The sequence below is a fragment of the Parasaccharibacter sp. TMW 2.1884 genome (genome assembly GCF_023337695.1).
Taxonomy (GTDB): Bacteria; Pseudomonadota; Alphaproteobacteria; order Acetobacterales; family Acetobacteraceae; genus Bombella; species Bombella apis.
Window position 1 is genome coordinate 513,983 of the sequence record NZ_QORR01000001.1, and the last position, 56,067, is coordinate 570,049.

54 protein-coding genes and 3 tRNA genes (2 of these 57 only partly in view) are annotated in these 56,067 nt (G+C 58.0%); 34 read left to right on the forward strand and 23 right to left on the reverse strand.

The window, feature by feature from the left end; all coding sequences use genetic code 11:
- The 12 genes from DTI93_RS02250 to DTI93_RS02305 all read left to right on the forward strand — a co-directional run.
- Positions 1–195, forward strand: the 3' portion of a protein-coding gene (locus DTI93_RS02250; RefSeq protein ID WP_283162702.1) for a peptidylprolyl isomerase. The gene continues 1,773 nt to the left of window position 1, outside the view; the window shows 195 of its 1,968 coding nt (coding positions 1,774–1,968); its start codon lies beyond the left edge, outside the window; the stop codon is at positions 193–195.
- Entirely contained in the window at positions 192–1,706 is a 1,515-nt protein-coding gene (locus DTI93_RS02255) for an anthranilate synthase component I family protein (RefSeq protein ID WP_249079525.1), read from the forward strand. Before DTI93_RS02250 ends, DTI93_RS02255 begins: the two co-directional genes overlap by 4 nt.
- A complete protein-coding gene (locus tag DTI93_RS02260; RefSeq protein ID WP_043560360.1) occupies positions 1,703–2,302 on the forward strand; it encodes an aminodeoxychorismate/anthranilate synthase component II in 600 nt (199 codons plus the stop codon). Before DTI93_RS02255 ends, DTI93_RS02260 begins: the two co-directional genes overlap by 4 nt.
- The gene (trpD, locus tag DTI93_RS02265) at positions 2,302–3,375 is read left to right on the forward strand and encodes an anthranilate phosphoribosyltransferase (RefSeq protein ID WP_248460548.1); all 1,074 of its coding nucleotides are present in this window, start codon (positions 2,302–2,304) and stop codon (positions 3,373–3,375) included. The genes DTI93_RS02260 and trpD overlap by 1 nt, the downstream gene beginning before the upstream one ends.
- Before the next feature lie 48 nt (positions 3,376–3,423).
- Positions 3,424–4,371 (forward strand): indole-3-glycerol phosphate synthase TrpC, encoded by a 948-nt coding sequence (trpC, locus tag DTI93_RS02270; protein WP_043560355.1) that lies wholly within the window; start codon positions 3,424–3,426, stop codon positions 4,369–4,371.
- 117 nt (positions 4,372–4,488) lie between these two features.
- Positions 4,489–5,493 (forward strand): pyruvate dehydrogenase (acetyl-transferring) E1 component subunit alpha, encoded by a 1,005-nt coding sequence (gene pdhA / locus DTI93_RS02275; protein ID WP_043560353.1) that lies wholly within the window; start codon positions 4,489–4,491, stop codon positions 5,491–5,493.
- A 3-nt stretch (positions 5,494–5,496) separates the two neighbouring features.
- Entirely contained in the window at positions 5,497–6,870 is a 1,374-nt protein-coding gene (locus tag DTI93_RS02280) for a pyruvate dehydrogenase complex E1 component subunit beta (RefSeq protein ID WP_086431029.1), read from the forward strand.
- Positions 6,871–6,875: 5 nt separating this feature from the next.
- Positions 6,876–8,123 (forward strand): pyruvate dehydrogenase complex dihydrolipoamide acetyltransferase, encoded by a 1,248-nt coding sequence (locus DTI93_RS02285; protein WP_249079527.1) that lies wholly within the window; start codon positions 6,876–6,878, stop codon positions 8,121–8,123.
- A 2-nt stretch (positions 8,124–8,125) separates the two neighbouring features.
- A complete protein-coding gene (gene lpdA / locus DTI93_RS02290) occupies positions 8,126–9,532 on the forward strand; it encodes a dihydrolipoyl dehydrogenase (RefSeq protein ID WP_081563099.1) in 1,407 nt (468 codons plus the stop codon).
- A gap of 3 nt (positions 9,533–9,535) precedes the next feature.
- On the forward strand, positions 9,536–10,516 hold the full coding sequence (gene lipA, locus DTI93_RS02295; RefSeq protein WP_043560338.1) for a lipoyl synthase: 981 nt from the start codon (positions 9,536–9,538) through the stop codon (positions 10,514–10,516).
- Positions 10,516–10,965: a type II toxin-antitoxin system RatA family toxin gene (locus DTI93_RS02300; protein ID WP_043560335.1), complete on the forward strand. Its 450-nt coding sequence runs from the start codon at positions 10,516–10,518 to the stop codon at positions 10,963–10,965. The genes lipA and DTI93_RS02300 overlap by 1 nt, the downstream gene beginning before the upstream one ends.
- 163 nt (positions 10,966–11,128) lie before the next feature.
- Positions 11,129–11,407: a hypothetical protein gene (locus DTI93_RS02305; protein ID WP_043560331.1), complete on the forward strand. Its 279-nt coding sequence runs from the start codon at positions 11,129–11,131 to the stop codon at positions 11,405–11,407.
- Between the two features lie 73 nt (positions 11,408–11,480).
- Here DTI93_RS02305 and DTI93_RS02310 read toward each other — a convergent pair whose 3' ends face one another.
- Both DTI93_RS02310 and DTI93_RS02315 read right to left on the reverse strand, forming a co-directional pair.
- The gene (locus DTI93_RS02310; protein ID WP_249079529.1) at positions 11,481–13,448 is read right to left on the reverse strand and encodes a lytic transglycosylase domain-containing protein; all 1,968 of its coding nucleotides are present in this window, start codon (positions 13,446–13,448) and stop codon (positions 11,481–11,483) included.
- Positions 13,420–14,109, reverse strand: coding sequence for a TerC family protein (locus DTI93_RS02315; protein WP_249079531.1), 690 nt, complete (start codon positions 14,107–14,109; stop codon positions 13,420–13,422). Before DTI93_RS02315 ends, DTI93_RS02310 begins: the two co-directional genes overlap by 29 nt.
- Before the next feature lie 172 nt (positions 14,110–14,281).
- Here DTI93_RS02315 and purB point away from each other — a divergent pair, with 172 nt between their 5' ends.
- The 9 genes from purB to DTI93_RS02360 all read left to right on the forward strand — a co-directional run bounded on the left by purB (position 14,282) and on the right by DTI93_RS02360 (position 21,515).
- Positions 14,282–15,613, forward strand: coding sequence for an adenylosuccinate lyase (gene purB / locus DTI93_RS02320; protein ID WP_043560325.1), 1,332 nt, complete (start codon positions 14,282–14,284; stop codon positions 15,611–15,613).
- Between the two features lie 107 nt (positions 15,614–15,720).
- The gene (gene purC / locus DTI93_RS02325; RefSeq protein ID WP_043560324.1) at positions 15,721–16,482 is read left to right on the forward strand and encodes a phosphoribosylaminoimidazolesuccinocarboxamide synthase; all 762 of its coding nucleotides are present in this window, start codon (positions 15,721–15,723) and stop codon (positions 16,480–16,482) included.
- Entirely contained in the window at positions 16,482–16,724 is a 243-nt protein-coding gene (gene purS, locus DTI93_RS02330; RefSeq protein WP_043560321.1) for a phosphoribosylformylglycinamidine synthase subunit PurS, read from the forward strand. The genes purC and purS overlap by 1 nt, the downstream gene beginning before the upstream one ends.
- Complete coding sequence (locus DTI93_RS02335) at positions 16,721–17,473, forward strand: Rap1a/Tai family immunity protein (protein WP_052349075.1); 753 nt, start codon at positions 16,721–16,723, stop codon at positions 17,471–17,473. The genes purS and DTI93_RS02335 overlap by 4 nt, the downstream gene beginning before the upstream one ends.
- 17 nt (positions 17,474–17,490) lie before the next feature.
- The gene (purQ, locus tag DTI93_RS02340; RefSeq protein ID WP_043560318.1) at positions 17,491–18,189 is read left to right on the forward strand and encodes a phosphoribosylformylglycinamidine synthase subunit PurQ; all 699 of its coding nucleotides are present in this window, start codon (positions 17,491–17,493) and stop codon (positions 18,187–18,189) included.
- Positions 18,189–20,432 (forward strand): phosphoribosylformylglycinamidine synthase subunit PurL, encoded by a 2,244-nt coding sequence (gene purL, locus DTI93_RS02345; protein WP_248460552.1) that lies wholly within the window; start codon positions 18,189–18,191, stop codon positions 20,430–20,432. The genes purQ and purL overlap by 1 nt, the downstream gene beginning before the upstream one ends.
- A 31-nt stretch (positions 20,433–20,463) precedes the next feature.
- A complete protein-coding gene (locus DTI93_RS02350) occupies positions 20,464–20,691 on the forward strand; it encodes a BolA/IbaG family iron-sulfur metabolism protein (protein ID WP_081563465.1) in 228 nt (75 codons plus the stop codon).
- A gap of 18 nt (positions 20,692–20,709) precedes the next feature.
- Entirely contained in the window at positions 20,710–21,045 is a 336-nt protein-coding gene (gene grxD, locus DTI93_RS02355) for a Grx4 family monothiol glutaredoxin (RefSeq protein WP_043560315.1), read from the forward strand.
- Positions 21,046–21,197: 152 nt separating this feature from the next.
- Positions 21,198–21,515, forward strand: coding sequence for a hypothetical protein (locus tag DTI93_RS02360; protein ID WP_249079533.1), 318 nt, complete (start codon positions 21,198–21,200; stop codon positions 21,513–21,515).
- 85 nt (positions 21,516–21,600) lie between these two features.
- On the opposite strand, the gene DTI93_RS09485 is transcribed toward DTI93_RS02360, so the two are convergent.
- From DTI93_RS09485 to DTI93_RS02385, 5 genes are all read right to left on the reverse strand, one after another.
- Positions 21,601–22,098, reverse strand: a complete 498-nt coding sequence (locus tag DTI93_RS09485; protein ID WP_257788388.1) for a YraN family protein — start codon at positions 22,096–22,098, stop codon at positions 21,601–21,603.
- Positions 21,992–22,987 (reverse strand): porphobilinogen synthase, encoded by a 996-nt coding sequence (hemB, locus tag DTI93_RS02370; RefSeq protein WP_043560310.1) that lies wholly within the window; start codon positions 22,985–22,987, stop codon positions 21,992–21,994. Before hemB ends, DTI93_RS09485 begins: the two co-directional genes overlap by 107 nt.
- A gap of 94 nt (positions 22,988–23,081) precedes the next feature.
- On the reverse strand, positions 23,082–24,527 hold the full coding sequence (locus tag DTI93_RS02375) for an amino acid permease (protein WP_081563106.1): 1,446 nt from the start codon (positions 24,525–24,527) through the stop codon (positions 23,082–23,084).
- A 51-nt stretch (positions 24,528–24,578) separates the two neighbouring features.
- The gene (locus DTI93_RS02380; protein WP_043560304.1) at positions 24,579–26,021 is read right to left on the reverse strand and encodes an APC family permease; all 1,443 of its coding nucleotides are present in this window, start codon (positions 26,019–26,021) and stop codon (positions 24,579–24,581) included.
- Positions 26,022–26,122: 101 nt separating this feature from the next.
- Complete coding sequence (locus DTI93_RS02385) at positions 26,123–27,586, reverse strand: APC family permease (protein WP_086431021.1); 1,464 nt, start codon at positions 27,584–27,586, stop codon at positions 26,123–26,125.
- A 107-nt stretch (positions 27,587–27,693) separates the two neighbouring features.
- Between DTI93_RS02385 and glyA the strand changes: the two genes are divergently transcribed.
- Entirely contained in the window at positions 27,694–28,989 is a 1,296-nt protein-coding gene (gene glyA / locus DTI93_RS02390) for a serine hydroxymethyltransferase (RefSeq protein WP_043560298.1), read from the forward strand.
- Between the two features lie 58 nt (positions 28,990–29,047).
- Here the strand turns inward: glyA and DTI93_RS02395 are convergent, their stop codons facing one another.
- A complete protein-coding gene (locus DTI93_RS02395) occupies positions 29,048–30,205 on the reverse strand; it encodes a DEAD/DEAH box helicase (RefSeq protein ID WP_154981531.1) in 1,158 nt (385 codons plus the stop codon).
- Positions 30,206–30,309: 104 nt separating this feature from the next.
- On the opposite strand from DTI93_RS02395, the gene DTI93_RS02400 reads away from it, so the two are divergent.
- The 3 genes from DTI93_RS02400 (at position 30,310) to DTI93_RS02410 (ending at position 33,282) form a co-directional block, all read left to right on the forward strand.
- Positions 30,310–31,224, forward strand: coding sequence for a mitochondrial fission ELM1 family protein (locus tag DTI93_RS02400; RefSeq protein WP_244978047.1), 915 nt, complete (start codon positions 30,310–30,312; stop codon positions 31,222–31,224).
- Between the two features lie 4 nt (positions 31,225–31,228).
- Entirely contained in the window at positions 31,229–33,118 is a 1,890-nt protein-coding gene (locus DTI93_RS02405) for a hypothetical protein (RefSeq protein WP_249079534.1), read from the forward strand.
- Between the two features lie 89 nt (positions 33,119–33,207).
- Positions 33,208–33,282 (forward strand) — tRNA-Val (locus tag DTI93_RS02410).
- 171 nt (positions 33,283–33,453) lie between these two features.
- Here DTI93_RS02410 and DTI93_RS02415 read toward each other — a convergent pair.
- From DTI93_RS02415 to DTI93_RS02425, 3 genes are all read right to left on the reverse strand, one after another.
- Positions 33,454–34,227 carry an SDR family oxidoreductase gene (locus tag DTI93_RS02415; RefSeq protein ID WP_154981489.1) on the reverse strand — a complete coding sequence of 258 codons (774 nt, stop codon included), beginning with the start codon at positions 34,225–34,227 and terminating at the stop codon, positions 33,454–33,456.
- Positions 34,228–34,646: 419 nt separating this feature from the next.
- Positions 34,647–34,793: a hypothetical protein gene (locus DTI93_RS02420; RefSeq protein WP_166651616.1), complete on the reverse strand. Its 147-nt coding sequence runs from the start codon at positions 34,791–34,793 to the stop codon at positions 34,647–34,649.
- A gap of 5 nt (positions 34,794–34,798) precedes the next feature.
- Positions 34,799–35,137, reverse strand: a complete 339-nt coding sequence (locus DTI93_RS02425) for a hypothetical protein (protein WP_249079536.1) — start codon at positions 35,135–35,137, stop codon at positions 34,799–34,801.
- Between the two features lie 209 nt (positions 35,138–35,346).
- On the opposite strand from DTI93_RS02425, the gene DTI93_RS02430 reads away from it, so the two are divergent.
- Together DTI93_RS02430 and DTI93_RS02435 are read left to right on the forward strand one after the other, a co-directional pair.
- Positions 35,347–35,721: a VOC family protein gene (locus DTI93_RS02430; RefSeq protein ID WP_249079733.1), complete on the forward strand. Its 375-nt coding sequence runs from the start codon at positions 35,347–35,349 to the stop codon at positions 35,719–35,721.
- A 141-nt stretch (positions 35,722–35,862) separates the two neighbouring features.
- Positions 35,863–36,219, forward strand: coding sequence for a hypothetical protein (locus DTI93_RS02435; protein WP_043560268.1), 357 nt, complete (start codon positions 35,863–35,865; stop codon positions 36,217–36,219).
- Positions 36,220–36,248: 29 nt separating this feature from the next.
- On the opposite strand, the gene DTI93_RS02440 is transcribed toward DTI93_RS02435, so the two are convergent.
- A complete protein-coding gene (locus DTI93_RS02440; protein ID WP_081563113.1) occupies positions 36,249–37,163 on the reverse strand; it encodes an N-formylglutamate amidohydrolase in 915 nt (304 codons plus the stop codon).
- A 14-nt stretch (positions 37,164–37,177) separates the two neighbouring features.
- Between DTI93_RS02440 and DTI93_RS02445 the strand changes: the two genes are divergently transcribed.
- The 3 genes from DTI93_RS02445 to DTI93_RS02455 all read left to right on the forward strand — a co-directional run bounded on the left by DTI93_RS02445 (position 37,178) and on the right by DTI93_RS02455 (position 39,390).
- Positions 37,178–37,252, forward strand: a tRNA-Val gene (locus DTI93_RS02445).
- Positions 37,253–37,400: 148 nt separating this feature from the next.
- Positions 37,401–37,781, forward strand: coding sequence for a VOC family protein (locus tag DTI93_RS02450; RefSeq protein WP_081563114.1), 381 nt, complete (start codon positions 37,401–37,403; stop codon positions 37,779–37,781).
- A 367-nt stretch (positions 37,782–38,148) separates the two neighbouring features.
- Complete coding sequence (locus tag DTI93_RS02455; RefSeq protein WP_052349072.1) at positions 38,149–39,390, forward strand: Gfo/Idh/MocA family protein; 1,242 nt, start codon at positions 38,149–38,151, stop codon at positions 39,388–39,390.
- Positions 39,391–39,461: 71 nt separating this feature from the next.
- Here DTI93_RS02455 and ruvX read toward each other — a convergent pair whose 3' ends face one another.
- Positions 39,462–39,926 carry a Holliday junction resolvase RuvX gene (ruvX, locus tag DTI93_RS02460; protein ID WP_249079538.1) on the reverse strand — a complete coding sequence of 155 codons (465 nt, stop codon included), beginning with the start codon at positions 39,924–39,926 and terminating at the stop codon, positions 39,462–39,464.
- 71 nt (positions 39,927–39,997) lie between these two features.
- Between ruvX and gatC the strand changes: the two genes are divergently transcribed.
- The 4 genes from gatC (at position 39,998) to DTI93_RS02480 (ending at position 43,415) form a co-directional block, all read left to right on the forward strand.
- On the forward strand, positions 39,998–40,285 hold the full coding sequence (gatC, locus tag DTI93_RS02465; protein WP_043560260.1) for an Asp-tRNA(Asn)/Glu-tRNA(Gln) amidotransferase subunit GatC: 288 nt from the start codon (positions 39,998–40,000) through the stop codon (positions 40,283–40,285).
- The gene (gatA, locus tag DTI93_RS02470; protein ID WP_043560258.1) at positions 40,285–41,772 is read left to right on the forward strand and encodes an Asp-tRNA(Asn)/Glu-tRNA(Gln) amidotransferase subunit GatA; all 1,488 of its coding nucleotides are present in this window, start codon (positions 40,285–40,287) and stop codon (positions 41,770–41,772) included. Before gatC ends, gatA begins: the two co-directional genes overlap by 1 nt.
- Complete coding sequence (gatB, locus tag DTI93_RS02475) at positions 41,769–43,229, forward strand: Asp-tRNA(Asn)/Glu-tRNA(Gln) amidotransferase subunit GatB (RefSeq protein ID WP_043560255.1); 1,461 nt, start codon at positions 41,769–41,771, stop codon at positions 43,227–43,229. Before gatA ends, gatB begins: the two co-directional genes overlap by 4 nt.
- 93 nt (positions 43,230–43,322) lie before the next feature.
- Positions 43,323–43,415 (forward strand) — tRNA-Ser (locus DTI93_RS02480).
- Between the two features lie 355 nt (positions 43,416–43,770).
- Here the strand turns inward: DTI93_RS02480 and DTI93_RS02485 are convergent.
- The 10 genes from DTI93_RS02485 to DTI93_RS02530 form a co-directional block, all read right to left on the reverse strand.
- A complete protein-coding gene (locus tag DTI93_RS02485; RefSeq protein WP_193599779.1) occupies positions 43,771–43,914 on the reverse strand; it encodes a hypothetical protein in 144 nt (47 codons plus the stop codon).
- Positions 43,911–44,318 (reverse strand): structural protein P5, encoded by a 408-nt coding sequence (locus DTI93_RS02490; protein WP_249079539.1) that lies wholly within the window; start codon positions 44,316–44,318, stop codon positions 43,911–43,913. Before DTI93_RS02490 ends, DTI93_RS02485 begins: the two co-directional genes overlap by 4 nt.
- 5 nt (positions 44,319–44,323) lie before the next feature.
- The gene (locus DTI93_RS02495) at positions 44,324–44,563 is read right to left on the reverse strand and encodes a hypothetical protein (RefSeq protein WP_086441135.1); all 240 of its coding nucleotides are present in this window, start codon (positions 44,561–44,563) and stop codon (positions 44,324–44,326) included.
- On the reverse strand, positions 44,560–44,868 hold the full coding sequence (locus DTI93_RS02500; protein WP_249079541.1) for a hypothetical protein: 309 nt from the start codon (positions 44,866–44,868) through the stop codon (positions 44,560–44,562). The genes DTI93_RS02495 and DTI93_RS02500 overlap by 4 nt, the downstream gene beginning before the upstream one ends.
- A gap of 62 nt (positions 44,869–44,930) precedes the next feature.
- Positions 44,931–47,441 (reverse strand): hypothetical protein, encoded by a 2,511-nt coding sequence (locus DTI93_RS02505; protein WP_249079543.1) that lies wholly within the window; start codon positions 47,439–47,441, stop codon positions 44,931–44,933.
- The gene (locus DTI93_RS02510; RefSeq protein WP_249079544.1) at positions 47,438–50,380 is read right to left on the reverse strand and encodes a hypothetical protein; all 2,943 of its coding nucleotides are present in this window, start codon (positions 50,378–50,380) and stop codon (positions 47,438–47,440) included. The genes DTI93_RS02505 and DTI93_RS02510 overlap by 4 nt, the downstream gene beginning before the upstream one ends.
- Before the next feature lie 49 nt (positions 50,381–50,429).
- Positions 50,430–50,987: a PIN domain-containing protein gene (locus tag DTI93_RS02515; protein ID WP_249079546.1), complete on the reverse strand. Its 558-nt coding sequence runs from the start codon at positions 50,985–50,987 to the stop codon at positions 50,430–50,432.
- The gene (locus DTI93_RS02520) at positions 50,984–51,724 is read right to left on the reverse strand and encodes a hypothetical protein (protein ID WP_249079548.1); all 741 of its coding nucleotides are present in this window, start codon (positions 51,722–51,724) and stop codon (positions 50,984–50,986) included. The genes DTI93_RS02515 and DTI93_RS02520 overlap by 4 nt, the downstream gene beginning before the upstream one ends.
- A 110-nt stretch (positions 51,725–51,834) precedes the next feature.
- Complete coding sequence (locus DTI93_RS02525; RefSeq protein ID WP_249079550.1) at positions 51,835–54,111, reverse strand: hypothetical protein; 2,277 nt, start codon at positions 54,109–54,111, stop codon at positions 51,835–51,837.
- Positions 54,111–56,067: the 3' portion of a glycoside hydrolase family 66 protein gene (locus DTI93_RS02530; protein ID WP_249079553.1), read on the reverse strand. 401 nt of this gene lie beyond the right edge of the window; the window shows 1,957 of its 2,358 coding nt (coding positions 402–2,358); its start codon lies off the right edge, out of view; it ends in the stop codon at positions 54,111–54,113. The genes DTI93_RS02525 and DTI93_RS02530 overlap by 1 nt, the downstream gene beginning before the upstream one ends.

Genomic DNA, 56,067 nt, shown 5'->3' on the forward strand with positions numbered 1-56,067 from the left:
TCACCGACCATGATGCAGGCCATCCGGCAGCGTCAGGCAAGCCTGATAGCCGGGGCTTACCGCAATGATCTTCAGGAGACGCTGGGCATGTCCTATACCCGGGAGGCTCCTCCCCGTCATTTCAATGCAGCTCTGTTCAGTGATGTGAATGAGAGGGTGCTGAGCATGATTTCAGGAAGGTTGGGCCAGCAGTGAGCAGGATATTACATAGGGTAGAAGCAGCCGATCTGCTGACACCGCTCTCGGTTTTTCTCCGTCTTTCCCGTCTGGTGGATGATCCGTACCGCCTCTTTTTCGAGAGTGTGGAGGGAGGCGCTGCCAGAGGGCGGTATTCCATCATAGCCCTGCTGCCGGATACGATCTGGCGCTGCAAGGATGGTCAGGCATTCCGTGATGGAAGGCCGGAAGAGGCGGCTCCATTGGTGTCGCTGAAGGCTTTGCTTGATGAGAGCCGTATGGACCTGCCGGAGGGGTTGCCCCCGATGATTGGCGGTGTCTTTGGCGTGCTGGGCTATGACATGGTCCGGCAGATGGAAGACCTTCCCAACCCGCCGCCGAATGACCTGGACCTGCCAGAAGGGGTGATGATCCGTCCCCGGCTGTTTGCTGTGTTCGATACGGTGCGGGACGAGCTGATTCTGGCCACCCCGTTGCGTGATGGCATGGCCAGGGCAGAAGGGGAGGCGCTGCTGGAGAAGGCTGTGGCCGCTCTGCGGCAGCCCGTTGCTGACCCGGCAGAGACCCTGCCAGAGGGAACCCGGCTGGCGGAGCCTGTTTCCAACATCACGCATGAGGCTTTTCTCCAGAAGGTGAGGACGGCGCAGGATTATATTGCAGCGGGTGATGCCTTCCAGATTGTTCCGAGCCAGCGTTTCACGACAGCGTTTCCCCTGTCGTCACTGGCCCTGTATCGCAGTTTGCGGCGCATCAATCCGGCACCGTTCCTGTTTTTGATGGAGCTGGGTGAATTCACCCTCGTAGGGTCGTCCCCGGAGATTCTGGTGCGGATGCGGGATGGTATCGTAACGGTCCGTCCTCTGGCCGGAACCCGGCCCCGCGGGCGGGATCGGGCCCATGATCTGGCACTGGAGAAAGAGCTGCTCGCTGATGGCAAGGAGCTTGCCGAGCATCTCATGTTGATCGACCTGGGCAGGAACGACGTGGGGCGTGTGTCCCAGCTCGGGACCGTAGAAGTGCCCGACCGTTTCGTGGTGGAGCGCTACAGCCACGTCATGCATATTTCATCGACCGTGACAGGACGGGTGAAGCCGGGGTGCGGGGCGCTGGATGCTCTCTCGGCTGCTTTCCCGGCGGGAACGCTGACCGGGGCGCCGAAGATACGCACCATGGAAATCATTGACGAGCTGGAGCCCACCCGGCGTGGCCCTTATGCCGGGTGTGTCGGCTATTTCGGAGCGGATGGTGACATGGATACCTGCATCGGTCTGCGCATGGCCCTGCTGAAGGATGGCCAGATGCATGTGCAGGCCGGTTGCGGTGTCGTGGCGGAATCTGACCCTGAGGCGGAATATCAGGAGACGAGAGCCAAGGCCCGGGCGCTCTTCACTGCTGCGGAGGCGGCCATTGGTCAGGCTGTTCATAATGGGCAGCAGGCGTTTTCTGGGGAAGGGGGGTGTAATTCCTCATCCCGCACATCATCTGAGAAAGTAGATATGACCTCTGGATGTGAGGAGAGAGTCAGATGATCCTGCTGATTGATAACTATGACAGTTTCACTTTCAATCTGGTGCATCATTTCGGAGCACTGGGTGTGGAATGTGCGGTGAAACGGAATGATGCGCTGACCGCAGACCGGGCGCTGGAGATGAATCCCTCTGCCATTGTGCTGTCTCCCGGCCCCTGTTCCCCTGATGAAGCGGGTATCTGCTGTGAGCTGATTGAAAAAGCAGCGGGGAAGGTCCCCGTGCTGGGTGTCTGTCTGGGCCACCAGTCCATTGGGCAGGTCTTCGGGGCGAAGGTCGTCCGGTCTGCCGTGCCGATGCATGGCAAGATCAATGCCATCCATCACGATGGCAGCGGGGTCTTTGCCGGGCTGCCCGACCCGGTGGATATGGTGCGCTATCACAGCCTGACGCTGGACCCGGACAGCATACCGGATTCGCTCATCGTCAATGCAAGGACGGAGGATGGTGTCATCATGGGGGTCCGTCACCGGGAGCATCCGATCCATGGTGTGCAGTTCCACCCTGAAAGTATTGCCTCCAATTCCGGGCGTGACCTTCTGGCCAACTTTTTGCGACTGGCCAATGTTCTTCCGCAGAAAGAGGGTGCAACTGGCTGATGGGCGGGCAGGAGAAGCCATTTGCGTCTTTTCTCAGGAAAGTCGCCGCCAGAAAGGAGCTGGATGTTTCTGAGGCGGAGCAGGCTTTCAGGCTCATCATGCAGGGAGCCGTTTCGGATATTGAACTTGCCGCTTTCCTGATGGCCCTTCAGATGCGGGGAGAGACCGTTGAGGAGCTTTCAGGTGCTGTGCAGGCCGTGCGGCAGAGTATGCAGGCCTTGCAGAACGTGCCGGATGACACGGTGGATGTCTGCGGCACAGGGGGCGATGGCCTGGGAACATTGAATGTCTCCACAGCCACGGCCTTTGTTCTGGCTGGGCTGGGCGTGCCCGTGGCCAAGCACGGGGGGCGGGCCCTGTCTTCCCGGGCCGGGGCAACGGATGTTCTGGAAGCTCTGGGGATTCCTGCCGATGCGGACCATGCCCGGCAGGAAAAACGTCTGAGGCAGGAAAATCTCGCTTTTCTGGCAGCGCCGTTCCATCACCCGGCCATGCGTGTGGCTGCACCTGTTCGCAAACAGCTTGGTTTCAGGACACTCTTCAACCTTCTGGGGCCGCTCTGCAATCCGGCGCGGGTCCGGCGGCAGCTGGTGGGCGTGTTTGATGAAGTCTGGTGCCGGCCAGTGGCCCGGGTGTTGGGTGAGCTGGGGGCTGTTTCCGCTTGGGTTGTGCATGGTCATACGGATGAAGGCGGGATTGATGAACTGACTCTCGCTGGCCCAACACACAATGATGTGTGGGAGAATGGGGAGATCATTTCTTTTGACCTGACACCGGAAATGGCCGGTCTGCCGCATTACGGCATTGCCGCCCTGAAGGGGGGAGACCCCATCTGCAATGCCCAGCGCATGAGGGCTCTTTTTGCAGGAGAAACAGGCTGTTATCGGGATACGGTGCTGTTGAATGCAGCTGTTGGCCTGCATGTTGCCGGGCGGGGGAATCTGCTTGAGAGTGGCCGTCTCTCTGTTCCCGCTCTGAGGCGCAACGTGGCCGAGGCAGCCCGCTCCCTTGATGAAGGGCTGGCCCGGAAGGCTTTAATCCGGGCTCAAACGGGTGTAAGTGCTCAGGACTGAACGCTAGAACCGTTCGGTAATGTTCCAAGGTAAAGATTCAGGACGATCATGATTTTTTTGCCACAGCGGTCGATGGCTGCTTTTGCCCCTGCAGAGGATGGTGGACAGGTTCCGGCTTCTGATGTCCCTTCAAATGGTGATGCACAGGAGGCGGTAGCGTCGGAAGTCCCCCAGCCTGCCACATCAGGTAGCGGGGAGAGCGGCGGTGATGTGCTGGAGCGCATCTGTGCCCGGACCCGCCTTGATGTCGAGCAGCGGATGCAGGTGATGCCGCTGAAGGAGATTGCTGCCAAGGCAAAGGAAGTCTCCATGCCGACCCGTGGGTTTGGTCAGGCCCTTCAGCATATTACGGCTGACAGGCGTGTGGGACTCATCGCAGAGGTGAAAAAAGCATCTCCATCGGCAGGAATCCTGCGGCCTGAGTATGATCCGGCGCAGATCGCCCGGTCCTATCAGAATGCTGGGGCAAGCTGTATTTCCGTTTTGACGGAAGGGTCCTGTTTCCACGGGAGTGCGGAAGACCTTCAGGCCGTCCGTGCTGCATGCAGCCTTCCGATCCTGCGGAAGGATTTCATCCTTGAGCCATGGCAGGTTCATGAGAGCCGCCTCATCGGGGCGGACTGCATCCTGCTTATCATGGCCGCCCTGAAGGAAGATGAGGCTGTTGAGCTGATCGCTCTGGCCCGTGGTCTGGACATGGATGTGCTGCTTGAGGTGCACAACGAAGAAGAGCTGAATCGGGCGCTTGCTTATGACAGTTTCCTGATCGGCATCAACAACAGGAACCTCAAGACATTGAAGACGGACATTCAGACGACGCTGGACCTTGCTCCGCAGGTTCCGCCGGATCGTCTTGTCGTGTCCGAGAGTGGCATTGCCACGCCGGATGATCTGGCCAAGGTTGGCGAGGCAGGGTGCAGTGCCGTTCTGGTCGGAGAATCACTGTTGCGTGAGGAAGATCCGGGGCTTGCAGCCCGCAGGCTGCTCGGTTTCTGAAAAGAGTACCGGTCCGGTATAAAAAATGGTTGGAGGGGGTCTCGGATAGCTAGCTTTTGGAAGGGACTGTTGTTACAAGTCCGCCCTATCTGAAATCGTCAACCGCGGGAGAGTGTCATGGGTTCTATGACGGACGCGCCGAACCGGCAGAATGGCCCGGCGCTATCACGGGAGGAAATGGAGCGTGCCTACAGGGAAATGCTCCTTGTGCGTCGCTTCGAGGAAAAGGCCGGCCAGCTGTACGGCATGGGGCTGATCGGTGGCTTCTGCCATCTTTATATCGGTCAGGAAGCTGTCGTGGCTGGTATCGGTCTCGCCATGAAGAAGGGCGACCGTTCCATCACCTCCTATCGTGATCACGGGCAGATGCTGGTGGCTGGCATGACGGCCCGTGGCGTCATGGCGGAGCTTACAGGCCGTTCAGGGGGGTATTCCCACGGCAAGGGTGGCTCCATGCACATGTTTTCAAAGGAACAGGAGTTCTACGGAGGGCATGGTATTGTCGGAGCGCAGGTGGCCATCGGGACCGGCCTTGCCCTGACGAGTGCCTACAAGAAGGATGGTGCCGTTTCCATCGTGTATTTCGGTGAGGGTGCGTCCAATCAGGGGCAGGTTTATGAGAGCTTCAATCTCGCCGCCCTGCACAAGCTTCCCTGCCTTTATGTGATCGAGAACAACCGTTACGGCATGGGGACTTCAATTGAGCGCTCCTCCGCCTCCAAGGACCTCTCGAAGAATGCCGCTCCGTGGGGAATTCCATCCCGCAAGGTGGATGGCATGGATGTGGCCGCTGTTTATCAGGCCGCCAGAGAAGCCATGGAGCATTGCCGCTCCGGCAAGGGGCCGTTCCTGCTGGAGATGGAAACTTACCGCTATCGTGGCCATTCCATGTCAGACCCGGCGAAGTACCGCCAGCGGTCCGAGGTGGACGAGATGCGCCGGACACGTGACCCGATCGAAACGCTGAAAGCAGAAATGATCAAGCACGGGATTGATGAAGCCTTCTTCAAGGCAGTGGAACAGGATGTGAAGGCCACTGTGAAGGATGCTGCCGAATTTGCAGAAACCAGCCCTGAGCCGGATGCATCCGAGCTCTGGACCGACGTTCTGGTGGGGGAATAACTCATGGCCTCTCCTATTCTCATGCCTGCTCTCTCCCCGACGATGGAGGAGGGAACACTGGCCCGCTGGGTCAAGAAAGAAGGTGATGTGGTCAAGCCCGGCGAAGTGATCGCCGAGATTGAGACCGACAAGGCCACCATGGAAATGGAAGCCGTCGAGGAAGGCGTTTTGGGGCGTATCCTCGTCACCGAGGGAACGGACCACGTGGCGGTGAACACGCCCATCGCCGTCCTGCTGGAGGAAGGTGAGGACGCTTCTGCAGCGGACGGGCTGGACCTCGGTCCCAAGGCTGGCTCTGCTTCCAAGGTGGAAAAGAACGTTCCTGCCCAGACGCCCGCACCACAGGCTCCGGCCAGCACCTCCACGACCGATCTGGTCGAGCCTGAATGGGGGGAGACGGCCGAGATCACCGTGCGTGAGGCTCTGCGTGATGCCATGGCTGCCGAGATGCGTCGTGATGAGGACGTGTTCCTGCTCGGTGAGGAAGTGGCCCAGTATCAGGGTGCCTACAAGGTCAGTCAGGGCCTTCTGGATGAATTCGGTGCAAAGCGTGTCATGGACATGCCCATCACGGAGCATGGCTTCACCGGCATGGCCGTTGGTGCCGCCCTGTCCGGTGTGAAGCCGATCGTCGAATTCATGACGATGAACTTCTCCCTTCAGGCTGTGGACCACATCATCAACTCTGCCGCCAAGACACGTTACATGTCCGGTGGTCAGATGTCCTGTCCGATCGTGTTCCGTGGTCCCAACGGAGCAGCGGCCCGTGTCGGGGCGCAGCATTCCCAGTGCTTTGGCAGCTGGTATGCCCACATTCCGGGCCTGAAGGTCGTGGCTCCGTGGTCTGCGGCAGATGCCAAGGGCCTGCTCCGTGCCGCCATCCGTGATCCGAACCCGGTCGTGGTTCTGGAAAACGAGATCATGTACGGCAAGAAGTTCCCATGCCCGGTGGATGAGGATTTCATCCTGCCGATCGGCAAGGCCAAGATCGAGCGTGAAGGCAAGGATGTGACGCTGGTCGCTTTCTCCATCATGGTTGGCGTGGCTCTGGAAGCTGCCGAGCTTCTGGCCGAGCAGGGCATCGAGGCCGAGGTGATCAACCTGCGGACCCTGCGTCCGCTCGATACGGAAACGATCATCAAGAGCGTGAAGAAGACGAGCCGCATCGTGTCGGTGGAAGAAGGCTGGCCGGTTGCGGGCATCGGGTCCGAAATCTGCACGGTTGCCGTCGAGCAGGCCTTTGACTGGCTGGATGCCCCTCCGGCCCGTGTCTGCGGGCTGGATATTCCTCTCCCTTATGCAGCAAATCTGGAGAAGCTGGCCCTGCCCAAGCCGGAATGGATTGTTGAGGCTGTGCGCAAGCAGTTTGGAGACTGAAACCGATGGCAATCAATATTTTAATGCCGGCCCTGTCTCCGACCATGACGGAAGGTACTGTCGCCCGCTGGCTTAAAAAAGAGGGTGACATGGTCCAGTCCGGCGATGTGATCGCCGAGATCGAGACCGACAAGGCGACCATGGAAGTGGAAGCGGCGGATGAGGGGATTCTTGGGAAGATCCTCATTCCGGAAGGGACCGAGCATGTGGCCGTGAAAACCCCGATCGCCATTCTGGTGGATGAGGGGGAAGATGTTCCGGAGGCTCCGGCTGCCGGGGCAAAGCCGGAACCGGAAAAGAAGGCCGGGGTAAAGGACGAGGCTCCCGCCCCGATTGAGATTTCCTCTTTCGACCCGGACAGGAAGCCGGCTGCACCTGAAAAAGGCAAAGGGGAGCGCATCTTCATTTCTCCTCTGGCCCGTCGCATTGCCAAGGAGCATGGGGTTGATATTGCCAGCCTGGCAGGGACAGGCCCCAATGGCCGCATCCTGCGGCGTGACGTGGAGAAGGCGAAGGGGCAGAAGCCTGCTCCGGCTGCGTCGTCTGCGGCCGCTCCGGCAGCTGGTCATGTGGAGCATGTGAAGCATTCCGGGATGCGGAAGGTGATTGCCCGCCGCCTGACGGAATCCAAGACACAGGTGCCGCATTTCTATGTCTCTGTCGATATCGAGCTGGATGCCCTGCTGTCCCTGCGCAGCCGCCTGAACAAGGCTCTGGAGGCAGAGGGCTGCAAGATTTCTGTCAATGACATGATGATCAAGGCCGTGGCTCTTGCCCTGAAGAAGCTGCCGGGCCTGAACGTCCAGTTCACCGAGACCGAGATGCTGCATTTCGAGGATGTGGACATTTCCATGGCCGTCTCCGTGCCGGATGGGCTGGTGACGCCGGTCATCCGGCAGGCTGACCGCAAGAGCCTCAGGGAGATCAGTCAGGAGGCCCGCAGTCTTGCGACCCGTGCCCGTGATGGCAAGCTCTCGCCTGAGGACTATCAGGGTGGAACGTTCTCCATTTCCAACATGGGCATGTTTGGCGTGAAGGACTTCGCTGCCATCATCAATCCGCCGCAGGCTGCCATCCTTGCGGTTGCTTCGGGTGAGAAACGCCCCGTGGTGCGGGATGGTGAGCTGGCCGTGGCAACCGTCATGACGGCCACGCTCTCGGTGGATCATCGTGCCGTGGATGGTGCTCTTGGTGCGCAGTGGCTCAATACGCTGCGTGACCTCATTCAGAACCCTTATTCTCTGGTGCTTTGATCATGTCCGACCTTTTTGATCTTGTTGTGATCGGTGGTGGCCCGGGGGGCTATGTGGCCGCACTGCGGGCCAGCCAGCTTGGCATGAATGTGGCTCTGGTGGAGAGCACCCACATGGGTGGCGTGTGCCTCAACTGGGGCTGCATCCCCACCAAGGCCCTGCTGCGCTCCGCCGAGGTGTATCATACGCTCGGCCATCTCCAGGAGTACGGTCTTTCTGCCAACCAGCCGTCCTTTGACCTCGCAGCCATCGTGAAACGGTCCCGTGGCGTGGCGGAGCGGATGGGGAAGGGCGTGGCCCATCTTCTGAAGAAAGCCAAGGTCACGACCTTTGATGGCCGTGGCAGGCTGGCCGGTCGTGCTGGTGAGGCGCATAAGGTCTCCATCACGAAGGATGGCAAGGAAACGGCCCAGATCCGTGCGCCTCATGTCATTCTGGCCACCGGGGCACGGGGGCGTCAGCTTCCTGGGCTTGAGACGGACGGCAAGCTTGTCTGGGGTGCCCGTGAGGCCATGACGCCAGATACGCTGCCCAAGCGGCTTCTGGTCATCGGTTCTGGTGCCATTGGCATCGAGTTTGCCTCTTTCTATCGTGATCTTGGCTGTGAGGTCACGATTGCTGAAGTGGCTGACCGTATCCTCATGACCGAGGATGCCGAGATCAGCGCACAGGCGCACAAGGCGTTCGAGAAGCGTGGCATGACCATCCATACGGGTGCGAAGGTTGGTCCGCTGAAGAAGGGGGCCAATGAGGTCTCCACCACGATCGAGACGGCAAAAGGCAAGGTTGACCTGACGGTGGATCGTGTGATCTGCGCCGTGGGCATCGTCGGTAACGTGGAAGACCTCGGCCTCGAGGGGACGAAGGTCAAGGTGGACCGTTCGCACATCCAGACGGACGAGTTCTGCCGCACGGGTGAGCCGGGCATCTATGCCATCGGTGACGTGGCGGCTCCGCCGTGGCTGGCCCACAAGGCAAGCCATGAAGGTGTGATCTGCGTCGAGAAGATCAGCGGACGCTCTCCGGAGCCTCTCCATGCCCGCAACATTCCGGGCTGCATCTATGCCCGTCCGCAGGTGGCTTCCGTGGGGCTGAGCGAGGAGAAGGCCAAGGCAGAGGGCTACAAGGTCCGTGTCGGGCGGTTCCCCTTCCTGGCCAACGGCAAGGCCGTGGCCATGGGTGAGCCTGAAGGCATGACCAAGACGGTCTTTGACGCCGAGACGGGCGAGCTGCTCGGTGCCCATATGATCGGCTCCGAAGTTACGGAGATGATCCAGGGGTATGTCATTGCCCGTACGGGCGAGCTGACCGATGCCGAGCTTATGGAAACGGTCTTCCCGCATCCGACCATCTCGGAGACGATGCACGAGGCCGTTCTTGCCGCTTATGAGGGTGCTCTGCACATCTGATTCATGGTCCAGCGTATCGTCATCAATCATCAGCGGGAGCGTATGGCGGCCATACGGCATCCTGAGAAGGCTCATCGGCCGGACAACCCCATCCAGAAGAAACCTTCATGGATCAGGGTGAAGGCTCCAGGGAGCAATCCCGTCTATGATGAGACAAGAGAGCTGATGCGCACGCATGGCCTGGCGACCGTCTGCGAGGAAGCAGCCTGCCCGAATATCGGGGAGTGCTGGTCCCAGCGCCATGCGACCATGATGATCATGGGTGAGATATGCACGAGGGCCTGTGCCTTCTGCAATGTCACGACGGGCCTTCCCAACCGGCTGGACCCTGATGAACCTGCCCATGTGGCGGAGGCTGTGGCCAAGCTGGGGCTGAAGCATGTGGTCATCACATCGGTGGACCGTGATGACCTGCCTGATGGCGGGGCGCAGCATTTTGCCGATGTGATCGCCGCCATCAGGGCTGCGTCGCCCGGTACGACCATAGAAATCCTGACACCCGATTTCCTGCGGAAGCCGGGTGCGCTGGAGGTGGTTGTGGAAGCCCGGCCGGATGTGTTCAACCACAATATCGAGACGGTGCCCCGGCTCTATCCGGGGATACGCCCGGGGGCCCGTTATTATCAGTCAGTCCGTCTTCTGGATGAGGCCAAGAAGCTTGATCCGTCCATCTTCACGAAGTCCGGCATGATGCTGGGGTTGGGTGAAGAGAAGATGGAGGTGGCGCAGGTGATGGATGATTTCCGGATTGCCGATGTCGATTTTCTGACACTGGGTCAGTATCTCCAACCCACTGTCAAACATGCGGCAGTGAAAGCCTTCGTCACGCCTGATGAATTTGCTGATTACGGTGCCATGGCCCGGGCGAAGGGGTTCCTTCAGGTCAGCTCGTCTCCGCTGACCCGGTCCTCCTATCATGCGGACCGGGACTTTGCCGAGCTGCGTGAGGCCCGGGAACGTCGTTTGAAAAAGGGTCAGGGCTGATGCCGACACACGCTGAACAGAGAGTGATTCCCTATTCTGCTGAGCAGCTTTTTGATCTGGTAGCTGATGTTGGCAAGTATCCCGAGTTTCTGCCCTGGTGCGTGCGATCGGTCGTTCGGTCACGTACGGAAGACGAGCTGCTGGCCGACCTGACAATCGGCTTCGGACCGTTCAGGGAAAGCTATACGAGCCGTGTGCGGCTGGAGCGTCCCCATCGTATCGTCGTGGGCTATGAGCGTGGTCCTTTCAAACATCTCAAGAATGTCTGGACCTTCACACCGGAGGGGCAGGGCTGCCGTGTCGATTTCTTTGTGGATTTTGAGTTCCGGTCCCGCCTTCTGAGGAATGCTATCGGCATGGTCTTCAATGAGGGGGTCCGCTTGATGGTCAAGGCTTTTATTACCCGGGCCGGGGCAATCTATGGGCCTCCCGGAGGGAATGCAGGCTGACAGGACCAGCAGACGAAAGATCTGTTGCCCGGTCTGGATGGGGTGGACTTACAGACCTGTTTTTTATGTAATATTTCTTTTAGTGCTGTGTGGATTGTTTTGCAGAAGTATTCATCCTACACTGCCCCCGTCGTCACATGGAAGGACGATTGAGGAGGATTTTATGAAGAAACTGTCTCTCTCTGCTGTCGCTCTGATCGGCCTGACAGCTGCTGCTGCTCCGGCTTTTGCTGCTGATGCCCATCATGCTCGCCATCACCATCATCATGGCAAGAAGTGCAACATGAAGCATGGCCAGAAGAAGGAAGACGGCAAGGCTCCGCAGGCTACTGAAGATCTGAACGCATCTTCCCTGCAGAAGTCCCAGCCTGCAGCTCCGGCTCCGGAAGCAGCTCCGGCCCAGCCTGCTGCTCCGGCTCCGGAAGCTGCTCCGGCCAACTGATCCAGGCCTGTTTCTGGCAGTGGAAAAGCGGTCCCGTCTGGGACCGCTTTTTTTATGATTCGTCCCTAAAAGATCAATGGGTCAGGAGAAGTGCATAAAGGGACATGTCCGTGATGATGTGCTCGATATAGACTCGTGTTTCCTTATAGGGGATGAGGAGAATCCAGCGCAGCAGACTGTCTTCATCTTCACGTGTTGGAGACGTGGGGCCGCCTATTTCGTCCTGCCACTGCCTGGAGCGGCCAGGCCCGGCATTGTAGGCAGCCAGTGCGTAGGGCAAAACCTGACCGAACTGGGCCTGAAGGTCCTCCATGAAAAGGCTGCCGATCGTCGTGTTGATGTTGGGGTCCAGCAGGTCGGCAGGGGATGTCAGCTGATACGGTAGAGCATGGCGTTTTGCTGTCCGGATGGCTGTTGGCAGGAGAAGCTGCGTGAGGCCAAGTGCATGGCGGGGGCTGACAGCGTATTTATCCATGCTGCTTTCCTGGCGGATCAGGGCTGGCATGAGGCTCGGGGGCAGGGAAGTGGGGACCATGACACGGGGTGACGGATAGCCTCCCGGATAGAAGGCGATACCCTGCCGGGCCAGCTGTCGGGCCACGAGGATGGCAGGCTTGGGCAGGCCAAGTCTGGTTGAAAGGCGTGCTATGGCTGGCTGCCCCGCCCGGTCATCCTGTGTCCTGCCCTGAAGATAGGTCAGGAACAGGGTAGCATTCTGGTTGTCACCAGCCTGTTGCAGCCGTGTTGCGGCTGCCATCAGATCAGGTCGTGGCGACTTTCCTGCTGGTGGCATGGGGGGCAGAGCAGCCAGTTGCTGTTTCAGCAGTGCGAGGAAACGCATGTCCAGGTTGGTGGCCGAGAGAAATGCTGTGTGCGTCAATCGTGCCAGAGCCATTTGGCCGTAAAAGGTGGTCGGCAGGGTTGCTGCTTTCCTGAAGAGTGGTCCGGCCTGGTCCGGGTGCTGGCTTTCCAGACTTCGGGCCTGCCAGTAGAGCCCTGCGGCCCGGTGGTTCAGGTCTGTTTCTGCTGCCAGAGCCTTGAAATGTGGTGCAGCCCGGTTGGGGTCATGCAGCAGCATGAGGGCGATATATCCGGCCATCATGTGGCTGTCTTCGGTCTGGCTGGAGGCAGGTATGGTGTCCAGCAGGGCAAAACCCGTCAGTGCGGCATCATGTCTGCTGGAGCGTAACAGGGCCCGGACAAAATTTGTACGCTCGTCCTGCCATTGTGTGACCGTCGGCGGGGAGAGGGCACCGACGGACGTTGTGGGAAGCGGTTGCTGCCAGAGCTGGATGGCTTCATCCAGCCGGTCGTGAAGGCGCAGATATTTCAGTCGATAATAAACCAGCATGGCATCGCTGGAGGCATCCGTATTCTGGAAGGCAGCATCGGCGTCAGCCGTGGCAAAACGGTTGGCCAGCCGTGCTGTGAGGACAGGACGCAGAGCAGGAGGTGTTCGTTGAAGCTGCTCCCTGGCAAGGGTGACCGGGCCGTTGCGTTCCAGCCGCTCGTAGCGTTTCAGTTCATCATCGGCTGTCAGATGGGCTGAAAAACGGGTAAGGAAAAGCCCCTGTTCTGTCGGACCCATGTCTGTTTCCCGCCAGAGCCGACGTGCCTGGGTTGGGAGGTCCGGCAGAAAGGAGGCACAGGCGGCGAGAAGATCACTGCGCATGATGGGGAAGGCAGGACACAGGGCCTGACGTGCCTGCGCCGACGTTTCCATCAGCATGGCCCGTTCATACCGGCTTTCGATGCGTTTCTGCAACGGCCAGGCGGGTTGCTGGCGGAGAAAAGCCGCATAACGCTGGGCTGGGTAGGCCGTGCCTCCCGGGGCCGTCAGCGCTTTCCATTCATCCAGCCGGGATGGAGACGATGCGGATGGAACAGAAGGGGAAAGGCCGAGCTCTGCTTCCAGTGATCTGGAAGTGTCGCCCCATGCTGTCACGGCCGGAGCAGAACAGGCGAGGGCCAGAACGCATCGGAGGATTGTCCGCCCCGGTCTGCCTGGCGGTTTAATGGACGTTCGGAAAGCGGATATCATGATAGCCTTGGTAAAGAAGGTGCAGGCTGAGGCCGAGCATGATCAGGACGCCAACCCAGCCCAGCCAGCGCATCCGCAACAGGAGGGTGGGCGTATGGATGACGCCGACCGTGATGATCACGAGGGAAATGACGAGCCCGACAATGAGGATGATGTGGTGATGGATGGACATACAGGCGATGGCGAGAATATTGTCCAATCCGAGGGCGAGGTCCGCAATGATGATCTTGGGAATGGCCTCGGCCAGGCTGGTTGAGTGGCTGCTTGTCTCTTCCGGGACGGGGGACGTGAGGGCACGGTACAGTGTCCAGCTTGTCCAGAACAGCAGAACGCTGGCTACAAGTTTCGTGTAGGAAAAAATGAGGAGATCACTGAGGATCAGGGTCAGCCCGATCCTGAGAAATGCAGCCAGAGCCGTGCCGAAGATCAAAGCCTGCCGCCTGTAGCGCCGTATTTCTGCCTGTGTCTCGGAGGACTGGAAATTTTCATCGGTTCCGGTTGGTCTGATGCTGTCTATGATCCTCTTGAGGATGATCACGTTATAGCCGCTGAGGGCCAGATTCAGGAGGATGGTCAGACAGACCATCACGATGAAATGGAAAAGAGACATGATCACACGATCGTATTTGCAGTGTCCGGCCTGCCTTTGTCGGCCCTCCATTATAGCCAGAAATCTTTTCTGATGCAGTAAAATGATTTCTCCGGAGAAGATTGATAAAGACGGTTCTGCTTTCCTTCCTGTAAAAGCCGGTCTCTTTTCGTTGTCGGCTCTGGCAAGAGGGTACTGTTTGGGGTAAGCAGGGCTGGATTGCTTTTTCTGCAGGAGTTACGTCATGGTTCCCCGCTATTCGCGTCCTCGGATGACGGCCATCTGGTCACCGGTCAACCGTTACCGCATCTGGTTCGAGATTGAGGCTCTGGCCTGTGAGGCGCTTGCCAAGAGAGGGGAGATTCCGGAAGAAGCTGCCAGGATCATCCGCACGAAGGGTGATGAGGCCATGGCGGCATTCTCCGATGCTGATGTGGCCCGGATTGATGAGATTGAAGCCGAAACCCGCCATGACGTCATTGCCTTCCTGACATGGCTGGCAGAAAAGGTCGGACCGGAGAGCCGTTTTGTCCACATGGGCATGACATCCTCTGATGTCCTGGATACCTGTTTGGCCGTACAGCTGACGCAGGCGGCCGATATTCTCCTGGAGGACATGGACATCCTTCTGGCTGCACTGAAAAAGCGTGCCCATGAGCACAAACATACCGTCACCATCGGGCGCAGTCACGGCATCCATGCTGAACCGATGAGCTTCGGTCAGAAGCTGGCCGGGCATTATGCCGAGTTTGCCCGCAACCGTCGCCGTCTTGAGGTGGCCCGTGAGGAAATCGCCGTCTGTGCCATTTCCGGTGCGGTGGGTACCTATGCCCATATCTCTCCCGAGGTGGAAGAATATGTGGCCAATCACCTGGGGCTGAAGGCGGAGGCTGTCTCCACGCAGGTGATCCCCCGTGACCGTCATGCGGCTTTTTTCTGCGCTCTGGGCGTGATCGCCAGCGGGATCGAGCGTCTGGCAACGGAAGTACGGCATCTCCAGCGCTCTGAGGTGCGTGAGGCAGAAGAATTCTTCCATGCCGGGCAGAAGGGCAGCTCGGCCATGCCCCACAAGCGGAACCCGGTTCTGTCCGAAAACCTGACGGGCCTGGCCCGTCTCATCCGCTCTTATGTCACTCCGGCGCTGGAGAATGTGGCCCTGTGGCACGAGCGTGACATCAGCCATTCCTCTGTGGAGCGGAACATCTGCCCGGATGGGACGGTCACGCTGGACTTCGCCCTGGCCCGCCTGTCCGGGATGATGGAGAAACTGGTGGTCTATCCAGACCAGATGCTTGCCAATGTGGAAAGCCTTGGTGGCGTGGTCCATTCTGGCGAGGTGCTGCTGGTTCTGGCCCGTGCTGGCATTTCCCGGGAGGATGCCTACCGGATCGTCCAGCGTGCCGCCATGGCAACATGGACGAAGCTCGGTACGCCAGAAGGCCGGACATTCCGTGAAAATCTGGAGGCTGATCCCGAGGTGGCCGGACGGGTCGAGAAGGCCGTGCTTGATGATGCTCTGGATCCCGCACGGCATCTCCGTGCAGTGGACCAGATATTTGCCCGCGTTTTTGGCTGAACAGCAGGGCCGGAGCTGCCGGCCTGATCTCAGGCTCGTCTAAGGGCGTCCAGCTGTGCTAGGCTGCCCGGACGACCTGTAGGTGCATCGATTAAGGATTGAATGACATGGCTCGCCGTCGTCAGATTTATGAGGGAAAAGCCAAGATCATTTTTGAAGGGCCGGAGCCGGGAACGGTCGTCCAGTACTTCAAGGATGATGCAACGGCAGGCAATGGGGCCAAGAGTGGCGTCATTACGGGCAAGGGTGTTCTCAACAACCGGATCAGCGAATATCTGATGCAGCGTCTGGGGGAGCTGGGCATTCCCACCCACTTCATCCGCAGCCTGAACATGCGCGAACAGCTGGTGCGGGAGGTGGAGATCATTCCGCTGGAGGTCGTGGTCCGCAATGTTGTGGCGGGGTCCCTTTCCAAGCGTTTTGCCCTGCCTGAAGGTGAGCGTCTGTCCCGGACCCTTGTGGAATATTATTACAAGAATGATGCGCTGAATGACCCGCTGGTTTCCGAAGAGCATATTGCCACATTCGGCTGGGCGCATCCGCAGGAGCTTGAGGAAATCCAGAGCCTCGCCCTGCGGGTGAACGACTTCCTGTGCGGCCTGTTTACGGGTGTCGGGATCACGTTGATTGATTTCAAGCTGGAGTTCGGTCGTCTCTGGCAGGGGGACGAGATGAGGATAGTCCTGGCTGACGAGATTTCACCAGACAATTGCCGTCTGTGGGACAGCCGGACACAGGAGAAGATGGACAAGGACAGGTTCCGTCGGGACATGGGTGGCGTCGGTGAGGCCTATCAGGAAGTGGCACGTCGTCTGGGTATCCTTCCGGAACATGGCCAGGCTGAAAGCGTAGCTGCGGAGAGTGTGTGATGAAGGTTAGGGTGTTTGTTTCTCTGAAGGACGGTGTGCTGGATCCGCAGGGCAAGGCAGTAGAGCATGCGTTGCATTCTCTCGGGTTCGAGGGGGCATCTGATGTGCGGATCAGCCGTGTGGTGGATCTGTGCGTGAAGACTGACAGTGCAGAGGCGGCCAAGGAGAAGGGAGCTGAAATGGCTCGTGCTCTTCTGGCCAATGAGGTGATTGAGGATTTTCGGGTAGAGGTGGTTGGATGAAAAAGTCTGTTCGGCAGACAGGGCTTGCCCTGTTTTTCAGCATGGCATGCGTGTTCTTGGGGACTGCGGCTCACGCTCAGCGTATTTCATCTCTTTCAGGCGCTGAGCTGGAAAAGTTCTGCCAGAAAGAGTCCAAGCGGGCTGCCTGCGGGTCCTATCTGGCCGGTGTGGTCGATGGTGCTGCCTGGTCGCAGAGTTTTGGGGCTCTGGTCGGGGCACGCCCTGCGACGGCTTTCTGTCTGCCTGCGGGGATCAAGGGTATTCAGGTCCGGTCGCTTGTTGTCGGCTGGTTGGCTGGTCATGATGGCGTGGCCGCCCAGCCTGCCGGACGGGCCGTCTATCAGGCCCTTCATGCCAACTATGCCTGCCCTACGGGCATGGCCGGCATGTATGTTGAACAGAGGGCTGAAGCGCAGAATATTTCTTCTCTGCCGGGACGTGGCCTCGTCTCCATGTGCACGCATGAGAGTGGCCTGCTCGCCTGTGACGGCTATCTGGCCGGAACGATGGACAGTGAGGTCTGGGCCCGCAATTATTCCACGGTCGAGGGAGTCCATACACCGGTGGCTTTCTGTGTCCCGAAGGAAATCCGGGGAGCCCAGCTCCGGGCTTTGGTTGTCGGGTGGTATGCTGGTCATGAAGATGCCATGAACGAACCCGCCGGGCGTGGCATCTACCGGGCCCTGCATGACAACTATCCGTGCTCTTCCACGATACGGCCCATCGCCTCGGCACCAGCGGCTCAGTAGAGGACAGTAGACAGTCAATGAAAACAGGTATCGTCGTTTTTCCGGGCACCAATCGGGAGCGCGACATGGCTCAGGCCTTCCGGGTGGTATCCGGCCGGACACCTCAGATGCTCTGGCATCAGCAGGACAGTGTCGAAGGGTTTGACCTGATCGTCCTCCCCGGTGGGTTCAGCTTTGGGGACTATCTCCGTAGCGGTGCCATGGGGGCTCATTCACCGATCATGAAAGCCGTGCGCCAGTTCGCCGAGAAGGGTGGTTATGTCCTTGGTGTCTGCAATGGTTTCCAGATTCTGACGGAAGCCCAGATGTTGCCGGGGGCGCTCCTGCGTAATGCGGGGATGCGCTTCCTCTCGCAGGACTGTCACCTGAAGGTTGAAGGCCGTGACAGCATCTTCACGTCTGGCTGGAAGCATGGTGATGTTTTCCGTGCACCCATGGCCCATGGGGACGGCAACTACACGGCTGCGCCAGACGTGTTGGACCGTCTGGAGGGAGAAGGCCGTGTCGCTTTCCGTTACTGCACCGCAGAGGGGCAGGTGAAGGACGGGGACGAGCACGTAAACATGAATGGCAGTGCCCGGTCCATTGCCGGTGTGCTGAGTGAGAACCGCCGTGTCTGTGGTCTCATGCCGCACCCTGAAAATCTGACAGAGGAGATCCTTGGCGGCACGGACGGCTTGCCGCTCTTTAACGGGATCATGGAGGCACTGGGCTGATGACAGCAGCACCTGTTGATATCGAGCTTGCACGCTCTTTCGGCCTGAAAGATGACGAATATGAGACGGTGCTGAACATCATGGGACGGACGCCGAGCCTGACAGAGCTTGGCATTTTCTCCGTCATGTGGTCGGAGCACTGTTCCTACAAGTCATCCCGTCTTCACCTCAAGACATTGCCCACCAAGGCTCCATGGGTCATCCACGGTCCGGGTGAGAATGCCGGTGTGATTGATATTGGAGAAGGCTTGGCCGCCGTCTTCAAGATGGAAAGTCACAATCATCCGTCATTCATTGAACCCTATCAGGGAGCCGCAACGGGTGTTGGTGGTATCCTGCGTGATGTGTTCACCATGGGTGCCCGCCCCATAGCCAACCTGAATGCCCTGCGCTTTGGTGATGCCTCCCACAAGGATACCAAGCGTGTGGTGGATGGTGTCGTGCGCGGTATTGGTGGCTATGGCAACTGCATGGGGGTACCGACCGTTGGCGGTGAGGTGAACTTCCATTCTTCCTATAACTGCAATCCGCTGGTCAATGCGATGACGGTCGGGATTGCCCGGCAGGATCGTATCTTTCTTTCAGCTGCGGCAGGTGTAGGTAATCCGGTTGTTTATGTCGGCTCCAAGACGGGGCGTGACGGGATTCATGGTGCCACCATGTCTTCAGCGGAGTTTGATTCCGAATCAAGCTCCAAACGTCCGACCGTGCAGGTGGGGGACCCCTTCACCGAGAAACTTCTGCTGGAGGCCTGTCTGGAGCTGATGGCCACCGATGCGGTGATTTCCATTCAGGACATGGGGGCAGCGGGCCTGACTTCATCTGCCGTGGAAATGGCCAGCAAGGGTGGTGTCGGGATTGATCTGGAGCTGGATCATGTCCCGCAGCGTGAGCCCAACATGCATGCCTATGAGATGATGCTTTCCGAGAGTCAGGAACGCATGCTCATGGTGCTGCGTCCTGACAGAACGGAAGAAGCTCGCCGGATTTTCGAGAAGTGGGAACTGGATTTTGCCATTGTCGGAAAGCTGACTGACAGTGGACGCATCATCGTGCGGCATAATGGAAAGGTTGAAGCGGATATTCCTCTCGGTCCGCTGGCCGATGAGGCTCCGATCTATGACCGGCCTACGGTGGTGTATGAACGGCAGCCTGCTCTGGTGGCGCCTGCTGATCCATGTGGAATAGAGGCAGGACTCTGCCGCCTTCTGGCGGGTGCCAATGGGGCCTCCCGTGCATGGATATGGAACCAGTATGACAGCGGCGTGGGCGGGCAGACTGTCCAGCGTCCAGGTGGGGCTGATGCGGCCATCGTCCGGGTGGAAGGGACTGACCGTGCTCTCGCCATGACGACCGACTGCACACCACGGTACGGTCAGGCTGATCCGTATGTTGGGGGAGCTCAGGCCGTGCTGGAAGTGTGGCGGAACCTGACAGCCACAGGTGCCACACCATTGGCCATGACGGACAATCTCAATTTTGCCAGCCCGGAAAATCCACGTATCATGGCGCAGTTCGTCGAGGCTGTGAAAGGGATTGGCGATGCGGGGCGTGCTCTGGACTTCCCGGTCGTCAGCGGCAATGTCTCCCTGTATAATGAGACCCGTGGTGATGATGGTTCGGTGACGGCCATTCAGCCAGCTCCTGTGATTGGTGGTGTCGGTGTTCTGGATGATGTCCGGAAGGCCGTTGGTCTGGCCATGCCGCAGGACGGTGAGCTTCTTCTGGTTGGTGAGACCAGGGGGGAGCTGGGTCAGTCCATCTGGCTGAAGGAAATCCTGGGTCGTGAGGAAGGAGCCCCGCCGGCTGTTGATTTTACGGCAGAGCGGCGCAATGGCGACTTCGTGCGTGAGCAGATCCAGAAAGGTCTTGTCGAAGCCTGTCATGATGTGTCAGACGGCGGCCTGATCGTTGCTTTGGCTGAGATGGCCATGGCAGGTGACAGGGGATGCATCCTTGAAAAAGGACCGGCCGGACTGGCGGAGCATGTCTACTGGTTTGCTGAGGATCAGGCCCGGTATGTATTGGCCACGAAGCAGGCTGATGCAGTGCTGGAGGCTGCACAGGCGGCTGGTGTACCGGTATCCCGCTTGGGCCGTATCGGCGGTGATGTGTTGAAGCTTGATGGCGTCATGGCGGTATCGGTTGAACATCTCCGTAAGCAGCATGCCTCTTTCTTCCCCCGTTTCATGGGGCAGAAAGAGGAGGATGCTCCGGTCGTGCATCTGGATGAAATATCCTGAGGAAACGAAGAGTAAGGAGGCTTCGACCATGATGACAGCAGAAGAGATAGAGAAGACCCTTCGGGCTGCTTTTCCTGATGCCGAGATTGTGGTTGAAGACCTCGCAGGTGATGGCGACCATTTTGCCTGTGAGGTCGTCAGCGAGGCATTTCGTGGTGTGCCACGGGTAAAGCAGCACAAGCTGGTTTATGAAGCTTTCGGGGACCGTGTCGGAACAGAGCTTCATGCTCTGGCCGTCAAGACACGTATTCCTGGTTGATCGAGAGGACATGATCAAATGAATGAGGCTGTTTTTCAGACCATCCAGTCCCTGGTGGACAAGAATCCCGTCATGCTCTTCATGAAGGGCGACAAGCAGTTTCCGCAATGTGGGTTCTCTGCTCGTGTCGTGCAGATTCTTACCCATGTGGGTGTGGATTTTGAAACGGAGAATGTGCTGGAAAGTCCGGAGATGCGTCAGGGTATCAAGGATTTTTCCCAGTGGCCGACAATTCCACAGCTTTATGTGAAGGGTGAGTTCATTGGCGGGTGTGACATCGTGACGGACATGTACCAGAGCGGTGAGCTGGAGAGCCTTCTGGCAGAGAAAGGCCTGCTGAAAAACGGGGACTGATTTCAGAGCAGGATGGTCCTCATTAAATAAAGGTCAGCGTAGGCTTCCAACGTTGCTTTCTTCATCCTGTTGTGATTAGAGTTACCCATTATTTGTAGAATGAGGTCTATCCCTGTTGTAGCGGCTTGGGGTAAAGGTGGAGGGTTGATGACATGGTGAAATCCCTTAAGGGAGGGGTTCTTTTTGGGCTTCTGGGGTTTGTGGGGCTGGCGTCTGCTCCTTCTGCCCATGCAGATCGTATCCTGACAGAGCATGAGGCGAGCAAGCTGACATTCAGTGCGCTCATCGCCCCGCCATCGGCCTTTCATCATGTGACGGTTGCCCGTCGGGCAGCGTTCCATACACGTGGCGCTGTGCCGACCCGTCTGGCCGCTTCACATTATCATCGGGCTGTTGCTGTCCGGACCGTGGCTTTCCATGGCCGTGTTGTCAGCAGGCATCAGCGGAATACGCATCATCGCCGCGGGTGAGCCTGTCTCCCTGTGAGCATGAAAATGGGAAACCCCGCAGGCTGAATTGGCCTTTGTGGGGTTTCTTTTTGTTCGGATGAAGTGGTCAGTATAGACGGAGGGCATCCTCTATCTGTTCAATGCGTCCCGTCTTATCGATGACCAGCACATCCAGCCGGGTATTGGGGCGCTGCCAGTCTGGTCTTGTCTCGAGAATGAAGGCAAAAGCCCGGAGCAGGCGTTGGCTCTGTTGGGGCGAAAGAGCGTACCGGGCTTCGCTCAGGGTTGTGCGTTGCTTGACCTCAATGGCAAGAAGCCACTCATCATTGGCGACAAGGAGGTCGATTTCTCCGCAGGGAGTTCGTAGCCTTCTTGCCAAGGGGGTATACCCTTGTCTGGCCAGAAATTCTGCAGCAGCATCTTCAGCCTGTTTACCTGCCTGATAGGCCAAGCTACCCCGCTTCCTGCGGTGAGGAGGCGGGGTGAGAGAAGATGGTTTAGCGGGCACGCAGCAGACGGGCTGCTTCGACAGCAAAATAGGTGAGGATGCCGTGGCAGCCGGCACGACGGAAGGCCATGAGACTTTCCAGAATGGTCTTCTCACGGTCCAGCCAGCCATTCTCAATGGCGGCCATGATCATGGAATATTCACCGGAGACCTGGTAGGCGAATGTCGGTGCGGCAAAACTGTCACGCACCCGGCGGATGATGTCCAGATAAGGCATCCCTGGTTTGACCATGATCATGTCGGCCCCTTCTGCAAGGTCCATGGCAACTTCGCGCAGGGCTTCATCACTATTGGCGGGGTCCATCTGGTAGCTTTTCTTGTCTCCGCCGAGCAGGGCATCGGAGCCCAGAGCGTTGCGGAACGGACCGTAGAATGCAGATGCATACTTGGCTGCATAGGCCATGATGCGGGTTGTCTGGTACCCATTTTCATCCAGCGTGGAGCGGATGGCCCGGACGCGCCCATCCATCATGTCGGAGGGAGCAATGATGTCGATGCCGGCCTCTGCCTGGTTGAGGGCCTGTTTGCGAAGAACCTCGACGGACTCATCATTCAGAATCTGTCCATCCCGTACTAGGCCATCATGCCCGTGGGAGGTGTAGGGGTCCAGAGCCACATCCCCGACGAGAGCAAGCCCGGGATAGGCGGCTTTCAGTATCCGGGCAGCACGGCACATCAGGTTGCTGGGGTTCAGGGCTTCCGTTCCCATCTCGTCACGTTTTTCCATGGGCGTGACGGGGAAGAGAGCGACAGCTGGTATGCCCAGCTCGACAGCGGGGCGGACATGCTCCGCTAGCAGATCGAGACTCACACGTTCCACGCCCGGCATGGCCTGTACTTTCTGACGCTGTTTTTCGCCCTCACAGACAAAAATTGGCCAGATCAGATTATCGACATGCAGGTGTGTTTCGCTGACAAGGCGGCGTGTGGCGTCATCGTGACGATTGCGACGCAGGCGGGTGTGGGGAAAAGAATGTATCATCATGCAGGCATGATGCCTGTTGAAATCCCGTATGACCAGACCCCTTAAAAAAAGCCACCCTCGCAGGAGGGTGGCTTCATGGAGGAGATGGTGGCTTTCAGTGGTGTGTATGTTTGAGGCGGCTGCGGTGCAGACCATAAACGGCGTAGATTCCAAGGCCGACCAAGAGCCAGAGGGCCAGCCTGATCCATGTCATGATGTCCATGGAAAGCATGACGGTTCCGCAGGACAGGATACCGAGGATGGGGACGAGGAATGGCCCCCCCGGTGTCTTGAAGCGACGCACTGCATTCGGTTGACGGAGGCGCAGGACCATTACACCGAAACAGACAATGATGAAGGCGAGCAGTGTCCCGATGGAGGTCATCTTGCCAAGGATGTCGATGGGCAGGCAGGCTGCCAGAATGCTCGCCACCACGGCTGTGATGATATGTGAGGACCACGGTGTCCGGCTGCGTCTGTTCAGGGTTTCGAAGAGGGAGGGAAGAAGGCCGTCTCTGGCCATGGAGAGACAGATGCGGCTTTGGCCCATGAGCAGCCCATAGATGACGGAGATATACCCCAAGGCTATGCCGAAGGTTATCAGGGCAGAGAACCAGGGGATATGCAGGCTGTGCAGGACCGTGGCGACCGGGTTGGGGTCATGCAGCATGGCCCGGTAATTGACGACACCGACAATCACGAAGGAAAAAATGGCGTAGATGACGGCGGCCAGCACCAGGCTGCCCAATACGCTCAGGGGGATGTTGCGCTGGGGGTTGTGGCTGTCCTGCGCCGCTGTGGAGACAATATCAAAACCGATATAGGCGAAGAAAATGAGCCCCGCAGCCCGCATCACGCCACTTGCGCCGAACTGTCCGAACTGCCCTGTATTGGCCGGAATGAAAGGGTGCAGGTTGGCAGCGCTGATGTGTGGCAGGCAGATGACCGTCACGCTTCCGATAATCAGCAGCTTGAGAGCCACGATGGCCATGTTGATCTTGCTGGAGCCCCTGGTGCCACACATCAGCAGGCAGGTGACGGCACAGATGATGAAGACGGCAGGAGCATTGAACCAGGCGCGGACGAACTGCCCGTCCGACGTCATGATGGAGGCACCGGTAGGGGCCAGCAGGCGGGGATCCAGCGAAATGCCGATTTCATGCATCAGGCTGGCAAAATAGCCTGACCAGCTGGCTGCTACCGTGGAAGCGTTTACCGTATATTCCAGGATAAGATCCCAGCCGATGATCCAGGCGATACCTTCCCCCATGGAGGTATAGGCGTAGGTGTAGGCGGACCCGGCCTCGGGAATCATTCCGGCGAGTTCGGCATAGCAGAGACCGGCAAAAGCGCAGGCAATGGCGGCGATCATGAAGGAAAGCGTCACGGCAGGGCCGGCATACTGCCCTGCGGCTACGCCCGTCATGGAGAACAGGCCAGCACCGACAGTGACACCAACACCCAGGGCAATCAGCTGCCACGGCCCCAGTACACGATGTAGCCCTGTTTCGGGGGCTGCCGCCTGGGATATTGGTTTGGTACGCCAGAAAGGCCGTCTCATGTACTTTGCTCCACGATGTTTCGGTGTCGTCCAGAACAGGAGGACGGCCGTTCAGCCGTTCGTCCTGAGATGACTGTGCCGTATGCTATAAGCGAAATAGATGACAGCACCAATGACCAACCAGATAATTAGACGCATCCATGTGATCAGGCTCATGGAGAGCATGACACTGCCGCAGGAGATGATGCCCAGGCAGGGGATCAGAAGCGGCCCTCCGGGCAGGCGAAAGGTGCGGGGCGCATCGGGAGATGTGAAACGCAGGGCGATGACACCTGCGCAGACAATCACGAAGGCTGTCAGGGTTCCGATGGATGCCATGTTGGCCAGCACATTGATGGGCAGGCAGCAGGCCAGTACGCCACTGACAAGGAAGCTGAGCATGTGGCTGGGCACCGGCGTATGGCTTTTCGGGTGCATCCGGCGGAAGAAGGTGGGCAGCAGGCCATCCTGGGACATGCTCATCAGGATGCGGCTCTGGCCCATCAGCAGGCCATAGACGACAGACACATAGCCCAGACAGATGCCGCCTTTGATGAGCAGGCTGAGCCACGGGATGTTGACGACATCCATGACGGTAGCCACGGGGCTGGGGTCATGGGCGAAGTGGTGGTAGTCCACCACGCCAACCAGCACGGCCGATACGATGACATAGACGGTTGCACAGATGATCTGGCTGCCCAGGATGGCGAAGGGCATGGAACGCTGGGGGTTCTTTGTGTCCTGCGCCGCCGTGGAGACGATGTCGAACCCGATATAGGCGAGAAAGGCCATCCCGGCTGCCCGCATGACACCACTGAAGCCAAAATCCCCATAATGTCCTCCGTTGGGGGGGATGAAGGGATGAAAATGTGCCAGTTGGACATAGGGGATGCAGGCAACGGTCAGGCCGACCAGCACGCAGATTTTGATGCCCACGATGAGCGCATTCATCCAGGAGGATTCTTTCATGCCCCGTGTCAGCATGATGGTGACCAGCCAGAGGATGAACAGGCAGGGAGCATTGAACCACGCATGGGCCTTGTGGCCGTCGGGCAGTTCAACCAGCGTCATGGGCGGGTTCAGGAGCCGTGGATCGATGACAATGCCCCAATCCCGGAGGAAGGAGGTCATGTAGCCGGACCAGCTGGAGGCGACGGCCGCCGTGCTGACGGTATATTCAAGGATCAGGTCCCACCCGATGACCCAGGCAACGAATTCACCGAGGGCGGCATAGGCGTAGGAGTAGGCCGATCCGCCAGAGGGGATCATGCCTGCCAGTTCGGCATAGCAGAGACCGGCAAAGCTGGCGGCAACCGCAGCGATGAGGAAGGCGAGCGGAATGGCCGGGCCGGCATAAAGTCCTGCTGCCACACCTGTGAGGGAAAAAAGACCGGCCCCTATGGTTACACCCACTCCAATGGCGATGAGCTGCCACGTCCCGAAGATGCGCTTCAGTCCGGTGGATGGAGGAGTGGAAGAGGTGATGGCCTTTTTGCGCCACAGGGATGACATCATGGGGAAGAAGATCTCATGTCCGGTCGTTTCTGGTCTGCCCCGGATGCGGTATCCTTTGCGGGGAACCGCATCCAGGGTGATCTCTCTTCTATGGAAGAATATTATAAATTTCCACCCTGTTTTGTAGAATTATTGCGTAGTCTACTTTTCCTGATGCCATAAGCGAAATAGACGCAGAAGCCGACTGCCAGCCAGAGGATCAGACGCATCCATGTGAGCGGGCTCATGGATCCCATGACGATCCCGCAGGAAATGATCCCCAGCAGGGGCACGGCGAACGGCCCGCCCGGCACCTGGAAGCTGCGTGGTGCCTCCGGTGCCCGGAAGCGCAGGGCCGTCACGCCGGCACAGACGATGACGAAGGCGAGCAGGGTGCCGATGGAGGTCATCTCCCCCAACGTGGCGATGGGGACGCAGCCCGTCAGCACGGCGGCCGTTGCCGCAGTGATGATATGGGCCGTCCAGGGCGTGCTGGTGCCTTTGTGCAGTCTGGCAAGGAAGGGGGGCAGAAGGCCGTCATCGGCCATGTTCATGGCAATCCGGCTCTGCCCGATGAGCAGGCCGAACAGCACGGAGATGAAACCGAAGGTGATGCCGATTTTCACCAGCACGGCCATCCATGGCATATGAATCTTGTCCATGGCCGTGGCAACGGGGCTGGGGTCATGGGCGAGGGCACGATAGTCCACCACACCAAGAAGGATGGTGGAGAAAACGACATAGATGACAGCACAGGTCAGCAGGCTCCCCAGAATGCCGATCGGCATGTTGCGCTGGGGGTTCTTCGTGTCCTGTGCGGCGGTGGACACAATGTCGATGCCCACATAGGCAAAAAAGGCCATGCCAGCAGCCCGCATGATGCCGCTGATCCCGAATTCTCCGAATTTCCCCGTATTGGCCGGGATGAAGGGGTGGAAATTGCTGGTATCGACAAAAGGCGTGCAGACGATGATCAGGCCGACGATGACGAGAATCTTTACCAGCACGACCAGCGAGTTGAGACGGACGGAGAAGTTTGTGCCCCGCATCAGCATCAGGGTGATGATGAAGAGAAGCAACATTCCCGGTGCGTTGCACCACGCATGGGCGGTGTGACCATCCGGCATGACGACATCCGTCATTGGTGGTGCAAGCAGTCTCGGGTCAATGATGATGTTCCATCCCTTCAGCAGGGAGGCGATGTAGCCCGAAGCACTGGAGGCGACGGCCGCCGCCCCGACCGTATATTCCAGAATCAGGTCCCAGCCGATGATCCAGGCGACAATTTCACCAAGTCCGGCGTAGGCGTAGGCATAGGCGGACCCGCCGGAGGGCAGCATCCCGGCCAGCTCGGCATAGCAGAGCCCAGCGAAGCTGGCGGCGATGGCGGCGATGAGGAAAGAGATGATGACTGCCGGGCCGGCATTCTGTCCGGCAGCAACGCCTGTAAGGGAAAAGAGACCCGTGCCAACGGTGACGCCAACACCCATGGCGATGAGACGCCAGGGGCCGAACACCCTTTTCAGTCCACTGTTCTGACTTTCTGGAGGGGGGACTTGTTTGGTCTGCCAGAAGGGCAAGGTCATTGGTGGGTCTCTCGCATTTTTTAAACGTAATTAACCTGCAACGATAGACGCGCTTAGCTCTCGCGCCTATAGAAAGAAAAGAGTTTTTTTGCGGGAGATGGATGACAATGTCCAAAAGCACCAATCAGGCCGGTCTGCATTCTTTCTTTCATGCCCCCCTCAAGGAGAGGGATCATGAAGTCAGTGCGTTCCTGAATGCCGAGCTTGAACGCCAGCAGGATGGCATCGAGCTGATCGCTTCTGAGAACATGGCGTCTTTCGCCGTAATGGAGGCTCAGGGGTCCGTCCTGACCAACAAATATGCCGAGGGTCTGCCGGGTCGCCGCTATTATGGTGGCTGCGTTGATGTGGACAAGGTCGAGAATCTTGCCATCGACCGTCTGAAGAAACTTTTCGGTGCTGAATTCGTCAATGTCCAGCCCCATTCCGGTGCCAATGCCAATCAGGCGGCCTTCATGGCACTGGCAAAGCCGGGTGACACCATCCTCGGCATGAGCCTTGCCGCCGGTGGCCACCTGACCCACGGTGCAGCCCCGAACTATTCCGGCAAATGGTTCAAGGCTGTGCAGTACGGTGTGCGTGGCGAGGACGGCCTGCTCGATTACGAGGAGATGGAGCGTCTGGCCCGTGAGCACAAACCCCGCATCATCGTGGCGGGCAGCTCGGCCTATCCCCGCGTGATCGACTTCCCCCGTTTCCGCAAGATTGCTGATGAGGTCGGTGCCTATCTGATGGTGGACATGGCCCATTTCGCCGGGCTTGTGGCGGCTGGCCTCTATCCCAGCCCGGTTCCTCACGCTGATATCACGACTTCCACGACACATAAGACGCTGCGTGGCCCCCGTGGCGGCATCATCATGACCAACGATGCGGAGATCGCCAAGAAGATCAACTCTGCGGTGTTCCCTGGTCTCCAGGGTGGCCCATTGATGCACGTCATCGCCGGTAAGGCTGTAGCCTTCGGTGAGGCCCTGCAGGGTGAGTTCAAGGAATATCAGCAGCGTGTGCAGGCGAATGCCCGTGCGCTGGCTGACGAGCTGCTGAAATGTGGGTTCGATATCGTGACGGGTGGTACGGATACTCATCTTGTGCTGGTGGACCTGCGCCCCAAGAAGGTGACCGGCAAGAAGGCCGAGGCCCTTATGGAACGTGCTGGCATCACCGCCAACAAGAATGCCGTGCCGTTCGATCCTGAAAAGCCGTTCGTCACCTCTGGCGTGCGTCTGGGCAGCCCGGCCGCCACGGCCCGTGGTTTCGGTGAGGCAGAGTTCCGTCAGGTGGCTCGCATGATTGATGCCGTGCTGAGCGCTGATGAGAATGATGACGCTACCTTCGAGCGTATCCGCAAGGATGTGAAGGAGCTGTGTGCTCGCTTCCCGATCTATGATCGTGCGTCTGCCTGATCATGTTCAGTTCTGCCGGGGGAGGGCGTGCAAGTCAGCCCCCGGCAGGAAGGCCGTTCTATAGCGTTTCCGTCGTGATGATGCGGATGCGGTACTGGATGTGCTTCTCAATATCCCGCAGGCGGGTCCGTTCTTCCAGCGTGGCGAACGTGACGGCCCGCCCCTGCTTTCCCGCGCGGGCTGTCCGGCCGATGCGGTGAATGTAGAGTTCTGGCGTCTGGGGCAGGTCCATGTTCACGACGAGCTGGATGTCGTCAATATCAAGTCCGCGGGCGGCAATGTCCGTTGTCACGAGGATGGACCCGGTCTGATTCTGGTAGCGGTCCAGAGTCTTTTTGCGGTCTCCCTGCGTCTGCCCGCCATGCAGGGCAATGGCCCTGTATCCGGTTTTTCTCAGGAGTTTTGCGACGGAATCGGCTTTCTGCTTCGTCTTCGTGAAGATGATGCTTCGACCCGTTCCGTCTTTGGCTTGTGCTCCTGACCGTTCCAGAAGTGTCAGGAGCAGGGTGTCTTTCTGCGCCTCGGTGATGAACAGGGCCTGCTGGCGGATGCGCCGTGGCGTGACCTCTTCCTCGCCGGGTTCCACCCGCACGGGGTCTTTCGTGACCTGTTTGGCCAGTGTCATGACAGGTTCCGGCAGCGTGGCGGAGCAGAAGATGGTCTGGGGCCGATCGGCGATGTAGGGCACGAGAGCCGTCATGCTGGCGGAGAATTCTTCATCCAGAAGACGGTCGGCTTCATCCAGCACCAGATAGATGATGTGTTCCAGTGACAGTTCACCTTTCTCCACGAAGTCCAGAAGACGGCCATGCGTGGCGACGATAATGTCGGCTCCTTGTTCCAGTGAGCGTGCCTGCTGGTCACGGGGCACGCCGCCACAGATGACCCGCGTGCGGAGGGGAAGTTGACGGCCCAGCTGACGGCAGACCCCGGCTGTCTGCATGGCGAGGTCACGGGTTGGCTCTAGGATCAGGACCCGTGGAATGGACCCGGCAGTTCCGTCCTGTTTGAGGCTGGCCAGTTTCTGGAGGGCGGGCAGGACGAAAGCTGCCGTCTTGCCCGTGCCGGTCTGGCCGGGCAGGAGAACGTCACGCCCCGCCAGAAGGGGGGGGATGCCCTGCTGCTGTATGGGGGTTGGCCTGGCCATGCCTGCTTTCCGGGCGGCCTGTGCCAGCTCGTCTGAAAGGCCGAGGTCTGTAAAATCTGTTTGTGTCATGAATGCTGTTCTTGCCAGAAGAGGGATGTCGATGTGATGCACGGGACCATACCCGCAGGAGATCAGGAATGCATGCAGCCATCATAGCTGAAGATTTCGCCGGAATGAGATCCCAGGGGCGAGGGCTGGCAGAGCGGACGGGTTTTTCGTGGGAGTTCCATCCTGTCATCACCAACAGGGGAAGGCTGGTCTCACGTCTGTCCGTCCGTTTCTGGCCGCATTCTCTGGGTCTTTTTGCCCCATTCAGCCTTTCTTCTGCAACCCGTCTCATCATCAGCGTGGGTGGAAAGGGCGGCGTGGCCGGGGCGGCTCTCGGAAAACGGTACGGTCTGCCAGTAGTGCAGATACAACACCCACGAGTGAAACTCTCTCCCTTTGCTCTTGTCGTGGCCAGTCAGCATGACCGGCTTGAGGGGCCGAATGTGCTTTCAGTCCGTACAGCCATGCATGATGTTACACCGGCCCGTCTGGAAGAAGCTGGCAAGCTGTGGAAGGATCGTATCCGGGCAGGGGCAGAAAAGGTGTTGGGGGTGCTTCTGGGTGGCTCCAATGGGCGGTACAGGTTGGAAGAGGCCGAAGCTGCGGTCCTGTCGGAGAAGCTGGCCGGTTTCATGCAGGTGACTGGTGTTCGCTGCGTGCTGACACCATCCAGACGGACATCACGGCAGGCTTTGGAGGTGCTGCGGGAGCGCCTGATGCCTCTGGGGGGTGTCGTGATGGAAGGAAAAGGGAATGAGAATCCTTATATGGGACTGCTGGCCTGCGCTGATGCTCTGGCTGTGACGCAGGACAGTGTATCCATGATCTCCGAAGCAGTGGCGACGGATCGCCCTGTCTGTATTCTGCCATTGCAGGGCCGGTCTTCAAGGCTTGAGAGGTTCGTCAAGATACTTGAAAAAGAGGGACGTGTGCAGTCTTCTTTAAGAAACGTTTCGTTTTCTCCTTGTAAAAGACTTGACGATACTTCTCTGGCAGCAGAAGAAATACATCGCCGTATTCAGTTCAATCAGGAAGGATGACCCAATGCTGGATATCAAGACATTTGGCCCGCAGGGGGGGAACGTCCTTTATAAGGCTTTGTCTCACCCTCTGGTTGTAGAGGGAATGAAAGAGCTGGAGCAGACGCTTCAGCACTGCTCTTTTGCTGTTTATGACCCGGAGGGGTACCTGCCGACAGTATGCGGGCTGTATCCTGCTCTTCAGCCTTCCGTCATCCTGACGCATGATAGCGAGCAGGTCGGGCAGCCTGATGGATTTGGCGGGCAGAAAAAGGCTGTCGTCCACATTGCCGAGATTGATGCGGATGCGGTCCTGGCCCTGTCTTTTGATGATGCCAGGATGCGGTCCCGTCTTGGGGGATTTCTCGGAGGGAAGCCTCTTCATACTCTGGGGGATGCACGGTTGCCGGATAAATTTCTGCCTTACCGGCAGCCTTATCTGGACAAATGCAATTTTGCGACCAATTTTGCCTTTTTCCGGGAAACTGAACAGTTCAGCACTAGGCTGGTTACGGCGAATTATTGGTCGAATTATGGTGCAGAAACAATCCGCTATTGGTTGCGGCTCTTTGATGTTACTGGTCACGTTCTGGCTGAATGGTTTGAGGAGGTGGAAGAGGCTGATGCGGGTGTAGTGATTGACAGCCGCACGGTGAAGAAACAGTTTGGCCTGCCAGATTTTGTTGGACAGCTTTTCATTCATGTCATCGGGGCGAAAGGCCATGATGTCGTGAAATATGCGCTGGACAGTTTTGGCCGGAATGGTGATCCCAGCCTGTCTGTTACCCATGATGCCAATGCCTGGCCTTCCATGCGCTTTGCCACATTGCCAGCTCCAGACGACGAGGAGACGGTCCGCCTCTGGATACAGAACAGTCATGGCACGGCCATTCCATCAGGGGCGATCACGCTGAACCCGATGGGCGAGGAAGAGCATCGTGCGGTAAAGCAGGTTATCGGACCTTATGAGACGGTCGCTGTTGATGTGGGAGCGTTGTTTCCTGATCTGGAATGGCCAGCCCAGCTTGAACTTCGTTCCGGGCAGCATCTGGTGCGGCCCCGCTACGAGGTTGTGCAGAGGGGCCGGACCCGTATTGCCCATATGAATGTTGAGCGTGCCGACCTGCTGCCGGACCCGGCAATCCGCACGATGTCCCCGTTGCTTGGGCGTGGTTTCGTTCTGCCTTTTCCGGTGCCGGACCCGGCCATCTATACGAGTTTCGTCCAGCCGACCCCCATGTCGGAAGCTCTGGAGAGCCTGCCGATGAGGCTGGATCTGTTTGATGAAGCAGGCCAGAGTTGTGGCAGTCATTTTCTGGGTAATCTGCCCCGGAATCATCAGGGAGCCGTGGCCCTGCATGAACTGATGAATCAGCCCGGTCATGCGGAGCTGGTCTATGATTTCCGTGATGGGGGGGAGGGAGATGGCTGGCCTCATGCGCTGATGCGTTATCGCCATATCGGGACAGATCATGCCGCCGAAACCAGTTTTGGCGGACATATTTTCAACACCATGATGACCTGGCGGAATGAGCCGCAGTCTTATGCAGGTCCACCGCCGGGCCTGACCACCCGGCTGTTCCTGAAGCTGGGGCAGAAGCTTGATGGTGTTACCCTGAAAAGCTTCTGCCATCTGATCTATCCCACGTCCCTGCGGGATGGGCGTCAGCCTTCCAGGACCTGTCTGCATCTTCACGCTGCCAATGGAGCTGAAGTGGCGCAGGAGACCATCAGTATTCAGCCTTCCGGTTCCTGGCTTCTGAAGCCTCATGAGCTTTTTGATGCGGAGCTGTTACAGAAGGCAGGAGAGGGGGGGTATGTTCTCATAAGGGACCTGACCTGCCGTCTGTTCGGGTATCATGGGCTGGAGAATGGCGTTGGGAGTTTCTCTCTGGATCACATGTTTGGTTTTTGAGAGGGTTATTGAAATAATCTGTACCGTTCTCCCTTATTGCTCTTGCAAGCGCCGGGGGAGAGCGGTATAAGGCGCTCATCCAAAGAGACGGATGCGTAGCTCAGCGGTAGAGCACTGCCTTCACACGGCAGGGGTCACAGGTTCAATCCCTGTCGCATCCACCATGGATTTCCCGGAAAATGTTGTTTTGCTGTGAGCGACGAAGTGTTCTTCGCTGCAGGTGGAAGAGCTGCCGGTTGGAAGTCGAATGCTGAACGAGCGGCAAGCTACCGTCCCTCAGGGGGTCTCTATCCTGCCACGAGGCCGGGGATAGAGACCGGGCCGTCATGGGGTTGTCAGTCCCATTCCTTGTCCTGCATTTTCCGGATTTCGGGGATGATCTCCTTGGGGGAGACGTTCCGGGCTTTGGAGTGGTCATCCAGTATCACGTCCACCATCTCGGAGATGTCCCTGTCGGGGTCAATCTGAGGCTTGGTGAATTCAAGATCTTCGTGAGAAACGAGGCTTTCTTCCGGGCAGTACCAGTTCTTGTGCGCTTCGACCATCCGGTCATTGAAGCCAGTCTCGTAAGGCCCAGGGTTGATGCAGGCTACGGAAACACCGAGGTCTTTCAGTTCATTGCGAAGGCTGCGGGCTGAGGTTTCCAGAGCATGTTTGGAGGCACAGTAGGCACCCGTGAAGGGGCCTGTGATGACGCCAGCAATGGAGCTGATGAAAACGATCCGCCCCCGTTTCCTCTTTGCAAAGCGACGGATGAAGGGGTGTGAGACCTCCATTGTTGCAAAATAGTTGACCTCGAACTGACGGCGCAGGACAGGCATTGGCATGTCGGCCAAGGCACCGCCTTCACCGATGCCGGCATTGTTGACGAGAATGTCAACGTCGTGCCGGGCCAGATAGGCACGGTCAACGGGGTCCGTAATGTCAGCCTTGATGACGGAAACAGTCACTCCTGCTTCCTTGGCGGCTTCTTCCAGGCAGTTCATCTGGCTGTGCAGATGAACTGCCCCGATGACACGATGGCCGCGCTTTGCCAGTTCGATGCTGAAACGCAGGCCGAGTCCACTGCCTGCGCCTGTGACCAGAATTTTTCGCACTTCATTTGTCATTTCTGGATGATCCTTTGGTTGAATCGGAGCTGACTTCGGACAGCCCTACGATGGGATCCTTGACAAAGACTTTGTCTTTATCAGGACGGTTGGTTGACAGCCCTATGAAAAGGGAAGGGGGGCTGCTACTGCCCGGTTGGTAGATGTCACCACCGGGAAGGAAGCAGTAGGGGGCGTCCAGAAGCGAGACATGACCAAAATTGGAGAGACCAGCAATAACGCTGTCACTGGGCATCCGGAATACGTAGCTGGTATATGCCTTGCGGCCGCTGAGACTGAGGCTGACGGGTAGGATGTCGCCGCAGGTCAGGAACAGGAGAGCTGCCCGACAGAGTCAAGAATCTCCAGACATGAGGAGGCTTGGTGCTCTTTGAGGAGGTTTTCGAGAAACCCCCATAGATATGAGATCATCTGCCCGTTCATGAGGTAATGCTTTCTCTGTAGCACATCGTCATAATAGGCGGCGCAGACACTGCCTCCACGGAGCCATCATCAAACGCCGTGATGCCGCTCTGCGTGCCGAGGCGCATCAGTGCCCGCCTGCACAGGTCAATGGCTGTCGTCATTGGCCTTACCCTTTTGCGGTTGTCTTCTTGCCTGCCTTCTCATCGGCAGTCGGTTCATCAGCTTTGGCCGCAGGCAGGTCTTCCTGCCGGGGCGGCACATCGTCAGGACTGGTCAGATGGTCCTGCTGGGAAGGAGCCCCGTCAGGACGGGTCAGGTCTTCCTGAAAGGCCCGGCTGCTCACGTCCCTCTGGGCCAGCTGGCCAGCCTTTTCTTTGTCGGAACGGGCCTCATCATCCAGCGGCTCCAGAGTGAAGCCGGGGATGCCTGCATAATCCACTTCCTCATCAACGGTCAGAAAATGACCGTTGATGAAGCTGTTCTGGATGACACGATATCTTGCCATGATCGCCTCAGGCCACGTAGTTCTTGGGGTAGGCGATCTGGGCGGGGACATCGAGATTGATGCCAGCCGTCACCGTGCAGGATGTCATGGTATGTGCCTGGAAGATAGGGTGATCATGTCTAGCCTGCTCCTGAGGGATTGAACTGTCCTGTTGTGGTCCCCACCTTCAAAGATGGTTGATGTCTGCAAGTGGATGGAGGGGTTTTATGCTGTATACGCACGTTGTCATCGGGACGAATGATCTGCCACGGGCCAAGGCTTTCTACGATGCCCTTTTCAACGTTCTTGGAGGGCAGGCCCTTGGGGAACTGATGGGTAAGCTGCTTTACGAGAAGGATGGTCAGATGTTCATGGTTGGGCGCCCCATTGATGGGCAGCCTGCCACTGTTGCGAATGGCTTTACCCTTGGTTTTGCCCTTTCGAGCGTGGAGGCGGTGGAGGCTTGGCACAGGGTTGGTGTTGAGCATGGTGGAACCGCAATAGAAGACGCACCTGGCGTGCGGACCATCGGAGGCAGGAAATATTTCATGGCCTATCTCCGGGACCCCGATGGCAATAAGCTTTGTGCCCGTCACGATATGTGAACGTGAGATAATTGCAGGGGGACGGGAATTACTGCGAGTCCCGTGGGTATGATTGATTGGATCATACGAGGCTCCTGTGTATGTGAGGTTTTTTCTTTTCCTTCAGTGTGTTTTGATGAAGGAAAACAGGAGGAGATAGCCATGTCTTTATCATCCAGGCTGGCCCGTATGTTTCTGCTGGGAGGAATGGCCATTGGGGCCTGTACTTCTTCCATAGGGTTCGCTGCTTCGGGAAATACCACGGCTCAGCAGGGAGGGCTGAAGCAGATAACGGCGCCGTTTTCTGGTTCTGTGAGTCCTGCAGGAGCGGTGGAGGACAACAGTACGGGGAAGATCATCGGAGAAGTTGATCGGACCGGTGTCGTGTATGACAACACGGGCACGGTGGTAGGGTCGATCGATTCGAAGGGAATCGTACGGAATGCCAAGGGGGTGGCTGTGGCTCAGGTTGCACAGAACAACCGTCTTGCCGGGATAGCGTTTCTTCTGGGCAGGTAAGTTCTGTTCTCTGATTTGCCCTGCCCGGTTTACGGGGCAGGGTGAGTCCGTGCCATTTCGGATAGAATGTCCGTGATGTCTTTCTGTACTTTTTCAAAATGGCGGTTGGGTTGTAACGTCTGTAGGTTCAGGTAGCAGGCACGGTTGATTTCCACCTGCAGGGTCTGCCGATTTTCTTCCATCTGGCCGTATCTGCCCGTTATGTAGCCGCCCGAGTAGGGTGTGTTTCGCTGGACATGGTACCCTTTCTCGAGGAAAAGGTGCTCCACTAGGCTGATAAGTCTGTCGGAGCAGGTTTTCCCATGCCTGTTCCCTAGGACGACATCACAGGGGCGGGACTGTGCCAGTGGTGGCATGGAATGGATGTCCAGCAGGATGGAAGCGCCAAACTGTGCGTGCAGTGTTTTCTGCGTCTGCTGGAGCGCTGTATGGTATGGCTCCCAATATTGTGAAAGGCGATGTCCCGCCTCTTCGAGAGGCAGGCAATAGCGGTAGATGCTCTTGCCTGGCGATGTGCAGCGGGGAATGACACCATAACCTGCGCTGACTTTCGTGCTGAGGATGAGGTCCTTCTCAATGAGAGGAGGAGAAAACATGGTGGCATCCAGTTCTCTCCAGTCCCGGTTTACATCGCAGAAACTGCGAGGAAACAGGGCCTGCACGAGGCTCAGGCCATTCTCAGGGGCATATTGAAGGAGCTGATCGGTAAATCGGTCCTCCATGCGTTCCAGCTCTGTCATGGGCAGGACGGCCATTTCCAGGAAATGCTGGGGGTAATTGCGCCCTGAATGTGGAGAGGAAAGCAGGAAGGGTGTCCGCTTCCGGCAGGAAGGAAGATGGATCCCGACAGTGGAAGACGGGCGGGCAGTGTTGGTGCATGGAAGTTTCTGATTTTTTTTCACAATAAAGGCTTGCCACAATCCATAGGCTGAGGTAAACACCATTTCACACCAGACGGGGGCGCATAGCTCAGCGGTAGAGCACTACCTTGACATGGTAGGGGTCACAGGTTCAATCCCTGTTGCGCCCACCACCCCTCTGGTGATTAACTCCCTGAAAATATGCTTGAAGTGCAGGTGGCTGTATAGCCATCTTCTTTCTATTCTAGCGAAAATTTCACTTAGCCTGTAGATTTTCTGGTACGCGCAGAGAATGTGTATTGGTGTGGAAAGGAAGAGACCATGTTCCTGAGTCATATTGTTGTGGGATCGAACGATCTGGAAAAGGCCAAGGCGTTCTATGATGCCCTGTTCGGTGTCATGGGAGCTGATTTCTGCCCGCAGGATAATCCGGACAGGATCGTGTACCAGAAGGATGGGCAGATATTCATCATCACACGTCCGATCAACGGGGAGGCTGCTACGGCTGCCAATGGCGGTACGGTTGGTCTCGGCCTGTCGTCTCCCGAGGATGTACGCAGGTGGCATGAAGCTGGCATCAGGGCAGGGGGAACAGCTGTTGAAAATCCGCCAGGTGAGCGTGTGGTGATGGGCATGAAGCTTTATCTGGCCTATCTTCGTGACCCGGACGGAAACAAGCTCTGTGCGTTTCATAAAATGTAACGGGTAATTCAGACCGGATTATTCGGTTTTCGTGAAATGGCCGCATCTCCTGGAACGGGGGATGCGGCCATTTTTGTTCATGCCATGATAAAAATGCAGCCCATCCATACAGTTGCCATGATAAAACTGGACTGCGCCTTATCTGATTTTAACTTATTGTAAAATAAGAATTTTATTTTTAAGATAAATTTTATTTATTGCCTTTCTTGCCTTCAAAAATAATTCCTTTCCCAAGGTTAATTGCAATTATCCCGTCTGGAGTCTTAACTTCGGGGAAACGAAGCGGGAAGCAATGGAATTTTCCGTTCGTCACCAGCCTTTGTAATCGTGCGGGGCTGCTTACTTGAGTGAAAAGGATGTATTCATAATGAGCTCTCACTCACCACATAAACCAGTAAATGCAGGTCGTCGGCATGTTCTTGGAGCACTCGGTGCTTCTATTTTGGCTGGCGGCGCTGGCAAGGCTGTGGCCCAGTCTCTCGGTTTCCCCGCACCGCCTGCCGGGCTGGGCAAACGCCCGTATCCGAATCTGCTTCGCCCGATGAATGATGGTCCCCGCAAATTTGGCTATGCCATCGTGGGTCTTGGCAAATATGCCGTCAATCAGATCCTGCCGGCTTTTGCCGAGTGTGAATATGCCAAGGTGACGGCGCTGGTCAGCGGCGACATCAACAAGGCCCGTCGTCTGGGCAAGCATTACGGGATCGAGGAATCGCACCTCTACACCTACGACAATTTTGACAAGATTGCGCAGGACCCGGAGGTTGACGCCGTTTACATCATCCTGCCCAACTCCCTGCATGCCGACTTCACGGAGCGTTCTTTCCGTGCCGGCAAGCATGTGCTGTGTGAGAAGCCGATGGCCGTCACGGTCGAAGAGTGTCAGCGCATGATTGCTGCCGGCAAGAAGGCTGGCAAGAAGCTCATGATTGGCTATCGCTGCCACTTTGACCCCGTTACGCACAAGGCTATCGAGCTGGCCCGTACCAGCATTGGCAAGCCGCAGATCATTACCACGGATAACGGTGACAATACCGACCCGACGGATCCGACCTACCAGTGGCGTCTGACCCGCTCCCTGTCTGGTGGTGGTGCGCTGATGGATCTGGGCATCTATGGCGTCAACGGTTCACGCTACATGCTGAATGAAGATCCAATCGAGGTCCAGGCCACCATCATGCCGCCGTCTGACCCGATGTTCCGTGAGATCGACGAGACCATCGTCTGGATCATGAAGTACCGTTCCGGTGCCGTGGCACATGGCAGCGCCTCCTTCAACGTGAATGCCATGTCCCGCTTCAACCTTCAGGGGACGGACGCCTCCCTGCGGATGGACCCGGCCACGAGTTACTGGTGCAACAGTGTCAGCCACTGCACCACTGGTGACACGCATACATGGTCCACCCCGATGTTCACCATCCCGGCCCTGAACCAGTTCTCTGCACAGCTGGATCATCTGGCCATCAGCGTTGCCAACAATACGCCGCTGGCAGCCACGGGTGAGGAAGGGATGCAGGATGTCCGTCTGATTCAGGCCATGTATCAGTCTGCCCATTCTGGCAGCCGCCCGGTTTCCACCGATTGGGGTGATTGGCGCAAGACCATCTGATCATTTCGATTGGATGTCATGCAGGAGGGGAGGCCGCATTTATGCGGCCTCTCTTTTTTGTATCGGCAGGATCAGGCCGCAGTGGCGTCCAGCCAGCCCTGGAGCATGTAAGCGGCGGCCATCTTGTCCACGACCTCGCCACGCCTCTTGCGGGTCATGTCGGCTTCCTGAACGAGGAAGCGGTTTACAGCACTGGATGAAAGCCGCTCATCCCACAGGCAGGCAGGCAGGCCCAACCGCTCACTAAGGTCATTGGCCCAGTCACTGGCGGCACGTGCCGCCGGGCCAAAGCTGCCATCCAGTGAAAGCGGAAGGCCGACCACAATCCCGCCAATTTCATGTTTACGACAGAGGGTCTGAAACTGGGGAACCATCTGCTTCATTTTACCACGGGCCAGCACGGTCAGGGGGGAGGCCAGCATGAGAGCAGTGTCGGAGAGCGCCACGCCAATCTGTTTGCTGCCGGGGTCCAGCCCCAAGATGGAATGTGCTGCAAGGAGCTGATTACGCAGGTCATGTGGATTGAATAGTGTCATGGCAAAGGGGTATGATCGCTTCCATGGCCGTAATAGGCTGATGTGATTGATGTCTGAAAGCAGGATTATACATGTCGCTTGATGCGAAAACAGTGGCAAAAATGGCCAGGCTGGCAAGGGTTGGCCTCTCGGAAGAGCAGGTTCACACCTATCAGAAAGAGATGCAGGGGATCATTGGCTGGGTTGACCAGCTCAATGAGGTTGATGTGACCGACGTTCCACCGATGATTGGAACTGGTTTGGCCCAGCCACGTCTGCGGGACGATCAGGTGACAGATGGCAACTGTCGGGACAAGGTGCTCTCCAACGCACCGGACCGTGAAGGCCCCTTCTATACCGTGCCGAAGGTGGTGGAATGATGAGCAGCATTTTTGATCATACTCTTGCTTCTGCCCGTGAGGCTCTCCGGTCCCGCAAGATTTCTGCCGTCGAGCTGGTCGATGCCCATATTGATGCCATTGAACGTCTTGATGGTGGGCTGAACAGCTTCATCACCCGCACGCCCGAGCAGGCCCGTCTGGCCGCCAAAGAAGCGGATGCCCTTCTGGCGAAGGGAGAAGGTGGAAGCCTCTGTGGCCTGCCCATCGGGATCAAGGACCTTTTCGCAACGGAAGGCGTTCGTACGACGGCTGCCAGCAAGATTCTGGGTAATTTTGTGCCGCCTTACGAAAGCACAGTGACAGCGAACCTGAAGCGTGATGGGGCCATTTCGCTGGGCAAACTGAATCTTGATGAATTCGCCATGGGCTCCACGAACCTGACCTCTGCTTTTGGTGGTGTGGAAAATCCGTGGAAGCGTCGTGATTCCGATGCAAAGCTTGTGCCGGGTGGCTCTTCTGGCGGGTCCGCTGCTGCTGTGGCGGCAGGGCTTGTTCTGGGAGCGACCGGGACAGATACGGGCGGTTCCATCCGTCAGCCTGCGGCTTTCTGCGGTATTACGGGAATCAAGCCGACCTATGGCCGCTGCTCCCGGTTTGGGACGATCGCCTTTGCCAGCTCTCTGGATCAGGCGGGGCCGATGGCCCGTACCCTTCAGGACTGTGCCATTCTTCTTGAATCCATGGCAGGGTTCGACCCCAAGGATTCCACCAGCGTGAACAGGCCCGTCCCACATTATGAGGCGGCTCTTGGACGTGGCGTGAAGGGGCTGAAGGTCGGTATTCCAAAGGAATATCGCATCGATGGTCTGCCTGCCGAGATTGAAGCCATCTGGCAGCAGGGGATCAACTGGTTGAAAGAGGCTGGCGCCGAAGTGGTGGACATTTCCCTGCCGCATACGAAGTATGGTCTGCCAGCCTATTACATTGCTGCTCTGGCAGAGGCATCCTCCAACCTCGCCCGGTATGATGGTGTCCGCTTTGGGGAGCGTGTCAGCGGTGCGTCTCTGGATGCACTTTATGAAGCCACCCGTGCTGCCGGATTTGGGGATGAGGTGAAGCGCCGTATCCTGCTGGGCACCTATGTGCTGTCTTCCGGCTATTACGATGCTTACTATCTTCGTGCCCAGAAGGTTCGTACGCTGCTCCAGCGTGACTTCCTGAAGGCGTATGAAACGGTTGATGTCATCCTGGCACCAACGGCTCCTTCCGGGGCTTTTGCCTGGGATGAAAAGCCGACCGATCCGGTTCAGGTCTATCTGAATGACGTCTTTACGGTGCCGGCCAGCATGGCAGGCGTGCCGGCCCTGTCCGTTCCGGCCGGGCTGGATGGCCGTGGCGTGCCGCTCGGGCTCCAGCTGATCGGCCGTTTCTTTGATGAAGAAACGCTGCTGGCCGCCGGCTCCGTTCTGGAGCGGGCCGCTTCCTTTACCCATCGTCCCACCATTCATGCAGGGGTGTCAGCATGAGCGCATATCGTATCACGGGTGAAACTGGCGAATGGGAAGTCATTGTTGGGCTGGAGGTCCATGCCCAGATTGTCAGCCAGTCCAAGCTGTTCTCCGGTGCCTCTGCGGAATATGGCGGGGAGCCCAACACGCACGTCAGCTTGGTTGATGCCGGTTTTCCTGGCATGTTGCCTGTCCTGAACCGTGAGTGTGTGGCACAGGCCGTACGGACGGGCCTTGGGTTGCGGGCACAGATCAATCTTTTCAGCCGCTTTGACCGGAAGAACTATTTCTACGCTGATCTTCCGACGGGCTATCAGATCAGCCAGTTTGAGCATCCGATCGTTGGTAAGGGCACGGTCGAGATCGAACTTTCTGATGGTGAGATCCGTCATATTGGCGTGACCCGCATGCATATGGAACAGGATGCAGGCAAGTCCATTCACGATCAGGACCCGACACGCTCTTTCATCGATCTGAACCGTGCGGGTGTTGCTCTCATGGAGATCGTGAGTGAGCCGGATATCCGCTCTCCGGAAGAGGCTGGGGCTTACCTCCGCAAGCTGCGTCAGATTCTCCGTTATCTGGGGACGTGTGACGGCAACATGGAGGAAGGCTCCATGCGTGCGGATGTGAACGTTTCCGTCCGCCGTGAGGGGGAAGAAGGGTATCGCACGCGCTGCGAGATCAAGAACGTCAATTCCGTACGTTTTGTCATGCAGGCGATCGAGGTCGAGGCGCAGCGGCAGGTGGACATCTGGGAGTCTGGTGGAGAGATCGATCAGGAGACCCGTCTTTTCGACCATGTGAAGAGCGAGACACGGTCTCTGCGGACGAAGGAGGATGCGCATGATTACCGCTACTTCCCGGAGCCGGATCTTCTTCCGCTGGTCATCGAGCAGTCTTGGGTTGATGAGCTGAAGGCTGCCTTGCCGGAACTTCCAGAGGACAAGCGTGCCCGTCTGGAAAAAGAATATGGCGTGTCCCGCTATGAGTCTGGCGTGCTGACGGCGGAGCAGTCCGTTGCGGATTTTTACGAGACGGTTGCCCGTGGGGCTGACGCCCGTCTGGCCACGAACTGGATTCTGGGTGACTTCTTCGCCGCATTGAACCGTACGGGGCGCAGCATCGAGGATAGTCCTGTTTCTGCCGAGGCCCTGCGTGAGCTTCTGTCCCTGATCAGTGATTCCACCATCAACGGGAAGATTGCCAAGGAAGTCTTCGAGGACATGGTGGAGACGGGGGAGAAGCCCTCTGTCATCGTGGATCGCAAGGGCCTGCGGCAGGTGACCGACACGGGAGCCATTGAGGCAGCCATCAGTGATATTCTGGCAGCCAATGCGGACAAGGTGGAGGAGTACAGGAGCGGCAAGGACAAGCTCTTCGGCTTCTTCGTCGGACAGACGATGAAGGCGATGAAAGGGAAGGCAAATCCTGCCATGGTGAACGAGCTGTTGAAGAAGCTTCTTGCCTCCTGAAAAATATAAAAAAGAGTGTTGTAGGGGGTTTACGTCAACGTCATTTCCCCCTACAAACACTCCTGCAAACGCCGTGTGAAAACCGTTTACAGCGGAGGGGTGGCCGAGAGGCTGAAGGCGGCGGTTTGCTAAACCGTTATACGGGTAACTCCCGTATCGTGGGTTCGAATCCCATCCCCTCCGCCACGGTTCTCTCAGAAAATAGCAAAAAATTGGATGATCGTGTAACGGTTTTAGGTCCGTTTATCGTGCTTGTCTCAGTCGTGCTGTGGGGAATTTTGAGGGGGCTCAGAATGAGCTGTAATTCTCCAGCAGGCCGCATTTTCCCGCAGGGTATAATCGAGATCAGCCGCTTGGATGTGGACGTTCTTCAGCTCTGGGTGAGCCACCGTCTCTGCATAGGCACTCCGTTGCTGTTCTATCGTAGGTGTTCGCAGGTTGAGGCAACTGCTGGCGGATGTGGACCTCGCTGCACCCTCCTAGCAGGGTGAGGCCACAGGTCTGTACTAGAGCGTATGGGACGTACAACCAGAGAAGGTTTTCACTGGCCCTCGGTCTGTGGCGTACTGGCTGCTGCCTCGTCTATGCGGACCATGGTTGCGTTCTGGGCATTGGCCTCACCGGCAATGATGAGGGACAGGCCCTGAAGGGTTGTCGGCTGGCGCAGCCAGTGCAGGGGCTTCATGCTGCGGCTTCCTTCACTCCGGCCACCCTGTCGACCAGCGGGCCATAGGGATTTTTCCCGTTTTCCATGAGAATGATGGCCCTCATCAGACCCGCCACGAGATGTGGTGTGAAGGGGCCGAGCTTCTGGTCCGGTGTGACGCCGAGGGCATGGGACACGCCTTCAATGTAGCTGGCCGTGTCGTTCTCGCTGGGAGGCGCCCATTTGCCGATGATGCCCGCCACCGTGTCCAGACCATCCCTCTGGTTGTAGCGCAGCAGCTGACCTCGCAGGGCCATCAGCCCGGCTTCAGGTGTTGCGAACACGGCAAAGCGTGGATGAACACCCTTTTCGAGGTGCGCCCCGGCCTGTCCGACATAGTTCAGATTGCCAGGATTATTGTTGCGGATGCCCCGTACTTCCATGGGTTTTACCCTCCGATGTGGAAAATCTTCATGATGATGGCGAGGATGATCCCTCCCGCTCCTGAACCACCGGCAATGAACATGCTGCGCCATGAGTTGCCGTGCCTGACCTGGGAGAGTATCTGCTCCAGCATCTGCTGCTGGCTGGCCTGCCTGTCCTTGACAACGGCCATATCCGTCTCGATCTCTCGAATGTCCTTCTTGATCTCCAGCCCTTCGGCACGGGTCAGATACTGGTCATTCATGGATGTTTCGCTCCAGTCCCGGAGGCATCCACCCATGCACTTCCATTGAAGAAGACGGGCTGACCCGTCCCGGCGCAATCCGTGCAGAAGAAGGCCGTGCCAACTGGTACCGAAAGAGGCAGGGCGGAATAGGGGCGGGCGGTCAGGCTTACCCCACCAGCTGCCCCAAAGGTCATGATACCCCGAGCCGCCGGTGGGAGCTGGCCGCTATCAAAAATCCCGTGCTGGGCAGGAGGAACGGCAATGCTGTCTGCAAAAGCCGTTCCAGCCATCAGGGATGCAAGAAGTGCTAGTGTGAAGCGCATGAATGTCCATCTCCATCATCATGACGGACAGATCATCATGCGTTTGTAATTCGGGCGTGTCTTCAGCGCCCATAGGGGCTCCATGTTGGCGATACGAGGAAGCCCTGCCCCTGACTGCGCTGGACGAGCTTTTCATAACGGGCCGTGTAACCGGGATTTATCATGTCCTGCAGGCGGTAGATCACGCCATATTTCAGGGCTGCATTGATGCCCGGAAGATTGCCGAACGGTATCTGCCCGGAGGCAAAGCGGACGAGATCGGCCAGATAGGTGCGGGCCTTCTCGGCGTCAGGGCTGCCGACCAGCTCGTCACGGGTGGCGGTGAATATCCCGGCCAGTTTCGTGATGTCGGAGATGGTCGGCCCCGCCAGTGTTTCCAGCGTCGTGTTCCCCATGCGGCTCATCTGGCCGAAGAGGAAGTCCCCATAAATCCCGGCACCCCCGCCCTGGGCCATGGCCGACATCCATGTGCGAACATCGCCTGCATCCCGTGGCTCTTTCCCGGCCAATATGGCCTTGGCCTGCATGGCGACGTAGCCCAGCACGGTTGTGGCTGCGATCATGTGGATGATGCCGGGCAGGTCCATCCCGTTGCGTTTCACCTCACGCTGATAGAAGCGGCGGATATATGAGGCCGGGAAGCTCTTGAACTGGAGCATAAGCCGTGCAGCCTGTCCGAGTAATGGATTGATGTCATCAAGTCGGTTGCTGATGCCCCGGATGGTCGCCTGCGTGCGGACATCGGGTTCCGTCATGCCCTCCCGTGTCTGGTCGGTGATGTAGGCATAGAGCTTTCGGGTCAGGCTGTCCCGCACGTCATCGGCTGTCTGTCCTTTCTCGATGAGGGGAGCCACGGCATCGTCAGACAGGCGTCCCATCTCGCTGGGCAGGATATGGTCTTCTCCAGCGGCTGTCCGCACGCCCTGCCGCATCACGTCCCATTCCGGCCGGGTGATGCCGAAGCGTTGCAGGCTGGCCCGCAGCTTTCCATCAAGGGCCTCATAGGACAGACCGGCATTCCGCCCCAGATTGTGGGAGAGCATCAGGCCGATGCCCTCGGACAGGCTGTCCGTCCAGTATTGCAGCCCGTTGATGCGGTAGAATTTGTTGATGAGGTCGCTCATCTTGCCCAGTGGGGCATCATTGGCGGAAAAGCGGCTCATGACGGATCCAAGATGCCCCTGCAGCCCCACGCCCAGCAGCCGGGCGATCTCTTTGCGCTCTGCCGGGTTCTTGCTGCTCAGGCCCGGAGCAAGGGCTTTCAGGCTGTTCCAGTAGCTTTCCAGCAGCGGGACGTCATTGTGTCTCAGCACGGCGGCATTGATGGCCAGATCGGGCAGGGAGGAGATCATCACGCCGCCCAGTTTCGTAATCTGGTTCCACGCATGGGCGTAGGCCCCGATGGTTTCAACCGTCTTGTTGGCCGGCTGTCTGGCCCGGCCTGTCACGATGTCCAGCAGGGCACCTCTTTCCAACCGGCGGAGCTTATCAACCATTTTGGCATCAGCCCTCTCACGGGCGGCCTGCACGCTTTCCTCGATCATGCTGCGGAACATGTTCTCAGGGTTCGTGCCCAGATCGCCCATCACGGCAGCGTTGCGTGCCCCGTTGATGAGGCCCTTGAAGATGCTGTCCACCACATGGCCCTGGCCGAACTTCCTGTTATAGGCCAGCCAGCCATCGGCATCTTTGAAGTGCAGCACACGGTTCTGGCTGACCTTCTTGGCTTTGTTGGATGTGCCTTTGAAGCCGGAAAGCCAGTCCCGCCCGTTGGCGTTATCATGCTCACCGGTGGAGAGGTTAAGCCAGACATTGCGGAGGAAATCTTCCCTCGACTGCCTGGCGGGCATCATCTCAAAAGTACGGTCATCCAGCAGGGGCAGGATGGTATCCCGCCAGTTCTGGTAGGCCCTGTCCGATCCGTCGCCCCGTATCTTCCACATGTCGTGGCTCTGGCGGGTGACATAGTGGTCGGCCTTGCCAATCCATGCGCCTTGCCTGTTCTGCATCAGACGCACGGTGTCCTGATAGCCGGACAGGATGCGGGCGGCCTCGGCAGCCAGCCTGTTGCCTGTTGGTTCCCCGGCTTCCGGGTCATCAAGCCGCCACATCTCACGGGCCACATCGGCATCAAACTGTTCATCACGCTCCAGCAGCGCCTTGAAGACGCCTGCCTTGTCCAGATCATGCATGAGAGGTCCGAGAAGCTGGGCAGTGCGGGCGTGGCTGCTGGCATCCACAGAGAGGGCGGCGCCATTCTCCCCGGTCTGCTTCCCGGCAAGGATGCCTTCAAGGGATGCTGCTTCATCGCCGGGCACGATGCGGCGGCGCAGGGCAGCCCGGACGATGAGGTTCTTCTTGCGGGAATTGGCCTCTATGATGGCAGCCAGACGCTCCTCATCGGCCAGGCGGGCACCGGCCTTTTCCAGTGCCTCCCGTGGGGACAGGCCCTGCTTCATGTAGCGTCCGGCTTCCTTCTCCAGCCGCCCGAACATCTCGTCAAGCTCTGCCTTGGACATTTCACGGCCAGCGGCTTTCTCGGCTTCGTTGTAGCACGGGTTCTCGTGGGTCATGGGGCTTTCCTTGTAAGGCAGGCGGCGGCGGAGGTGAGGGCATCGGCATTGCCATCGGAGAGATCCTTTTCATGGCGGATCTCTGCCAGCTCTTCGGGGCTGATCTGATCGCCCAGGGCGGCAAGCTGCCGGTCGATCTGGTCGGAATAGGACTGTGCTTCGGTGATGGCTTGACTTTTCGGGGCAGTATTTCCACTGTCAGAGGAGCTGCTGTGGCGTTCGTCATCTCTCCCAGACCTCGGGGTACCGGACACAGTCTGCCCGTGAGGATTAAAGGAGTCGGAACCCTGTCCGGTTGGGTTCGAATTGGTGCTGAGATCCTTTTCCCACAGCAGCTTTCCTTCTTGATTTCTGTCTTTTTCAGTAGCTAGAGTACCGGAAGACACTTCTTCAGCCCCGACAGTCGCTGAAGGTTTTTGGTCATCGGGCATGTGGCCAGCCGGATTTAGGGGATGATCTTGCCCATTACGGTCTGAGGGGGTAGTGCGACGCCCTTCCTGAAGAAGTGTCTTCTTGTTCAGATAACCTGACTTGAACGGTGCGGCTGTTTTGACGAGGTAATAGCCGTCTTCTTTTTTGAGTTCCGTGACAGTGGCATCATGCTTTGCGCTGCTGGTATTTTTCTCACCACGGACGATGATGAAATATGAGCCATTCCGTTCATCCAGCCTTACCTCATTTGCATTTTTCAGAATATGGCTGATGTAGCTGTCGGCATCGTCAAAACCTGATGCTTTCAGCTGGTGTCCATGCCGCTCCATGATGTGATGGCGGCCCGTAGCGTAATAGACCGTCTTTCCATCCTTCTTGTATGGTGTGTGGGCTTTTTCACCATCGCTTATGAGAACTGGCCAGTCCGGAACGCCCTCAATACCGGAAGGCATCCGTCCGACCATGGCCGGGTTATTCCCTGCCGCTGAAAGGTCCAGATGCTCAATACCGCTGGTCGGGAGTGGGGAAACATCCTGGCCCTGTTCCGGGCTGGGGGCTGTTTCCCTCTGGGCTGCAAGACCGGCACGGCTCTGCGTGACCTCATGATCTTCATGACCATGGAGGTTTCTCATGATGGCTTCTGCCGCATCCTGCTGGATGGCATCGAGCCGCTGCCTTGCGTTCTGATAGGCCTCTTCCACATGGCCCTGCCAGCTGGCGTCGTGGCCTTTTCCCCGTTCTGCCTCGATGAGGCGCAGGGCCTGCTCCACGGCATCTTCCGGGCTGTCCTTCTTCAGGATGGAGCCAGCGAGATCGTAAAGGTCCAGCCCCTCAAGGCCTGAATCAAGATGCTGGGCATAGCGGCCCAGACGCTGGCGGGTGAGGGCATGGAGAAGCTCCTGCCTTGCCCCGATGCGCTCCATGTGGGTGGCACGGCCATGGTCCAGCATGTCCGCATACCGCTCCCATGTGGCATGGCCGGATACCCGCAGGGCATCCTCCATGGCAGCATCTGGGTGCAGGCCGGACAGGATGGCCTCCGTGGCATGGGCATGCTCTTCCGGTGTGAGGGTGATGTCTGCCGCCCGGGCAGCTTCATCGGCATCGTCGGCAGCCTGTTCCTGGTGATGTTCCTCCAGGGCGGCAGTATCCGTTCCGTTTCCGGCCAGCCTACCATCAGGGAACACCTTGCGCCCGTGGCTTTCTTCCACCATGGCATCCAGAAGGTCGCTGATGTCGGCATCGGGCCTGAGATAGCCGTGCTCTATGGCCCGTTCCCGTGCCGTATCCAGAGACATGCCACCATTGCGGCGCACAAGGCCGATGCGCTGGCGGTGGATGTCATTGGCCTTCAGCTCGCCGCCTTCATCCAGCACCCCACCGTGGCGGGTCAGGAAGGTGAAGAGGGATGGATCTGATGGCGGCTTCCCGGTCGGCATGGCAGGCTGGGGCGCAGCAGCATCTGGCTGCTCCGGCTCATCATCGGGACGCTCATACAGGGCCGCTTCATCCAGCGTGTCAGCATGGCTCTGCCGGAGCTGGGACAGGTCATCAGCAATCCTGTCCCGCAGGGGAGGTTGAGACACCGTTTCATCAGGCTCGGAACCATGCCCGGCCATGGTGCGGTCAAGCCCGTCTCTGGCGTTCTGGACCTCATGGATGTTCAGCAGGCTCTCGGCATTGCCGGGACTGTCGCTGGCCATGGAAGCGATACCATCGGCCAGAACCTGCCCCCTGGCACTGGTTCCGGCCCGCTCGAGACGCCGGCCAAAGGCATGGCCCAGACCATGCAGGCCACCCCCCATGATGCTGCCGAAGCCGATGTCCCGGAGGGCCTGACCCATGCTCCAGTCATTGTGCTCGTCACGGTCCAGATACATGTTGAGCGGCTCGAGGGCCGCCATGCCGATGGCTCCCTGGCTGGCACCCTGCACCACACGTCCCGGCAGGCTGCTGGAGAGGGCCGCACCGGCACGGCTGTTCAGCCCTTCGGCACTGAGCAGACCGTCCGCCACACGTTCCATGCCAAATCCTTCAGCACGGGCGGCGGCACTGCCAAGGACAAGGCTGATGCGCTCCTCCCCAAGGCCCGGGATCAGGGCGGCGGCATAGTTGATGGGGTCAAGAAAAGCAGGGGCAGCCCCGGCAACGGTATTCAGGGTGCCGCTGATGATGCCGTCAGGCCCGTTGCGGATGGTGTTCTGCCGGATGAGGTCAGCCTGCTTCTCATCATTGAGGGTCTGGGCAAGTGCAGAAGAAACAGGCCTGTCGAAGTTCAGAATACCCCTGATGCCATAGCGGGCATTGGCATCCTCTGGGGTGAGCGTATCGCCTTCGGTGCTTTTCGTCTCATGGCGCAGCCAGTCACCGATGCGGACGACCGGCATGTCATTGATGCCCTCCATGACGGATGCACCAAGCGACTGGTCGAGGGATGACTGCTGCCCTGCCAGTCCTTCATCCTGAACGCTCCTGAGCGTGTTCAGTCCGCCTGAAAAAAGTGACATATGCCCTCCCTGTGGCGGGAGAGCATGTCAGGGGTTTGTAATTCTGGCGTTATTTGGGTTTCTTTAGGGGGATAATATTATTCTCGACTTGGGGTGCGTCAAAGGGAAGGTCTTGCTGCAATCTCACGTGGCTAGGTAAAGGAAGAGTCCACGGGTAGACAACATTCATCCCTTCCTGTTCTGCTATTTCTCCCAATCGTTTATCAGCTGTATAGAAGTGGCGTACTCCTGCTACTAGCGAGATAGCCAATATCTGCCTATCAATCTTTACATCCTGTCTTCCTCTTTCAGGGATGTGGCATTTTCTACTCTCTTTAGCTTTACGATTTATTTCTCCCAATCGTAAAGCTGCTCTTCGGTCAAATGGCGCTATTGTGAAGTCTTTAAAACGAGAAAAAGCTTCCAAGTTCGGCTCTCCATCAGGATAATGGGAAGCAATCTCTGCAAGAACCGGGGCAGGAATGGTTACCTTGCCATCCTCTACAAGTTCCTGTTTTAGTTCTGCTATCTGTTCACTGAAGTAATCAAGATTATGTCCCTTAGGCGCTTGGGGAGAGGAGGAAATGAGATAAAGTAAGAATGATGTATCAATAGCTTTGCTGCTCATGGCTCATTCCTCCCATTCATGATACGTTCGGCAAGGTCTCTGGGAATTTCTCCAAAATAGGAAGATGGTCTTTCTAATAAAGAAGAAATAGGCGTATCTTCTAACTCTTCTACATCTTGAATCATGAAACTATCTACCTTGCCTTCACCGGAAGCAGAGAGGCTCTGCATACCGATGCCATATAATATAACTTCTTTAAATAGATTCTTTGTAACTTTTTTGAAAGAAGCAGAAGGAACAGCTGCTTTGACCCGACCATAAATAGGGGATAATATTTCAGTTTTTACGTCATTTTTACTGTTTTTAGATATCGATACAATTTCTCCTTGTATTTCAAAAAATTCACTATTGGTATAATATTTTTTTTCCTCTTTTTTTATCCCTGGAAACGTGTACAGAGTAGCATGCTTGTTTTCGCCCCACGGGCGATCAAGTCTTGCCCTTAAATTATTATCACCTAGTATCTTATTGATACTAAAAACATTTTTTCTTAAATTTTTTGGTATATTGCCGCTGCTTATTTTTTCAATATTTTCTGCAACGAGATTTTTATAATCGTTATCAATCCTAATAACGGCGGCGCAACTTCCATGTTCTATACCAGAAAGGTGCAAATACTTACCATCACCTAATAGAGAGCACAGCTCCCCCAGAAGATCCGCCATGATATTGAGCGGCATCGTTTCCGGTGTTTCATTCTCAACTGCAAAGCGGAATGTTTCAGGTATGGAAGGCATGATACGTGCTGGACAGTCCTGATTGTGTTTTAGGACAAAGAAAAATCTGTGACTCTGTTGTCACCCTATAGGGAGATTATAGTATGCGCAATATGGAGATTTTTTGTTCCTCAGCTCCCCAGCTCCACATCCACGCTGATGCTGGTGACGGTCACGGGGAGAGGCTGGTCGGTCTGGAGGATTAAGCTGCCCTTCTGGGTCCAGTTTGGTGTTGGTATCCGCATGGTCAGGCCGGAGATGAGGGCGGGTCCGGTGTCTTTCTTCTGGTAGGGATTGGGTGCTGACGGACCGGCGGCGGCACCCTGACCGTCCAGCCCGTGGAATGTCTTCCCTCCGTCGGTGGAGACGCCCAGGCCGGAGCTGTTGTAGAGCGAGGCATAGAGCTTGCTGACCCGTTTGCGCCGGGCGAACTGTGGAGGGTTTCCGAGATCCAGCGGCAGGGTGACGGCCCGTGCATGGATGGGCAGCCCGACCGTGACCACGCTGCCAGGCCGTGGCAGGGTGAGGGTGCCGTCACTCCCCACCGTCAGCCCCGTGAAGCCCCGCCCGTCAATGCAGGCTGACACGGTTGCTCCTGCCAGATGCCCCAGCCCGGAGACGGTGCCGGTTTCCTTTCCCTCATAGCGCAGGCCGCAGTCCACGAACCATGAGCGGGTGATGTCGTCATTCTCCATTCCCAGCTGGCGGGACTGGATGCGCTCGATGGTGTAGCTCTGCCGCCCGGCAAGGCTGCGCTTCACCACCACATAGGGCGTATCCTCGATGGCACCGTATCCATTCTCCTCCGGCACGACAGCAACGGACTGGAAGGCCCCGCCCTCCGTCCTGTGCTGGTGCCATGCCATGACGTTCTGTTCCTTCAGGTAGGTCATGCCGAGCATCGTGCCGTCAGACCGCACGGCCCAGATCAGGTTGAAGGGGAACTGGGCGAAGGACCAGTCGGAGATCGTGTAGCCATAGAAGAGATGGTCAGCCAGGACGGAGAGGTCATTGCCCTGATAGATCTGTGCGTACCAGTCATATTGCAGGTCACGGATATGGCTGCCCTTGTTCTCGATGAACAGCACGTCGGTATTGATGGGCAGGGGCTGCACGTCCGAGCTTCCCACGAACATCTGCGGTATGGCCGTGAAGTTGCTTGGTGTTATGGGAGTGCCAGTCTGGCCGCCGGAGATCTTCCAGATGCCCGTTCCGGTGAAGGCCAGAAGGTCGGCCATCGGCACCAGATGCTTGATGGTGTTGACCTGCTGGCTGGCGATGGTGGCCGTTATGGCATCATCGGAGACGACCGGCGTGTGGATGTCGAAATTGGTGTAGTTGGCAGAGCGGCTCATCCAGACGGTCTGGGGATAGGCGAGAGACCCGGCAAAGACACGCCGCTGCTGGAAATAGGTGACGGAAACCGGGTTGTTATTGCCATCAAAGGGGTTGCGATGGGCGGGCGGTCCGTTCTCGGTATCGGGAGCGTAATTCACATCGTCAAAGCTGAGGGACGTGGTGTTGCCAATCAGCCCCCACTGTCCGGCAAAGCGGCGATAGACGTTGTAATAGTCCGCTCCCGTCACGGCAGGCCATGAGAGCGTGTTGTAGTTCCCGTAATTCGTGTAGTAGCCGATGTTGTAGTTGGTCACGAACCTGCCGACCTCGACCGGTACCTGCGACGTGACCGTACTGGTCCTGCCAGTCACAGGGTCAGTGACGGTCTGGGTCTGGGTGGTCATTTCCGTCTGGGAAGGCGCAAGCGTGGCGTTGCTCTCCGTGTTCCTCTCATTGGAGACGGAGGTGACAGCATATTCATACGTCACCTTTGATACGCTGGTTGCCGTGCCCGTATTGGCGGCATTGCCTTCCACGGCAGAGGCCAGAAGTGATGAAGGCGCCTCTATCCCGGCACTGTAGGAGATCACCTCCAGCGTCCAGTCAAGCTCCCCATGGCGGGAGAGGTTCATGGCCGGATATCCGGAATGGGTGAGGGTCATCACGTCGGCAGACTGGGCATGGCGCAGCCAGAAGGCATCCCCGATGCTGTAAGGCGTGGCCAGTTCGTAGGGGCTGCCATCAGTATTGGCGAGATAGGCCCCGTTGCTGATGAAGCGGAGATAGCGGTCGCCAAACTCCAGCACATAGGACTGGGTATTGTTGTAGATGAAGGCAATCAGCTTCGGTGGGGGACCTGAGGCATCGGCCTTTGACGTGCTGACATACTGTGTGCCGGGGCGGTTTGAGATGCCGCCCTGCACATGCACGAAGAAATTGGTCAGCTCGGCGGCACCGGAATGCCATTTCTCCATGTCGGCCCTGTATCCGACCAATGGAGCCATCACGCCGCCGCTGAAGGAGCTGAACCATGTCAGCCCGACCTGCGGGCCAGAAGGAGCCTGTGACATCAGGGCCTCCATCCGTAGAGGCTGACATCCTGCCCGGGGAAGACGACCCAGACCCGGTGCACACCTGTCGGGGACTGGATGATCTGTGTCTGGCTGCTGTCGACATTCCCGCCCTTTGACTGTGGCACGGTCAGCCTGGCCAGCACGGGTCCGTCCTGCCTGTCGAGACGGAACTCCATCACCCCGCCATGCTGGCTGTATGTGACGGCGGCCAGGGATGAGACGCCCTGTCCGAAGTCGATGCCATCCCAGTAGATGCTCCTGCCACAGCAGCCATGCACGGTTGCGGCCACACGCCCTCCCATGCCGTTGGGTGACCATGAGGGGGTACCGCCCCGGATGAGGTCACTGGCGGTGCCGTCCAGCGTCCAGTCCGTCCGGTTTTTCAGGGTGTTCCCCTCGACCCACGCAATGCCGCTGGTCTTGAGGGACGGAATGGTGAACGTGGCCGTGTAGACGGGGTTGCCGAACCCGTCACTGCCGGACGTGCCCACGTTGTAGGAGAGAGGCTGCGGGAATCCATGATTGTAGTCCGGTGCGGCATACCATGCCTGCCCGGTCGGCCTGCCGCCATAGAGCTGCATGGTGACCCGGATGTTTTTCTGCTCGACCGGGCTGTGGGTTCCATCCGGGTCGTCGATGCGGTTGTCCTTCAGTCCGACCAGATTGGTCAGGGAGACACCTTCCGCCACGCCAGCCCTTTCCCACGGGTGATAATAGACTTTCCCGGCATTGCCATCGGATGCCCCGATGTTCTGGCCGGAGCTGTCCGAGATGAAGACGATGTCCGGCGTGTCCGCGGAATGGCCCCGCAGCAGGTCCCGGAAGGCGACGAACCAGTTGTAGTAATCCGCCATGAACTGCTGGAGGTCGGCTCCCATTTTCAGGGTAGGGCGGGAGAAGAAGGGCCCGGGGATGAGGTGGTCGATGTCCCCCAGCATCAGCTCCGACGCCCCCGAGACGGCGACCTGCCCCAGAAGGAGTTCGATGCCGGGACTGCTGGCCGGGCAGACCTTCTGGCCACCGTCATCCTCCGGGTTGCAGAAAGGCACGGTGTCGCCACTCAGGGCCTTGTCCGGTTCCAGGGATCCGCTCATGACCTGCTGGGGGTAATAGGCGACGATGAGGGGACGGCTGGTCCATTCATGCGCCTGCTCCATCAGCCCGTTGAAGGAGGGGAAATAGGCATTGTCTCCGAACTCCGGGTGAGGCTCGACATAGAGGTTGCAGCTGTTGCCCCGCACGGCCTCGTCCTGAAGGTTCCATGTGGATACCTGGTTGATGTCCGTGCAGACACCCGTTGCAGCCTGGACCTGATTGGCGAAGTCGGCGAGGTAGCTGCCGAAATCGTCGATCCGGCGGCCTTTTGCGTCATGGGCGGGCATGCCCGGATCTCCGAGCGTGTCCAGATGGACCCCGTCAAAGCCCCAGCCCTTCATGGCGGCGAGATACTGGCTGGTGATCCATTTCTGCCAGCGGCCATTGGCCGGGTTTTCCTGCACGATCCCGTCGATGGCCCATCCCCAGTCTTTCCAGTTGCCGCCGATGCTGATCTGGTCGGCGACCGTGCAGGTGCCTTTCAGGCCGCACCGGTTCCGGAAGGCACCCATGCCGATGGTGACGTTGGGGTTCCGGGAAGGCCAGTCCGCATAGGCTCCGTTCCAGAGGGTATAGAGCTGGGAGAAGATGCCATGTCGGCGGAAGGCCCCGACCAGCCCGGCCGTTTCCTCACGGGTGACGGTGACGTTCTGGAGGTTCCGCCATGAGGCGGCGTCGGTGTAGGGGGCGTCATGGCGGGATCCCCAGTCATAGAACTGGACGATGTTGATGTGATACTGCGCCATGTTGCGGGCGACGGCTTCGTAATCGGTGACGGACTGCATGGCCTGCGGATCGACGAAGCCCTCGATGGGGTCATCCTGGGCATGGTTGGCCACGTTGATGGCCCCGCTTGCG

Bases quoted from the DNA above. Each gene is read 5' to 3' on its own strand.
- DTI93_RS02520 (WP_249079548.1), bottom strand. From the start codon at position 51,724: ATGCCTTCCATACCTGAAACATTCCGCTTTGCAGTTGAGAATGAAACA.
- DTI93_RS02505 (WP_249079543.1), bottom strand. From the start codon at position 47,441: ATGACCCACGAGAACCCGTGCTACAACGAAGCCGAGAAAGCCGCTGGC.
- DTI93_RS02375 (WP_081563106.1), bottom strand. From the start codon at position 24,527: ATGAGACGGCCTTTCTGGCGTACCAAACCAATATCCCAGGCGGCAGCC.
- DTI93_RS02315 (WP_249079531.1), bottom strand. From the start codon at position 14,109: ATGGAGGGCCGACAAAGGCAGGCCGGACACTGCAAATACGATCGTGTG.
- purB (WP_043560325.1), top strand. From the start codon at position 14,282: ATGGTTCCCCGCTATTCGCGTCCTCGGATGACGGCCATCTGGTCACCG.
- lpdA (WP_081563099.1), top strand. From the start codon at position 8,126: ATGTCCGACCTTTTTGATCTTGTTGTGATCGGTGGTGGCCCGGGGGGC.
- purQ (WP_043560318.1), top strand. From the start codon at position 17,491: ATGAAAACAGGTATCGTCGTTTTTCCGGGCACCAATCGGGAGCGCGAC.
- DTI93_RS02260 (WP_043560360.1), top strand. From the start codon at position 1,703: ATGATCCTGCTGATTGATAACTATGACAGTTTCACTTTCAATCTGGTG.
- purC (WP_043560324.1), top strand. From the start codon at position 15,721: ATGGCTCGCCGTCGTCAGATTTATGAGGGAAAAGCCAAGATCATTTTT.
- DTI93_RS02305 (WP_043560331.1), top strand. From the start codon at position 11,129: ATGAAGAAACTGTCTCTCTCTGCTGTCGCTCTGATCGGCCTGACAGCT.
- DTI93_RS02395 (WP_154981531.1), bottom strand. From the start codon at position 30,205: ATGACACAAACAGATTTTACAGACCTCGGCCTTTCAGACGAGCTGGCA.
- hemB (WP_043560310.1), bottom strand. From the start codon at position 22,987: ATGATGATACATTCTTTTCCCCACACCCGCCTGCGTCGCAATCGTCAC.
- DTI93_RS02425 (WP_249079536.1), bottom strand. From the start codon at position 35,137: ATGGCAAGATATCGTGTCATCCAGAACAGCTTCATCAACGGTCATTTT.
- DTI93_RS02335 (WP_052349075.1), top strand. From the start codon at position 16,721: ATGAAAAAGTCTGTTCGGCAGACAGGGCTTGCCCTGTTTTTCAGCATG.
- DTI93_RS02500 (WP_249079541.1), bottom strand. From the start codon at position 44,868: ATGCGCTTCACACTAGCACTTCTTGCATCCCTGATGGCTGGAACGGCT.
- glyA (WP_043560298.1), top strand. From the start codon at position 27,694: ATGTCCAAAAGCACCAATCAGGCCGGTCTGCATTCTTTCTTTCATGCC.
- DTI93_RS02385 (WP_086431021.1), bottom strand. From the start codon at position 27,586: ATGACCTTGCCCTTCTGGCAGACCAAACAAGTCCCCCCTCCAGAAAGT.
- DTI93_RS02515 (WP_249079546.1), bottom strand. From the start codon at position 50,987: ATGAGCAGCAAAGCTATTGATACATCATTCTTACTTTATCTCATTTCC.
- DTI93_RS02420 (WP_166651616.1), bottom strand. From the start codon at position 34,793: ATGACGACAGCCATTGACCTGTGCAGGCGGGCACTGATGCGCCTCGGC.
- DTI93_RS02435 (WP_043560268.1), top strand. From the start codon at position 35,863: ATGTCTTTATCATCCAGGCTGGCCCGTATGTTTCTGCTGGGAGGAATG.
- DTI93_RS02280 (WP_086431029.1), top strand. From the start codon at position 5,497: ATGGCCTCTCCTATTCTCATGCCTGCTCTCTCCCCGACGATGGAGGAG.
- DTI93_RS02285 (WP_249079527.1), top strand. From the start codon at position 6,876: ATGGCAATCAATATTTTAATGCCGGCCCTGTCTCCGACCATGACGGAA.
- DTI93_RS02485 (WP_193599779.1), bottom strand. From the start codon at position 43,914: ATGAAGCCCCTGCACTGGCTGCGCCAGCCGACAACCCTTCAGGGCCTG.
- DTI93_RS02455 (WP_052349072.1), top strand. From the start codon at position 38,149: ATGAGCTCTCACTCACCACATAAACCAGTAAATGCAGGTCGTCGGCAT.
- lipA (WP_043560338.1), top strand. From the start codon at position 9,536: ATGGTCCAGCGTATCGTCATCAATCATCAGCGGGAGCGTATGGCGGCC.
- gatC (WP_043560260.1), top strand. From the start codon at position 39,998: ATGTCGCTTGATGCGAAAACAGTGGCAAAAATGGCCAGGCTGGCAAGG.
- DTI93_RS02415 (WP_154981489.1), bottom strand. From the start codon at position 34,227: ATGACAAATGAAGTGCGAAAAATTCTGGTCACAGGCGCAGGCAGTGGA.
- DTI93_RS02525 (WP_249079550.1), bottom strand. From the start codon at position 54,111: ATGTCACAGGCTCCTTCTGGCCCGCAGGTCGGGCTGACATGGTTCAGC.
- purS (WP_043560321.1), top strand. From the start codon at position 16,482: ATGAAGGTTAGGGTGTTTGTTTCTCTGAAGGACGGTGTGCTGGATCCG.
- DTI93_RS02510 (WP_249079544.1), bottom strand. From the start codon at position 50,380: ATGTCACTTTTTTCAGGCGGACTGAACACGCTCAGGAGCGTTCAGGAT.
- DTI93_RS02450 (WP_081563114.1), top strand. From the start codon at position 37,401: ATGTTCCTGAGTCATATTGTTGTGGGATCGAACGATCTGGAAAAGGCC.
- DTI93_RS02400 (WP_244978047.1), top strand. From the start codon at position 30,310: ATGAGATCCCAGGGGCGAGGGCTGGCAGAGCGGACGGGTTTTTCGTGG.
- DTI93_RS02300 (WP_043560335.1), top strand. From the start codon at position 10,516: ATGCCGACACACGCTGAACAGAGAGTGATTCCCTATTCTGCTGAGCAG.
- grxD (WP_043560315.1), top strand. From the start codon at position 20,710: ATGAATGAGGCTGTTTTTCAGACCATCCAGTCCCTGGTGGACAAGAAT.
- purL (WP_248460552.1), top strand. From the start codon at position 18,189: ATGACAGCAGCACCTGTTGATATCGAGCTTGCACGCTCTTTCGGCCTG.
- DTI93_RS02380 (WP_043560304.1), bottom strand. From the start codon at position 26,021: ATGATGTCATCCCTGTGGCGCAAAAAGGCCATCACCTCTTCCACTCCT.
- trpD (WP_248460548.1), top strand. From the start codon at position 2,302: ATGGGCGGGCAGGAGAAGCCATTTGCGTCTTTTCTCAGGAAAGTCGCC.
- DTI93_RS02310 (WP_249079529.1), bottom strand. From the start codon at position 13,448: ATGATATCCGCTTTCCGAACGTCCATTAAACCGCCAGGCAGACCGGGG.
- DTI93_RS02350 (WP_081563465.1), top strand. From the start codon at position 20,464: ATGACAGCAGAAGAGATAGAGAAGACCCTTCGGGCTGCTTTTCCTGAT.
- gatB (WP_043560255.1), top strand. From the start codon at position 41,769: ATGAGCGCATATCGTATCACGGGTGAAACTGGCGAATGGGAAGTCATT.
- DTI93_RS02405 (WP_249079534.1), top strand. From the start codon at position 31,229: ATGCTGGATATCAAGACATTTGGCCCGCAGGGGGGGAACGTCCTTTAT.
- ruvX (WP_249079538.1), bottom strand. From the start codon at position 39,926: ATGACACTATTCAATCCACATGACCTGCGTAATCAGCTCCTTGCAGCA.
- trpC (WP_043560355.1), top strand. From the start codon at position 3,424: ATGATTTTTTTGCCACAGCGGTCGATGGCTGCTTTTGCCCCTGCAGAG.
- DTI93_RS02360 (WP_249079533.1), top strand. From the start codon at position 21,198: ATGGTGAAATCCCTTAAGGGAGGGGTTCTTTTTGGGCTTCTGGGGTTT.
- DTI93_RS02440 (WP_081563113.1), bottom strand. From the start codon at position 37,163: ATGGTGTTTACCTCAGCCTATGGATTGTGGCAAGCCTTTATTGTGAAA.
- pdhA (WP_043560353.1), top strand. From the start codon at position 4,489: ATGGGTTCTATGACGGACGCGCCGAACCGGCAGAATGGCCCGGCGCTA.
- DTI93_RS02490 (WP_249079539.1), bottom strand. From the start codon at position 44,318: ATGGAAGTACGGGGCATCCGCAACAATAATCCTGGCAATCTGAACTAT.
- DTI93_RS02495 (WP_086441135.1), bottom strand. From the start codon at position 44,563: ATGAATGACCAGTATCTGACCCGTGCCGAAGGGCTGGAGATCAAGAAG.
- gatA (WP_043560258.1), top strand. From the start codon at position 40,285: ATGAGCAGCATTTTTGATCATACTCTTGCTTCTGCCCGTGAGGCTCTC.